This window comes from Okeania sp. KiyG1, from assembly GCF_014132355.1.
In the GTDB taxonomy this organism is placed as follows: Bacteria; Cyanobacteriota; Cyanobacteriia; order Cyanobacteriales; family Microcoleaceae; genus Okeania.
The window spans coordinates 1-57,671 of the sequence record NZ_BLZO01000046.1 but is presented as its reverse complement, the minus strand read 5'-3'; the positions used below and the strand labels follow the sequence as shown (position 1 = coordinate 57,671).

Genomic DNA, 57,671 nt, shown 5'->3' with positions numbered 1-57,671 from the left:
AACTACGGAGGAGTCAGAACTCAGGAGTCAACCCACCCCTAACCCCGACCGTGGAGGGGAGGGGAAGTCAGGAAGGAAGAAAGAAGAAGGAAGAGGAGAACAGGAGAAGAAGGAGAAAGTTTTTTTATAACTAATTATCCGGACATGATATTATATGGAGTTTTTCTCAAATATTTGGAATACAGGAAACTATATTCCTCACCGAATAATTAAGGTTTAAAGCCTCTCCTTTACAGGAGAAACAAGCGGTCGTTTTGCTACGCAACATGTTTGTGGAGCATGACAAACGGAAAAAGCAGAGCTTCCCGTAGGGTGGGATGGCGAGGAGACCCGCTCTTGACAGAGCCGCTCCGAATGGCGCCATCCCATCCTAACGGACTGCTCCGCAAACGACCGCTTTTTTCCCGTTGAAAGGGGAGGATAATAAAGCTGAATAATTACCGAATAATTACCAAATCATTAATTAGGGCTTGCTGATTAATTCTCAAAGTATTGATAAATAAAGGCTTTAGCGTTTTTGGGTTGAAAAAAGTACCAGCTTTTCCCACCGAACAGCTCAAAAAGCTATAGCAATATGACTTGAGTTGTGAGATATTGCAAACTTTTAGGGAACAGGGAACACCGGATCTGGGATCTGGGAACAGGGAACAGGGAAGAAGGAAAAAACAGATTATATAAATATCAGCACTTACGCAAAGGCACTATTTATAGAGTTCAAAGACGATTGGACAATAGTTTTGAGCGCTATATATAGCGTATCTGCGTAAGTCCTAAGTATAGTAATTGCTATATTCTATACTTTTAAGGAACATCTCAATTCTCACAACTGATTCCTGATTGCTATAGTATTTTGAGATGATTATGGCAGAAAAATTGAGGGACAATTTTTCCGACTACCTCCTAATTAATTCCCATTTCTCCTGACTCCTGAGTTCTGACTCCTGAGTTCTGACTCCTCCCTTCACTCATAAGACTTTTTCAGCAAACCCTAATTATTAATTATTCGGTAATTATACTTTTGCAAATAAAGCTGGTCTTAAATCATCAGTATAAATAAATGTTATGTTATATCATGTCCGGATAATCAGTTATAAAAAACCTTCTCCCTTTGAACTTTTCTTTCCCTTTCCTAGGTCATGCTGCGCAAACAGCATAGCTGCCTTCTGCCTTCCCTTCTCCAAAGTGTAATTATTCAACCGGACATGATATTAGTCAGATAAATCAAGTATTTATGAACATTATTTCTAATGCTATTGATGCTTTAGCAGAAAATGGAAATAAAAGAAGTAAAAAATTAAATACTAATTTAGATACTCATTTAGATACTCAGGAAAATTTACCAACTATTAAAATTAGTACAAAAGCTATATCTTCTGGAGAAGTAGCAATAGACATCTCCAAAAATTATCAAGCGCTTACTGTAACTATCTTTTAGGGAGCGATCGCCATCTCCTCAAGATAGTCCTTTTTTACCTACTTTACAGTATTAGAGATAGTTACTGTTAATTATTTACCATTCTTATACTTTTTTTCTGTCTTTTATTTCCTACATAAATTGTGAATTATGCTAGTATTAATGCTCCTATTCTTAGTCTAACTAAACTACATATTGTTAAGAGCACCTTTTCATAATTAAATTCTTTTAATCTAAATCTTTCTCGTGCTATTCCAAATATTTTTATCAGCCTTATTACATGGTCCACAAATATTCTTTTCTGAGCTTTTTTTTTGATTCTCTTTCTTTGCTTATTTTGACATTTTTTTGTTTCTTTTTTTCTTTTTTGGTGTGTCTACTCTTCCCCTCCTTGATATCCTTTATCTCCTTGAAATTTTTGTTCTTTATCAAACTTTTTTGTTGTTTTTTGAATAAATTTATATCACTTTCTGGACCTCTTTCTCCTACTACTACATCCACTATTTCTTCTCCTTTCTCTGTAATTATTATTTGGTTTTTAAATGTATGACTTTTTGTTTCCCTGAATAATATTTTTTCTGTTTTTCCTGGTGTACTGGTCTTTCTCTATCTTGTTCTGTACTGTCTACAATTAATTCTAGCTCTTTCAATATTTCTTTAACCCAGAATTCATCTGATTCTTTTTTTTTGACTTGCTCCAACAAGCTTGCTGGTAAAAATTTCCGAAAAATGTCTACCCAATAATGGAATATATTGTTAGCAGTTGATTCACTAACTCCAAAATTTATTGCCAACAATTGAAATGTCGGTATATTATGTAAATAATATAAAATTAATAGAATTTATGACTCACTACTTAGTATTTTTTTTCTACCACCTCCTGCTTTGATTAACCTTTTTTCACAAATAGCTTTTCTGTATCTTACTTCTGCTTCAATTTTCTGAGCATTTTCTATTAATTTTATTAGTTGTTCATAACTAATGCCAATAATTCTTTTTGTTTGCTTTGGATGATTATAAATATATTCTAAAGTTGGATTCATTTTAGCGATCGCATACATAAACGGCTCTGATAATTTTACCTTATTTTCCATTTTGGAGATGTCTAATGATAATTTCGGATAATGGTATAGCCATCACACAAATAGTTTGTCAGAAAATATTTGACCCATTCTTTACTACGAAACCTGTAGTCAGTGGTACTGGTCTAGGATTATCAATTAGTTATCAAGTTATTGTTGAAAAACATCAGGGCAAACTAAATTGTACTTCTACACCAAAACAAGGAACATAATTTTTAATTTAAATTCCTATCCGCCAGAAAACAAAACAAACAACAGAGCTATAATTAGACTTAAGTCAATTTCATAACCACTAAATTACTGGCCTCTGCCTCTTGTTTTTTGACTTGAAAAAACAAATATCTAATTTGAATCAGGAGAAATATTTAATGGATGCTGACAAAAGAAAAATTCTATCAGTTTTATGTCATGGAGCAATTTTCTTGAGTACAACTATTGTATCTGTAGGGATACCAATAGCTATTTTACTCTTAACTGATGATTCAGTTGTAAAAACTAATGCTAAAGAATCTTTGAATTTTCATATTAATATTTATATTTACGCTATTATATTCGGCATATTAACCTCGTTGATTATTGGCATTCCTTTATTAGTTTTGTTAGCAATTATTAGTTTTGTTATGCCAATTATTGCCATTCTCAATGTGATGAATAATCCTAATAAGCCTTATAGTTATCCATTTATTTTTCGTCTATTCTAGTCATAATTTTCGAGCTTTGCATTCCCTGCCTATCTTATGTACTAGAAGAAATAGTATGATAAAAACGATGTTGGTTTTGCTTAGACAAAACCAATTTACTTAATGTTTTGGTCAACTAACGAAACTCGGCTACCTTAGTAGTAGCCATATTATTTTCTCTAGCATTAAGTTTTTGATTAAGTTCACGAATACGACGAGACAACAAACGAATAATATTAATAGCAATATCCGGTGTTTCATCAATTGCATCATAAAGTTGCATTTGAGTTAACATCAAACACTCACAAGTTTCTAAAGTAGTGACAGAAGCAGAACGAGGTTCAGCATCAAACAAAGACATTTCACCAAAACAAGCTCCTTGTTCTAACCTTGCTAACTCCCGGTCTGCCAAATGAACTCTAACTTTACCAGATACCACAATATAAAGAGACCTTCCCTCTTGCCCTTCAGTAAAAATACTATGACTATTAGGAAAAGATAGCTCATCCATAACAGAAGCTAAACGTACTAAGAAATCATCTCTTAATTCTCTAAAAATTGGCACAGCTCTAATAAATAAAAGACGCTCTACACTTGTCAGCATAACGTTTACACCCTTCCTTTTGATGAATAAACAAATTTAATAATCATGTTTTATTGAGCAAATTTTAATGTTTAATAATGTTTAGATAACATTTGATAGATGACCTGGTATTTATTTAGTTTACACTATTCCATAATTAAAATTAATCATATCAATAGACTTTTTGCCCAAGTAACATAAAAGATAAACAGAAATATTTGAAAAAAAAGGGAAAAGAGATTGAGTTTTTATATCAAATCCGGTAGCATCAGTATAATTAGGGTCTGCTAAAAAAATTGGTTGCTGGGGGTAGGACGCGGGGACGCACCAGACGCGGGAACGCACCAGATGTGGGGAACAGACAACGGTTTCGGCCATTTTATGTGAAGAAATTTTCTTGAATTTCAGCAGAAAATTTCAGTAAATTGATGCCAATAAGAGCCATAAACTAGGATATCAACTGAATATAAAAAGCTCCATTACCGTAAGCTATCCTGACTTTTAGCTTTATGAGCGTAAACCCTAATTATACCAATTCCCAAAAGCAATGTTATACTTCAGTTATACTTCAACAGTCAAATATTTACCAAGATTCCAAGTCTTTTTTTGACAATTATTAGTCGGTTAGTAATTATTTTTCCTACTTTTAACCCCTCCCCCCACCTCCCACACGAACCAACTTCCCACACGAACTAACTTCCCACACCAACCAACTTCCCACACGAACTAACTTCCCACACCAACCAACATCCCACACGAACCAACTTCCCCACCCAATCATACATAGCATTCTTGCGTGAGAAATGGTATTAGATAGTTAATTTAGGAGGACCTTCTCAGGAGGACCTCCTCTTTAACGGGAGAGGATGTCAAGTTCATCAAAAAACCATAATTCTACTTCGGCATTTAGTATTGTATGTAGATATACACAGGACTTACGCAAAGACACTATCTATAGCGTATGACAAATAGAGCGATTGCTGACGCAAAGCTCCGCTAACGCTACATTTTTTTTCAGCGCTCGCCTCAACAAGAAAATTATCATAATACTAATTCTCAAAAACTTTGCTATACTTGGATTTTCTATTTCTAAATACTATTTATTAACGTAATTGTATTGTTAACTAGCCTTTATGGTTTTTTTAGTTATTTTTACTGCCTTCCAAGCATAGCATTACTTTTGAGAAATGGTATAACTTATGCAAAGACACTAGATATAGTTTATTCTCAAATATATAGATGTTGCTAATTGTAAATAAATTTTGCCAAAATACTTTAATTATTATAAAATTATATTCTTGTTAATTTGAGCTAAAAATATGAATTTTAACTATATTGATCCCATACCAATATTTACTGAATTCTTATACAAATTATACTATTACAAACTTAGCAAATCACCTAGAAAATATTAGCCATGACAGGATCAATCGTTATTTGAGAATCGAAAATTTTGATTCTCAAGAATTAGATCGAAATGTTCGTGCATGAAATTGTGGCTAATACAGAAGGCTATTTAATCTTTGATGATACAGTTCTCAACAAGAAATATGGTAACAAAATTGAATTAGTCCGGCGACAGTGAGCGTGGTAATGAGCATAAAGTAATTTGCTGACGCAAGGCTACGCCAACGTGGTATAGGGATAGTAAATTGTATATATTTTAATCCAAAAATAGAACAGTTTTGGCTTATAGATTATCGCGCTTTATGACCCAGATACTGATAATAAAACGTGAGGAGCGATCATGTTGAAGAAATGATATTAAATGTAGTAAATAATACAAAATTACAATTTAAGACTGTGTTAATGGATAGTTGGTATGTAACACAAAGGTTAATGGGATTATATAGATAACTTAGAAAAAATTTATTACTGTCCCTTAAAAATAAATCGTAAGCGTAGATGAGACTGGTCGCAATTGAGAAATATAAAAATATAGGAGAGTTAAACTGGAGTGAATCAGAAAAAATATCAGGTAAAATAGTTAAAATCAAAGGAATTCCTTTGAGATAAAAAAGTTAAGCTATTCTGGGCAACTGTTTCTACCAACAGAACAGAATATATAGCAACTAATGACTTAAGTCAATCTTCACTCTTATGCGGTGGAATTTGAAACTAAAACTAGATGGAAGATTGAAGAATTTCACGCCAGAATTAAGCAATTAACACGGAAGCGAATTTTGTCAATGTCGTCTCAGTAAAATTCAAAAAAATCATATAGCCTGTGCTATGTTAGTCTGGAACTTTTTAAAAAGATAGAGTGCGAAAATAGGAAAAACTATCTATAAAGTCAAATGGGAATTACTCTCAGATTATCTGAGAAAAGAACTGAAGAAACCCACAATAAAATTCAGGGCTATTTTTATTTGATAGATACTTTTTATATCAAATCCGTTTAATTCGGCACGTAAAAAATGTTCCATCTTCAACGATTACCAAATATTTCTCCATCTCCCCATCCCCCCATCCCCCCACATTCCCCTCCAGGGAGGGGTTAGGGGTGGGTCCCCCATCTCCCCATCTAATTACACCGATGCTACCGGATTTGATATTAACCTTGTTTTTACAATGGTACTTGTCTTGAGGCGTTAGCGGAGCTTTGCGTCAGCAATCGCTCTCTATTTTTAAGCGTTAGCGGAGCTTTGCGTCAGCAATCGCTCTATTTGCCATACGCTATATATAGTGTCTTTGCGTAATATCAAATCCGTTTAATTCGGCACGTAAAAAATGTTCCATCTTCAACGATTACCAAATATTTCTCCCCTCCAGGGAGGGGTTAGGGGTGGGTCCCCCATCTCCCCATCTAATTACACCGATGCTACCGGATTTGATATAACTCCTGATACAAATAAATTTGCCTATCTACTTATCCAAATTAGGACAACTACCCTGCTATTATTAACCAATCCCCAATTCAACAATCATTTGTTCTACTTGAGCAGCTACCAGAGGATCTGGGTCACTCCTCAAATTAGGCAATAATTCAACCAAAGCACGTTGAGATGCCATCCGTAAATAAGCTAAAGCCGCCTCCCGCACAAAACCTGTAGGATGACGCAAACAAACTAAAGTTTGCTCTGCAGTTAAACTCCAACGAGCTGCACGAGCCATCTGTAAACAACAAGCCAAAGCCCAATCAGAAAGAAAATGACGTAAATCTAGCAGATGCCGTAAACGTTCGCTAGGAGCCATTAGTTTATAAACCACTATCTCAGACAAACTACTTAACTTCTCCTCATAACTGTGTTGCTCCAAAATATCAATCAGCGATCGCTTACAAGAAATATCCACAGTATTATCTAAAATTTCTAAACCACGGGCTAAATTTGAACGTGATTCAGACTTAATATTAAAAGCTGCTGCCTGAATAGCTCCCAACGGATAGAGAAACTTCATTAATAAGAAACACCGTTCTATAGCATCTAACTCCAGCAATTTTAATGCCCGCAGTAACATTTGTGTATAATCAGTAGTCAATTTTCCATTAACTTCCTCCTCTACGATAGGAGATAGAGCAGTAGTAGAAGTCATATCCACTCCAGACAAATCTACTATACTTCCATAAATCTGCCCCAGAAACATCAACTCTTGCTCAATTAAAATTTCTACACCGCTACGACCTACCCGTTCAAGCACCCCCTCAATTCCAACTTCCCCTGGCATTGTCAACAACCTTCGCATAATATTACGGCGTGTCAGACCCCAAGTAGTCATCATTCTGTTTACCAGAGCATCCAGCGCTTCGAGTGTACCAATTTCACCAATAGCATTCCAAGCCTGTAATCTGGCCAAATCTGACTTATGAGCATCATCTGCCAACTTTACCAACATTGGAATCCCATCATTACCTAACCTAACCAATGCTTGTAATGCAGCTTCTCGAGTAGATTTGTAAGACAAACCTCGTAATAAAGAGGGATAATAGTTTTCCAAATGAGTAGCAGCAATGACATCCATGCAATACTTTCGTACTCGTAACGATTCATCCTGTAATAAACTAGGAACATACAATCGTAGCCCTTGCAAATAATCTGCTTCCCCCAAAGCACGAACACCCATCACTCTTTCTTTTTCTTGTTTGGAAGTAATCATCCTGCGTAAAACATTAGTAGCTTCAGCTTTTTGTCCTCGATCGCCTCGACGCATAATTAAAGCTGCGGCAGTACCTCTTACCACTGGGTCTACTGAAGGTTGTAAATAAAGTCGTATTTGATTAATATCTGGCTCTGATTCTGTCAGCCAGATATAGCGTAACGCTAAAGCCAATACTTCTGGCGGTACTGATGTCTGGGCTAGGGAACGCACTTGTTCTAGATAAGTAGGGTTAGGATGATTCAACATTACTTCCAGACTTTGACGTTGTAATTCAGATGACATCACCGGCAAAAGTGGAGCCAATATTTCCCCTACATTTTTTTTATCTATTTGACTGAGCAACTCAATACAGGAACGCTTATCTTCTTCTGATGTACCTTTTTCCAAAGTTTCTACTACCGAGCGCTTCAGTGCCCGCATATCTACATCTAAAACACCAAGTCTTCCTTTACCAGCGCTTCTCACTAACAAGCCTACATATTGACTTCTGATTAACCATATTACTCCCAACCATACGAAACCAAATATCAGAATTGCTACGACAAATATTAGACCCTGCCGGTCTTGAAACCCACTTTGACTAGGATTTAATATTAATCTACATAACCAGAGAATTGCTAGGATTATTAATCCACTCAAACCTGTAGAAAATGGTTCTGCCACCCCATTTACCATTGTTTGAACATCACTACGAATATTTTCAGGCAGAGGTTGGAATAAAACAGGTCCAGTAGTTTCAATCAATGTATAGTGTAGTAACTCATCTAAAAATCTCAGAATTACTAATCCGATAAATACTGAAAATAATCCTGTTATTGCACCTGTAAAAGAAAATAAGCCTAAAGCTATTGCCCCTATTGGTAGTACCATTGCCGTACCAAAAACTCCTATTCTTTCTACGAGACGACTAGAGGCAAACCATTGAGTTGCTACTTGGCAGGTACTCAAAACTCCCTCAAACAAGCCCAAGAAAGTTGCTATTTGACTTGCTCCATCAGTGGTTGGGTTTTGCAGTTCTAGTTGATAAAAGAATTGAAAGTCTATTAATACATAGAGAACTTCTGCTATTACAAAGAATGTGATTAATGGCAGTATATAACCTTGTAGAGGTCCTTGGATGTTCCGAGTAGAAAATTCTTGTTCGTCTTCTTCTGGTATCCAGCGACTAGAGTCCGGAAAAGATTGTTGATATTTTTCTGATAAAAATAATAGTATTCCTGACCCAAATACTATCATTAATCCAGATATTATTGTAACATTACTCAATCCAGCAAATAATAGTACTAAAGGTAGAGAAAATCCACTAATTACTCCTGCTACTAAAAAACCACTACTAATTATTGGATATGTTCGCTTAATTTCTCTGATGTTAAATAACTGATTAGCTGTGATTGAAGTATTCAAATCGTTGAGCAAATAACAAGCTTCTACCCACAACCACATCATAAAGGTAGTCAGAAAAGCTAAACTCAGGCCAGCTATCTGTATATTTTCGATGCCAATACCGAAACGAAATAAAAACAGAGGCGCTGCCATTAGTAATAGAATAACTACTATTACTCGACGCAGAGGCATGATTTTTTGTAGCCAGGAATAGACAAAACCCAAACCCGAACCTATAACAGCACTGGCAATATATATCCATGGTAGTTTATCAGCACCATACTGGTCTAAAAATAAACTAACTGTACTTAGTTCTAACCAAATTAATCCTACAGAAGTAAGAGTATATACGGCAAACATTAGTAAGGTTCGCTCTACTTCCTCAGAACGGAGATTTAGGGATACTAGCAGTTTATCTCCTAATCCTGTGTAATTTTTCAAACTTCTCTGTTCCATGAATTTGCTAAATTTGAACTTAAGTGTATGGTTATTGACTACTCCCCGGAGGTCAGTCACGGGGAAACAAGCGCAGATACTACGCAACAGCGATTTATCCGTGTTGCTACGTTTCTTCTTAGCTGACCAAAGATATACTCTTTGGGGACAATTTCCGCGGTGCCCCTACACAGTTGGCTTAAGTAGGGGCGAACGGCCGTTCGCCCCTACAGCTTTGCGGCTTACTTTTGCAATTATATTTGCAGCCCCATTACAGTCTGCAGTCTTCACACCAATTATTACCTGTTCTATACAAACCACGCTTTGTTCTTTTTCCTGACGGTTTCCAATCATTGGCCCGTAGGGTCGGTGCTTCCTTGCTCGGAACCTGAGTCCGAGCACCAGCACCGAGTTTTTCACCATAAATAGGCAGATCGTCACCATCTAAAAATGAAGGGGCGAATGGCCATTCGCCCCTACAAGTATAACTTTCTTCGGTTTCTATAAATATAATTCCATATTCATCGCACAACTGAGCTATTCTTTCTTTCAGTCTGGCTGTGAGAATTGGTACAAATTCTGAATTACTTTTTTTCCTAATTTTATTTCATTTTTCTGACCTTTATTCCAACCAAATACAATTGTACCAATAGATTTTTTAAACAATGATTAATTACTATTCTGGCTGCTTTATTTATACCCAAATCGCACTTGACGATTACGCTTTTCTGTAATGCCAGCTAGTTTATTTGACCAAAATCCATTCGGTTTATTTTCTTTGATAGTTGATATCTGTTTGTTGTACCAACCCACCCCTTTAGTTCCTCCCGGGAGGGATAGGTGGGTGTTTACCATCTACTATCAAGCTCGTACCCAAATTTGATACACAGGTCAACCAATTATTTAAACCATGGTCAATTCCTAATACATTGTCTTGATTTAATTGAGGTTTAACTACTACTTCTTTTTCATAGACAAATTCTTGGGTAAAACATTTGTTTCTCGGTAATATTCTTAGTTCTTTCAGAGATGAAAATTCTAGATTAGTCGGCATTGGAATTAAAAAGCAATCTAGACCAAACCAGCGTTTACAGGTATTACCTAGTGGCACTCTAATTTGATTACCTTTAAGTTTTAATGCATGAGTTGGGTAACTAACTGTAGCCATTCCCCCTTTTTTTCTGTAGTTAGGAATCCTTGGTCTGTGTTCGATTTTTCCTTCACTGTAGGCTTTAACTAGACCATAATACGACCTAAATGATTCAGCTACAGTTCTCAATATTTGTTGTGCTGCTTGGGAATGTAGAACTTTATAGTGATTGTTCTTTTTGTATACCTTTTCTAAGTTATACTTGCCAATGCTTTTTTGAGACTTAAAATATAGTTGCCTGGCATAATATATTCCCATGTTAGTGAGCTTGTGAGACTGTTCACATAAGAATGTTAAGATAGCAATTAATTCGGGATTTTTACCTACTAAAACTTGCTGACAAGAGTACATTGGAAACGGGCGGAACGAAAACTTATTGTCAATCATAGTAACAGAGGAAAACTTTAGTTGTCTAGTCCAAACGAGTACCTTGTTTTCATCCCCTCGGTTCAAACACGGGGGCCTTCAACGTGGCTTTTCGGTAAAATAAAATACTTCGGATTAAAATCCGACTCCTCGCCTTTCATCCATTACTTAAAAGACGATGGCTTTCATGCTCCTGTGTTATTTAGGTAAAAGTATACTTCTTGCCCAATAGTTTAAATCCCCTCCTGAAAATTCTCAGGAGAGGAATATACTTAATTTATTAAGTAGAACGGAGAGCTAGCTTCATCCACTAACACTTAATTACTATTATCCTAAACTTTAGATTTATCAATGCCGTGACTATCCCACTTTACTTTTTAGGAGATAACAACATCATCATACTGCGTCCCTCTCTCTTAGGAGCTTGTTGAACCTCTGCTAAATCTTTTAGATCTTCTTTCATCCGCATCAATAATGCTTCTGCAAGATTACTGTGCTGTATTTCCCGGCCTCGGAACATAATAGTGGCCTTAACCTTATCACCTGATTCAAGAAAACGCTTTGCATGAGATAAGCGAACATTATAGTCATGTTCCTCAATTTTATAGCGCATCTTCACTTCCTTAACTTCTGCGTTATGTTGCTTCTTTTTGGCCTCTTGTGCTTTCTTTTTCTGCTCAAATATATACTTCCCATGGTCCATTATTCTACAAACCGGTGGGTCAGCTTTATCACTGACCATAACCAGGTCTAGTTCCTTTTCTCTGGCCATTTGCAATGCTTTTTCTGTATCCATGATTCCCAACTGAGAGCCATCTGCATCAATAGCTCTGATTTTAGGAACTCGAATATTGTTGTTAACTTGAGGGAGATTACGATTATTTCTTTTTTCGATTGGCATTAATTGGAATATTTAAAACGATTGTTTAGAGGGACATTCATACTAAATCAGGCTACACTTTTTAGATAGATCCTTTTTTTTGATGCTCTCTCTAGTTGAAGCACCAGATATTTTTATTCTAAAGGGTTTTTACGCTTCCCAACTATTTTCGGTAAAGCATCAAGACTTAGTTTTTTACATTCTGCCTGTTCCTAACCTCATATAGATTTGAGGATTTGATGGTACATAATTAGTTTATAAAGAGACCATTACAGAATATTTGCTAATTTAGCAATATCTATTTAAATTGAATTTGAATTTGGGAATTTTGTTTTTAACATAAATAGTATAGTTTATAGACAATAATGATATCACGGATGAAGGCTTTTATGCAAGTTTATTAGTTTGACGTAGATAGATAATTAATAATGTGTCTGGCACTTTGCAAATCTTAATATTTGGGAATTATTTAAGTATATGGTGGGCAATACTACTAGCAACTGGCAAAAAAAAATAGGTAGTCAAAGAGACTGGGTATGGCGAGGGTGGCAAATTCGTTATACTTATGTTCGATGCCAAAATAACCACGAAACTTTAGAAGGCCATAAGTTAGAAAACCCTCCTATTTTACTGCTACATGGTTTTGGAGCATCAATAGGCCATTGGCAACATAATATAAATGTACTCAGCCAAAAACATACAGTTTATGCACTAGATTTAGTAGGTTTTGGTGCTTCTGAAAAAGCGATCGCCAACTACGATGTTAGTTTTTGGGTAGAGCAGGTGTATGAATTTTGGCAGACTTTTATTCAAGTACCTGTAATATTAGTTGGTAACTCTATCGGTTCATTAGTTTCTCTAGTAGCGACTGCGACTTATCCAGATATAGTTGCATTGCTGATCATGATTAGTTTACCCGATCCGGCAGCTCAGGCCGAAGCAATTCCAGCTTGGTTATTACCGACTGTGGAGTTTATTCAAAATATTGTTGCGTCTCCGGTGTTATTGAGAGCTGTGTTCCCTGTGGTTCGTAGACCTTCAGTTATTCGTCGTTGGGTCAAAATTGCCTATAGTAATCCCGACCGAATTACAGAAGAACTTGTAGATATATTAGCAGGACCGCCAAGCGATCGCGGAGCTACCCGTGCTTTTTGTATTTTATTTAAGATTATGGGTAGTACAAAGTTAGGTCCTAGTGTGAAAGCTTTACTTCCTACCCTGGAAACTCCCATGTTATTGATTTGGGGTAAGCAAGATTTATTAGTTCCTGCTAAATTTGCTAATCCCAGTCAGTTTGTTCAGCTTAACCCCCGTTTAAAATTAACAGAAATTGATAATGCTGGCCATTGTCCCCATGATGAATGTCCTGAAATAGTTAATGATTTAATTCTTGATTGGATTGCTCAACAAAAGCAGCAATATACATAAGCTGGAAAATAATAATACAAATTTATTTTGCAATAATAGCGATCACCAAATGAGCGATCAGAAGTTTAAGAAAATTACAGCACTTTTGAGGAAGCGTCAGGTACAGTTATAAGGCTATTTATTCCTATATTCCGAACAATATTTCATACCATTATTTATGAATAATACTCCTACTGAAATGATGAGCGAACTTTTATGTTATACTATTGCGTATGTCAAAATAGTTAAAAAATCATGTTTGTGGGTACTACTGAAGCAGCTTCTCTTTTAAGTATTTCTGCTCAAAGAGTCCGAGTTTTACTTAAAGAAGGTCGAATTCAAGGAGCTAGAAAGATTAACGGTCGCACTTGGGTGATTCCTCTATATAAAGGTATGCCTAGGATTGCAGGTAGGAGTCGTGGTCCCAAACCTCGTTGGCGTTCCTGTAGACACTGTGGCAAGAATACTATTCACTTCAATCGCCCTAATATAGGCATCAATAAAAATAATCAGAATACCGATCTTCATGTAGTTTCTGCCAAACGAAGTTCTGAAAATTTAGCCAAAGGTCACGAAATAGATATTCATGGTCCTTGTCGGATTGTTTATCGACCAGAAAAACCTCATTCTTGTGGAGCGACTGTCTGGATTGAGACTTTGGCAACGGCGACAGTTTATAATTTTGACGGGAACGTGAAACGGGTAAATAGCAGATGGATTTGGGAATGGGAAGAAGAAGAAATCTGGGAAATTAATAAGACAGATATTGATGAGTTAATCAAAGCATCCTAGTCAAAAAGTTAATTTGAATGATAGCGATCGGGTTCTTCTCCTCTATAGTCTTATTCTCTTCTCAAAAACTTTTCTATGTTTTCTTGAGTGAAGGAGTAGGAGAGTGAGGGTTAGTAACGGTTAACGGCTAGTAACGGAATAGACATAAGAATAATATACATAGGATTTACCGAATAATTAAGGTTTGAAGCCTCTCCTTTAAAGGAGAAACAAGAAAAAATTTTTCTTTGAGTCAATACTATCCGTTTTCAAGGAGAGGTAATTATTAATTATTAATTATTAATTATTAATTTTTGAAGCACCTGCAACATATTTTCGTCCGAAGCGACCGACAGGGTTTGCAGAGCAGTCCGGAACAGAAAGCACCTAGTATTATTAGCTTTTAGGCAAATCAAAACTCAAGTATATTTGCTATTAACTTCCAACAAGGAGGTTCTCCTTCCCAATTTTGAGAAGTAGCATAAGGCATACTAAGACTTATAGTCACCAAAAGATTATTTGAAGTTAGAGAATATCCGTTTTCTAAGTCTTTTATAAATTCTGGATCGGTAATTTTTGCATTATTTAAGAGCAAATAACCATTATTATTTTTGATACTACCTCGAAATTTACCTTCTTTATTTTGAGTAACAGAGAAATTTTGCTTTTTAACTTTAACAATTTCAATTGTTCGACGTCGATGAAAGGGAACTGTTTTTAGATAGGAAGGATTAACATATTTACGAGAATTATGTAGGATATAGTCGGAATTATTACAGTATTGAAGTATCTCTTCAACTTTAGCTTGACCTAAACATTTCCATTCACCTTTTAATACTGAAAGGTTTTCACTTTCAAAACCAAAATCATTTCCTTTATTATCAAGAGGAATTTCAAGAATATCAAGAGGTTTTGGTTCTCTACCTTCAACAAATCTAATTCTTTTAGGTACTCTTCCATCTTCAGGATATTGGCGATCGCATACTGGACGAACCCATTTTCCCGTATCTAAATCAATGCCTGCAATACAACGCTCATTTAGTTTGTAGGAATTAGCTAAACAAATTATTTTTTTCAGAGATGACATACTTTAATATTTCCCCATTGTTTATTGAGATATTCAGCTACTAAACGGCGATGACAATAATGTGGTTTAGCTTCACTACAAAGCAAACAACCTCGGTCTAAAAGTTGGGGTGAAACTTTTTTTTCGATTTCTCTTTCACTCATAAGGTGATTAAATTTTTGTTCATAAGTATCCCAAGTAATTCTCTTTTTTTATAATCATCTAAAAGTTCTTTAGTAGGTGCTAAATCTAGAATATGAATATATTCAATATTGCAAATCACTTTAAGAAAATATTCTAAATCTTTTTTTTCGCAAATCCAGCAAGTTGAGAAGCATTATTGACTCTTGTATCAATAACGCATTTTACTTTTGATTCTGTTAAATTATCAAAAATTCTTGAGCGGTTTTTTGTAAATCCAATTGTAAAAATTTCAATAGTTTTTTTCATTTTACCGAAAAATTGTTGTCTAAAGCCTACCCTTTTAAGGGGATAAAAAGCGGTCGAGAGATGGCTCATAAACCTGCACCATATCTAATTGACAAAGAGAAAAGAGCATTGCTGATGTCAAACCTCCTTATTACAGAGGTACTGATAACTGATAACTGATAACTGAAATGACTTATCCAGATCTAACAAACAATATTAGATACTATTTTTTGTTTACATATGCAATTTTATCCCCTTGAATTTTGTAAGCTTTTTCAAGTATTGTATCTTCAGAATTTTTAGTGGATTGGGTAACATTTTTGCTGAAGCTTTCAGTATCAAAAAGACTTAATTGTAAAAATGGCTGGGTTTTTTCAATAAGATGATTAATTTGTAGCAGTCTTTGTTCAAGAGCAGAGTGATTTTCTAATTCACCATTTTTAAGAATATGGTAAATGTCTAAACCTTTATATGTTAAATGTCGGCTCACTAAAATAGCACGATGACAAGTAATTGGATCTTGTTCAGAACACATCAAAGCAATATTATAATTTTCCAAACTTTGATAAACTTTTTCTAAACCTTTTGAAATTCTTCTGTGTTAGCAATTAGCTCGTATAAAGCTTTTCCATTAACGTAACAACTTAAATTATTAGTTCTTGCACCTAATTCTTTGCCTAAAAAATGTATGAAATATTGATTTTCTGTAGATATTGCTTAATGTTTTTTTGATGAAAATGAGGTAAATAATTACTATAAGGGTAGGATCGAACATCTGCTAAGGCTGTTATCTGATGTTTTTGTAAGAGACTTAAAAAAGATTCTATGGAATGATTAGAATGACCAATAGTAAATAATTTCATCATTGCTGATTTAAAAAATTTCTAATTGTTTAGAGATGTACTACGATACCAGAGTGTTGAACCATCAGAGTTTTCTGTTTACTATTGAATTTTAACTTTGCTCTGATGGATTACAATATAAAGGTATGTTTGATGAGGGATTATACCTTTATTCCTTGATTAAGTCAATCCTCTCTGTATAGAAGCCATTTAGTATCTTTGCATATAGAGCGAGACTACGCCAACTTAACTACTAAAGGAGAAAAAAAAATTTTTCCTTTGAGTCAATCCTCTTATTTTCAAGGATAGGTAATTATTAATTATTAATTATTAATTGTTGAACTAAGCTTTATATGCAAATAAAGATACTATGGGCGTACAATCATCTTGAGAATCTACAAACCCAACAAAACTTAAGCCATTCATCCTTAGACTAACAGAACATTCAACTTCAATAAAAGTAGGAGCTAAAAATTCAAACATATCAGTTGATAGTAAATCCAAGTAAGTAGAGGATTGAATAAAATTTTCAGCTAACCAAGTATGCAAACATTCGCCAGTAGAAATATCCCAGAGTTTAATAGTTTTATCTTCACTTCTACTAGCAATAGTTTGACTATTTTGACTCCAAACTAAGGAATCAATTTGTGCTGTATGTCCTGCAAAAATGTGGAGACATTTACCTGTATTAATATCCCATAATCTTACTTTTCGATCGCTACTACCAGTTGCGAGAAAATTTCCATCTGGACTCCAAACAAGAGAATGTACTTCTTGAGTATGGCCGTCAAGCAGCAAATTTGATTTACCTTTCACCGTTGATAACAGACGAATTTCTCCCAATTTATCAGCGATCGCTAAAAAATCTCTATTTGGACTAGAAGCGATGACAGAAATATTACCCAATGTCGGTATTTGCATTTTTTCCAACAACATTGGGCAGTCTAAAAGATTTTCATCTTCTTGTTTTGGTGGTTCTAAGCAAGTTTGGTCAGATAAATCTACAGAATTAGTAGGACAAACACAAGAACTATGCTCTAGCAACTGTGAGTCATAACTTTCATGGCACTTTTGTTTATCTGCTTGACTAATAGCAGGGCAAAGTTTCCCAGGAACTATTGCACAATACTCAGAAGATTTCGAGTTAACTGTAGCTAATACTTCAATAGCTTTTTGGGAATAGGTATTAGCAGATTTATGAGATTCTATTTGACCGGGAGAAATGTCACTTACCATTAAGTCAATTTGTAGTTTCATGCACAGGTTAATCAGATTTTCAATGCCATAACCACACAAGGAAGTTTCACTTGCTTGTAGCTTGTTTAAAATTAATAACAATTGTTGTTCTAGCGCTCGAGTCGAACTAAATATTGTGCTGAGTTGTCTGGCAATAGGTTCTATAATTAGCTTATTTTGTCGTTCTTTAACATAGCGTTTGCCAGTGGTGATGATTAAAGAATGACTGATAAATAAGTCTAAATTTGCAGTAGTTAACTCAGAAACGACCTGTTCAATTAAGTAGTGGAGAATATACTCCATTACTACAGCTTCAACTGTATACATACTTGATTTTTTCTTGACTAGAGAGCGCCAGATCAGAGCTTCTAAACTTTCTAAGAGATTTGCTTTGGAAATTGCTGGCACAATATCAGTTTGCAATCTTTGTACATTAGTCCAGTCTTGGTTAATTGCCAACCAAACTATGATTTTTTTTTCTAGCTCTGATAGACGCTGAAAGTGTTGGTCGAGGAGGCGACGAATACCATTGAAGGTGGTTGTGCCATGTTGCAGAAATTCTGATAGGTCTCCATCAAATAAGTCTGTTATGGAACTGGTGACAATTTTTAAGGCTAGGGGACTATAACTATAATATTCACTGAGCTGTTGTTTTTGTGTTTCTGAGCCTAATATTTTGTTGGTTTTTAGTAAAGCATGGGCTACTTCTTTAGAACCGAGTAGTTGTAGGGAGCGTACTGCTGCATCTATACTTTCAAAGGCTGCTACTTCCGGAGGTTTTTCTCGACTGGTGAGGATGAGACTGCTAGAGTGGGATGTTTCGCCGATTAAATGAAAGAGTTGACTGTAGTTTTCGTAGCCAGGACGATAGTGACCTGTACATCCAGTTTGTAAAATGCTTTCGACACTATCTAAAATTATTAGGCAACGTGAGTTACGCAAGTATTCAATTAGTTTGCTTAGTTCTCCTTGAGTACATTCTTGCTGGGATAAAAATGATACGAGTTGAGTGAGAATTGTTTCTAGGGAGGGAGCATGACGGAGCGATCGCCAGATTATATAGTCAAATTTATTCTGTAGTTGTTTGGCGACTTTTGCTGCTACTGCTGTTTTACCAATGCCTCCCATACCTAGTAATGCTACTAAACGACAGCCATCTCCGATAATATATTGTTGTAGTCGATTTAGTTCTTGAGAACGTCCGTAAAAAACAGAAACATCTATAGCTTCTCCCCAATCAATTTTTGGTTTAGACAGTGTTTTTTTTGTTTCTGTAGAAGATTGGAATATATGTTGTTGAATGTTTAGTTCTGTTTTGGCAAGACATGATTTCTGAATGCCAAATTTTTGTCTCAGCAGAGCGCGAAAGTTTTTCTTGGTTACTTTTTCGTCTAAGACACCAGAAAGACTTTGCCATAAGTTTGCAGCTACTCCTTTTATGTAGTCTGGGTCATAACCTGCTTGCTCGGCAATTTCAGCATAAGCTTTACCTTCCCATGCTTGAGAAAATACCTTTCTTTTTACAGCGTTTAAGGAGCCTGGAGGTAGAACTGTCTCCAGAACTTCCAATGCTTCTTCGACTTTCATTTTTACTTAATATTTTGATATATTTTTGATTCTATCTAAATTGATGTGATTTTACTGTTACTTCGGCGACACCTTAAAACCTTATCTAGATTTTTGGTTGAATAAAAAGTCATGTATAGGTACGAGCAACCCCCAGTAATTACATATTACCATGATTTTTTTGCCGATGCAAGGGGAAATTCTTTTCACCGCCGTTTTTTTGTAGCTCCACAAAATGCAGAGGCTCTGTTTCTAGGCATTCTAGGCAAAATTTTTGCCTTGTTATTGAATAGTCAAATCTTTCTGCCACTTCTTCGCTGGTGCTGCACAAAATGATTTTTTCTCAGTCTGAGCGATCGCGACAGCGGAAGGTCGTTCTATCGCTTCTATATTTCTCCTGCTAATGATTTTTTGTTAGTGCTTCACAAGATGAATTTTTGTTCTGAAGTTAAGCGATCGCTTCTACTAGGCAACATAATCATCCGTACATCTGTGACAAAATCTGTGTCTGGCGATGTTTTGGCGTTGAATAAAAAGTCATGCGTATGTACGAGCAACCCCCAATATTTACATAGTACTATGATTTTTTTGCCGATGCAAGGGGAATTTCCTTTCAGCGCCGATTTTTTTTGTAGCTTCACAAAATGCAGATTAATTATCCCTACATCCATCGGTGCATCCGTGGCAAAATCATTGTCTTGCCCTGACTTCAGCTCACACGGATTATGGCACGGATATACGGATTAATTCGCGGGAGGGAACAGAGAAAAGAAAGCACACAGAGATTTGGCCACGGATGTACGAATGGATGTGGGAAAGAGGGAATAGAGGAAAAGAGGAAAAGAATAAAGGGGAAGAATTTAGGAACCAGAGACAGACCAAACAATACGAAAACCAAAAGCGTTGCTGCGGTAGTTGCCCCTATTGAAGTTAATGCGATATGCAGAACGGCATCTATCAGAATTGCTGACCCAGGAACCACCCCGCAGCGGAGAACGATTCTCATTTCCATCTAACCAAGCACTACTATCTGTAGGCGCACCATTATAATTATCATGCCAATCATCAGCGCACCATTCCAAGACATTGCCGTGCATATCGTACAAACCAAAACTATTGGGAGGAAAAATTCCCACATCTGTTGTTTTTGTTCGATATATTCCTTTCTGTGCATTACCGTAAGGATAGTTACCATCATAGTTAACTAACTCAGACGTTATAGTTTCACCAAAATAAAACGGTGTTGTTGTTCCTGCTCTACAAGCATATTCCCATTGACCCTCACTGGGTAAACTATATTTTCTACCCGTTATTTCTGAGAGTTTCTGACAAAATTCTGTCGCGTCGTACCAACTTACTCTTTCTACAGGACGGTTTGCACCTTTAAAGTTAGAAGGATTATTTTGCATAACTGCTTCCCACTGTGCTTGAGTAACTAGATACTTTCCCATGAAAAATTCTGGCACATCTACATAATGTTGCGGATCTTCATTATCAAATCTTTTTGCTTCTGTCTCTGGAGACCCCATAAGAAATCTACCTCCAGGAATTTTTACCATTTCTAGGGAGACTCCATTGCCGAGGTTTTCTGTCATTACTTCTGCTTGACCTGGAAGACGACTTATTATTTCTCCTCTGCTGTTAATTATGACGGTGGTAAATGTCTGAATAGAAAATTTTGGTGGTGGTGGAGGGGGAGGTTCTGGTATTGCTTCAGTAGAAGAAATAATTTCTGGTGTTCTTTCTGAAGTTGGTTCAGAAGTAGAAATATTTTCTGGAGGTCTTCTACTAAACAAATTAGTTAATATTGCTGTGACAAAGCCACCTCCTGCCAAACCTCCTAATATCAATATTTGTCTTCTGGTTTGATCAAACTGGGGTGGAGTTTTAGATACAGGTGAAACTGCTGGTACTGGTGTTGGTTGTGGTGTAGGTACTACTTTTGTTTTTGGAATAGATGGAATAGTTGCTGCTATTGTCGGAACTGGAGTCGGAACAGGTATTGGTTGTGGAGCAGCTAGAATATTTAACGCCTCTAATATTTCCATCGCATTTTTATAACGCTCTCGAAAATACTCCTGCACCATCTTATCCAATACATCTGCCACATAGTTACTTACCCTTGCCTCCTGTCGCCAGATTATATTTTCCGTATCTTGGTCTGTTGGTAAATTGTGGGGTTCCTTGCCAGTCAGTGCTTTTATCCCTACCATTCCCACTGCATAGATATCGCTACTCAGTTTCGGTTTGCCATTACTTTGTTCGCTAGGCATATATCCAGGTGTACCTATTGGTATAGTCAAACTTACTGTACCTGGTTGTTGACCTGTAGTTAATACACTTATTTCTTTGACTGCCCCAAAATCTATCAATACTATTTTGTTATCCGACTTACGGCGCATCAAATTTTGTGGTTTGATGTCTCGGTGAATAATATTTTTTTGATGAGCTATGGTTAATGCTTCTAAGATTCCTACAAGTAAGGTGATAGTGTAAGACTCGCTTAATTTTTTCCCCGGCGTCAGTTCCTTACTAATATCGTGCCCTTCTATATATTCTTGTACTAAGTAAAATTCTGTTCCTTCTTGGAAATGAGCAAATAATTTTGGTATTTGGTCTGAGTCTTTGCCTAATTTGTACAAAGTCCTTGCTTCTCTCTCAAACAACTTTTGGGCAATAGGCAAAACTCCTGGGTCTGAACTTTTAGGTTTGAGATGTTTAACTACGCATTTCGGATTTTCTGGTAAATCTAAATCTTCAGCTAAGTAGGTATCTCCAAATCCTCCACTTCCAAGAGGAGACCCGATAATTTTGTAACGTTGTCTCAAGATTTTTCCAAACTGCATGGTTTTTTCAGTTATGAGAATATACTACCTAGCCTTGTTTCACAGTTTTCCTAGTTATGTAATTTGATTTTGCTGTTAAGTTAGGGAAATATGGCTTTTTTGGCCTAAGTTACTTGAGTATATATGAGCGCACCTTCTCCATTATGAATATAATACCATGTCAAGTTTTCTTGTCAACCCCCTTTTTTTCAGTTATCAGTTATTCAGTATTTAGCTTGTAGTAGGACTTGAGCAATAATATCAATATCAGGATTTACGCAAAAAATGAAGTTATACACCGTCTGTAGGGGCAATTCGCGCAATTAGGAGCATTCAGCAGAAAATCGCCCCTACTAGATATGGTGGTTTGGCGTCAGTCCTAAATATTTAAGGGGCTAGAGCAAAACTACGAACGAAAAAATTATTCTAACTAATTTTTAGTCAACTCATAATTAAGGCGATCGCTTCTTTTCTCGGAAGTCTCTTAATGCTAATTCTTCTGACAAAGGCAATAAGCTAACTGTTGAATGCTGAATACTTAACTTTTCACTTATCAGACTTTATCTTGATATTTTCTAGACTTTTTTGAGTTATCAGTTATTGGTTATTAGACTTTCTGGCTTACTACCTGGTAGTTCAAGAATTAAGAATTTAGAATGGGCGAATTAATAATTACCTCTCCTTTAAAACGGATAGGATTGACTAATTATGAAATTTTTTCTTTTTATCCCCTTAAAAGGGGAGGCTTTATCACACAATTCTTCGCTAAGTATGGTTTTTTCTGCCTAATTTATTTGAGTATATATGAGCGCACCTTTTCCATTATGAATATAGTATCATGTCAAGTTTTCTTGTCAACCCCCCTTTTTTCAGTTATCAGTTATCAGCTTTTTCAGTTATCAATTATTAGTTATTAGTCTAAATAGGGTTTGCTGATTAAATATAAAAACATTGACATATAAAGGTTTTCGCATTTTTTAGTTGAAAAAAGTCTAAGCTTTTAGGTCGTAATGGTTCAAAAAATTAGCATTTTAGGCGACTTTGTTGCCCAGAAAAATCAAGGGACTATTCTTCCTCCTATCTCCTCTATAATTCCTATTTCTCCTGACTCCTACCCTTACCCATAAGACTTTTTCAGCAAACTCTAAATAGAATAAATTTAACTTCTTGAGGATTTACGCACGGAAACTAAATCCAGTGAGGGCGAATGCCATTCGCCCCTACATATGGCATTTTCAAGGTTAATTTGTGTAAGTCCTGTTCTTCCTTCTTCCTTCTTCCTTCTTCCTTCTTCCTTCTTCTTCCTTCTTCCTTCTTCCTTCTTCTTATTCCAAAGGTGGCACAATTAAAGGTTGTTCTAATGGTTCTACTTCAAAAACTTCTTTTAATGCTTCATCTAAAGTTGGTTTCATTACAATTCGGTTTTCATAAGAAACAATAACTCTAGCTAAAGTTGGCAAACTATTTTGCTCTGCTTCTAAATAAATTGGTTCTACATAGAGCAAAGATTGATTCATTGGTATTACTAATAAATTTCCTTGAACTGCTCTCGATCCTTGACGGTTCCAAAGAGAAATTTGCTGGGATATTTCTGGATTTTGATTAACTAAAGCTTCTATTTGTTCTGGACCATATATTAATCGTTGTTTAGGGAATTGATATAATAGTAATTTACCGTAATTTGGTGCATCCGATCTAGCTGCTAACCAAGCAATTAAGTTGTTACGACTTGCTGGAGTATAGGGTAGAAAAAGAATAAATTCTTCTGAAGTTTCTGCTGGTAATTTTGTAATTAAATAATAAGGTTCTACTTTCTGCTGTTGATTACCATAAATTTCAATAGGTACTCGCCACAAATCTTCTCGATTATAAAATACTCGGGGGTCATCCATGTGATAAGTTGACAATAGTTCGGATTGTACTTTAAATAAATCTACTGGATAACGGATATGAGTATAGAGACTTTTTGGCATTTCTTCTATGGGAGAAAACATATTAGGAAAACCTTTTTTCCAGGTTTTAATAATTGGGTCTTTTGGGTCTGCTACATAGAATTTTACCGAGCCATTGTAGGCATCAATTACAACTTTTACTGAGTTACGAATATAGTTAAATTCGTTATTTTCTGGGTCAGAATAAGGATAGCGATCGCTTGTAGTGTAAGCATCAAAAATCCAGTAGAGATAACTGGGTGTTGTTTGAGTAATATCTTGTTGGTCGAATTGGGGATTAGCTACTACTAAATATGGGTCTTTGTCATAACGTAGAAATGGAGCGATAGAGCGAACTCTGGCATTAATGTTGCGGCGATATAAGAGTTTAGTTTGAGGTGTAAATTCATTAGTGAATAACATTCTCCAGTTATTCAAATATTTAGCAAATACCCATTTTTTCCAGTTTGTACCAATAACAATACCACCACTGCCACTATAAGTGTTATAGGTGTTTGTTTCTCCACTGGGATAGTCTAATTCTCTATCTTTTTCCGCAGTGGAAGTAATTACATGAGTATTGGTAAGTTCTCCATAATAAATTCTAGGTTTACCAATAGGAATACTGAATCTAATCCTTTCTAATACTTCTAAGGTACTATTCTTTTCAAAAGTTGGATCTGGTCCGATATTTTTAACGAAATATTCTGGTAATCCACTTTCTTCGACTTGATTAACTGGAGAAAGAGTAAAACCATAGCCATGAGTATAGACTAAATGTTCATTGACCCAAGTTTGTGCTGGTTGAGGTACAGATTCATAGTTTAGTTCTCTAGCTGCGATGATTACTTGTTGTTTTTTGGTAGGATTATCTTTTGTTCTTTCTTCTTTTTTATTCAGAAATGTATAGCGGTCTATATCGGCATTTTTAAATTCATAATATGGTCTAATTTCTTGTAATTGTCGATTCGTTTGTAAAATTGGTCTTGTATCCCAAAGGCGAATATTGTCGATGATTAATTTATTGTTTATTAAGTCAGTATAGGTAAGTTGATCTTCTGGGTTAAATAGTTTTACTTCTAATTTTTCTGGATCGAAATATGCTTCTCTAGTAAATTTAATACTACGTTTAATATATGGACTTTCTCTGTCTATTTCGTTGGGTTGTACGATGGTTATTTGGACAATTTTTGGTAATAACCAACCAGTTACTGCTGCGATGATTAAATACCATGTTAAGATAGCTCTTAATGAGTAGCTATCAGCAAATAATTTGGCACTCAATTTTTTCTTTTTTTTCCTTCTTCGACTCAAACGCAAAAATCGGAGACTGGTTTCAATATAAGGTTGAATATCTTTAATAGAAAAAATTGCTTGCCAAAACAAAAATACTGCAATTAATAATGCTAAAACTGCCAAAAATATATAAGCAGGAAGTTGAACTTTAACATCTGTATAACCAGCACCATAGATGACACCACGCTGAGAATAAACTAATTCAAAACAAGCTAGAAAGTAACTATAGGCTATGGTTAATATAAATCCTCCACCTAAAGCATGAAGATGTCTTTGTTGTTGTTGGGAAAATTCATAAAAGTTGCCTTTACTTAGACTGTTTCCAGACAATAAATAGATGAGAGTGCAAGCAACCAGTCCATATAAAAATAATCCTACTAACCAAAATTTTAATAATTGTAATACGGGAATTTGAAAAACATAAAAACTGATATTGATATGAAATAAATCTTCTGTTTCAGTAAAGGGGGTAGCATTAAATAGTTGTAATATATTTCCCCAATGATTTGAAAGAATAAAACTAAAAATTAAACTTAGCACTATCCCAAATATACTCAACCATAATATAGGATTAATAGTGACAATAATACCTAATACAATAAATAATCCTAATAGCCACCAGTTAGATGGTATTTGACTGAGTATTTGCCAAATTGATTCTATGCTTAATGCTGAAGGAATTTGTGGAGATACTTTCGCAACTGTGAAATCAGGATGCCAATAATCAGTAAATACCTGAATATAATGGGTTAGAATCAGTCCTATGAATAAAATTAATCCTAATACTAAACATAACAACCACCTTAGATTAAATGAGGGTTCGATGCGCAATTTACTTGACGGCATAGTTACTGGTGGAATTAGCATCATTTCTTCATATATTTCGGTTTTTCGATTGTGATTTTTTTGATACTTAAATATACTTGCTAGTCTGAAATTTGCTAAAAAGAAGACTGATGTAATTACAAAAGTAATTATCCATAACAAAGTTTCTGTTTGTAATTTAGTTATTAGTACAGGCAAATAATTAAGTTCTTCAAACCATAAAAATTCAGCCAATATGTTAGTAGATAAATCAAATATTGCCCACAATCCTAATAGAATGATAAATATAATTAATATCTGTAGGAAGTTGAGATTTTCTAGTGCTTTGGATGACCTAAGTTTTAGTCTGTAAAGAATATTAAATTTCATATAATTCAGAAGTCAGGAGTCAGAATGAATAGGTTTAATACGATTTTTGTGTAATACCAAATTGATAAATTTTTGCTACAAATAGCTAGGATATTTTTTAGGAGTCAGGAGTTACACGGGAATGGCTTTAATACCATTTTTAAGACACGGAAATTCTCTTTTTTGTCAAAAGGACATCTCCTTTAAAGTCTTGAGAGCGCACTTATTATTCGTAACATTCTTTTTTCATACATGGTATAAACTATTTGTTTTGTCAAATAGACATTTCATATCATGTTCGGATAATCAGTTATAATAAAATTTAAGGACTCCTAGTACCGACAGTACCAAAAAAATACTTAAATTATCAATACCCTATCTCCAATATTTCCTGTGTATTCCTCCTTTATTTCCTCCTGACTCCTGACTCCTGACTCCTGGCTCCTAACAACAGTTATTTATAAGTATTCAACCGAACATGATATCATATAAAGTATTTTAATAGCGCTTATTATTCATAACATTCTTTTTTTAAATTTGTATAAAAGATGGGTGTTGGTATTAGATACATAGACTATAAAAAGTAGTCATGTACTAGGAAAACTTATCAAATATAATTTTTGATGATTTTCAATTTTAGCTTTGATATTTTAGTTAATTAAAAAACGTTTCCTGACTTAATGCTCGGCAAACAGATACCTAAGCAAATTTTTAGACTGATAGCTGATAGCTGATAGCTGATAGCTGATAGCTGATAGCTAATAGCTGATAGCTAGTCAATAATTATATCACCTATATAGGGAATCACCTGATTTCTACCTTCTTTTTTTGCTTGATAAAGTGCTTGATCTGCTCCTGCAACTAAACTTTTATAAGTAGCTTCAGGGAATGGGATAATACTAGATACTCCTAAACTTAGGGTAACTTGTTTATATATTGGTGAATTTCGATGAGAAATCTGTAATTTATATACTTTTTGCTGAACTATATTGGCAATATGAATTGCTCCTTCTAAATGAGTATTAGGTAAGATAATAGCAAATTCTTCTCCTCCATAACGAGCGACTAAATCTGTAGGACGTTTGACTACTTTCGAGATAGCTTTTGCTACTTGCTGAAGACACTCATCACCTTTTTGATGTCCATAGGTATCATTATATTTTTTAAAAAAGTCTATATCGCACATGATTAAAGATAATGGTTTTTTCTCTCGCCCCATATGTAACCATTCTTTCTCTAAATATTCATCAAAACAACGTCGATTAGCTATTTGGGTTAATCCATCTAATGTAGCAAGTTGATATAATTCTTGATTAGCATTTTGCAGTTGTTGATAAAGTTGTGATTGTTGAATAGCAATTTCTAGTTGAATTCTTAACTGGTCTAATAAATTTATTTCCCATTTTTTCCACTGGCGTTTCTTGCTACAATTATGAGCAAATAATATCCCCCAAAATGTATCATCGTTAGTAGAATTAGCTCCAACAACTAAACTTTTTGCTTGAATATTATCTTTTTCTTTTGGGTTTAATACCCCACCGTCTACAGGATGTTGACAATTAGTTGGGGTTTGCCCCATCCAGTTTTTGCTTCTTCCTTCTTCCTTCTTCCTTCTTCCTTCTTCCTTCTTCCTTCTTCCTTCTTCCTTCTTCCTTCTTCCTTCTTGCTTCTTCCTTCTTCCTTCTTCAATAGTTGTAGATTCTTGGATAAAGATTGGCATAATTAAGCAAGCTTTAATTTGGAAAAAATCTAATAAATTAGTAGAAGATAGTTTCACTGTGGATTGATAAATATCTGTAACTGCTATAATTTTATCTGATTTTTTTCTTGTATAAACTGTTGAGTTGTAATTATATAATCATTAAATTCCCAATCTAACATTGAGGGTTTTCCTGGTGCTAAAGATTCTGCTAAAACAAGAATAGATTTATCTAACATTTTACGTTGAATAATTACTCGCTCTACCTGTAAAATATTTCGCACTTCATCTACGGCCTTTTGCAAAATTTCTGATAAGTTTAAAGACTGGCGAATACGTTCTGTTATTTTACGAATTAATTGTTCTTGTTGAGTCTGTCTTTGTAGATAGTCTTCTACTTGTTTACGTTCTGTAATATCGGTGTAGGAACCTACCATTCGCAATGGGTTTTCTTCTTTATCCCAGAGTGCTTGACCTCTATCCAAAATCCATTTATATGTATTATCTTTACATCGGATACGATATTCAGTAGTAAAGTACGGTGTTTTCCGATTAAGATGTTCTTGAATAGACTGTATTACTAAATTAATATCATCAGAATGAATACGATTTTTCCAATCATCTACATGATTAAAAATTTCCGTTTCTGTATAACCTAAAATTTCTTGGCAACGCGTTGAATAAAAACATTCATTAGTTTTAATATTCCAATCCCAAATACCATCATTATTACCACGCAAGGCTAATTCCCAACGTTCTTCACTTTTTTTTAAATCCAATTCCATTTGTTTACGCTGGGTAATATCTTTAATCAAGCCAATTAAATATTTTGGTTCTTGGGAAGTTTTAATTAAAGATATATTCAAATATGACCAAATAATTTTACCTTTTTGTGAATTAAACGGTTATCAGTTGAATAATTTTGTATTTTTTCTGACAGAAGGGAGCGTAAATTAATTTCATAATCTGGCAGTTCTTCTGCATAAATAATATCCATCAAATTTAACTTTGATAAATCGGCGTTACTATATCCCAAAATATTCCTAAATGCTTGGTTAAATCGGAATATTTTTCCTGATAAAGTAGCAAAAAATATTCCCATTACAGTCTGTTCAAAGGTTGCACGAAATTTTTCTTCACTTTCTTTTATTACTGCTTCAGCTAAAACATAGGAAGTGATATCTTGAAAAATTACTTGATAAAATTTTTCATTATTCTCTAACTGAATAATTTTATAAATAATATTTACCCAAATCCAATTGCCATCTTTCCTCAAAGCTAGAATATTTGGTATAACATTTTTGCCATTTTTTGCTGTTTCCAGTATTGTCGCTATTACTTTTTGCTGTATTTCTGGTGGATGGATTTGTTTGGCGTGCATTTGCACAAGTTCTTCTCTGTGATAACCCAATATTTCTGTAGCTTTATAGTTAGCTTCTATAATCTTTCCCTGTAAATCAGCAATTAAAATTGCCTCACCCGCATCTTGTATAAATGCACGGTACTTAAGCTTTGAATTTTTTAATTTTTCTTCGACTTTTTTGCATTCTGTTATATCAGAATAAGTTGTAATAATTATGTCATTTAAACTTGAGATAAAAGTAGACTTCACACTAAGCCAAATCACTTCTTTACTTTCTTGAACCACTCCCATTTGTAAATTTTCAACAGTCCTTTTTTCTCTACAAGCTACAATCCAAGCATATTCTTCTTTTGGCATTTCTGTGCCATCATATCTGATGATTTTCAACTCTAACTTAGCAGCTTTGATTGACTGAATTTCCTGCCGTTGCCAACCAAAAACCTGCTTTGCTTTGGGATTAATTTCAATAAAATCACCTATATTATCTGTAATAAAAAATCCTATTTTTAAAATATTTAGTACCGCTTTATATTCCTCTAAATCCCGGCCTATATTTCGTTTTACTTTGGTCAAAGATTGAGACCTATCTTGATTACTCCAGATTTTTATTAAGGAAATAGTTGACATTTTATTGAAATAATTAGTTGGTAAAAACCATGATTTTTCCTATTTTTATCGACTCTATATAAATTATCTAATTCAATAAAATGATGTTCAAATATGTGTTTTTCCCGGTCTATAGTGAGATATGGGAGTTGAGAATTATAGTTTTCGTTCGGGCTATGATTCAAAAGTAAAATAGGAGATTTTTTTGTACTATCATCTTCTACAGTTTCTTGAAAAATTGATATTTTATCATTAGTTATATCTGTTGAAATACCATCAATCCTAATCGGTTCTCCCCTAGCATTACAAATAAGTTTAGCTCGAACATCTAACCATCTAATTTCTTGTTCAGAACTAGAAGAGTAACGAACGATTCTATATTGTAGTTTTAAGAATTTATTTGAGCTAATAATAGCTATAGAATCTTCTACTTTGGGCCGATCTTCAGGATAAATAACTTCTAGCCAGGAGAGAGGGTTTCTTAATAAATCAGATACTGGTTTTCCGTAGATTATTTCAGCACTATCACTAAGGTAAAGAAGATTTTTTGTTAATGCTTCAACTGACCACAACACACTTTCCATAGACTTGATAACATTTTGGCATATTTCCTGACTACTTGCACTATATTGATGAGGATCATTCATAGCCTAACCACCAGATTTATATAGGAAGTTGAAATTTTCCAGTTGACCTAAACAAAACTTAATAAGAATGAAATTTTTATCAAATCCTTGATTAATATCGGTCACTTTTAGCCATATCCATTTATACAATTTTACAGCTAAGGATAAGTTAATTATAATTTATAATTATTTCCCATAAATTAGAGAAATTGCTGAAGTAGTTATTCTGATTATTTTCCGATAAGTTTAATAATAAAAATTCTAGTGGCGAGCATAAAGTTAAAAAAATTCATAAGGAGCGATCGCTGAAATTATTAAGGGAGTAGGGAGTAGGGAGTAGGGAGTAGGGACGTTGCATGCAACGTCCCTACAGAGTAGGGGGAAATAATTGATGAATAAGAGTACAATAATTGATTTGATTTTTGATTGTTGGAGAATAATATCAATTATGTAATTAAATATAAATATCCTAACTTCTTGGCAAAAAAAACCAGTATTAACAAAGATACCATTCAGGGGTTATATTCAGGGGTTCTATAAATGGAAGTTAAAAATCATAAACTCAGGAGAGATAAATATCTGAATTAAACAGCTTGTAACATTTAATCAGGGAAGTTAAAAGACAAGTGCAGGAGATGTTCCTGGAACTAAAAAGATAAATTATTGCCTAATAAATGGTATCAAAACTATTCATTCTGACTCCTGACTCCTGACTTCCCCTCCCTCCTGGGAGGGGTTAGGGGTGGGTTGGGAGGGGTTAGGGGTGGGTTGGGAGGGGTTAGGGGTGGGTTGGGAGGGGTTAGGGGTGGGTTTACTCCCAAGAAATAACCTAGTTAGGGTTTGCGCTCAAAAGTCTTATGGGTAAGGGTAGGAGACAGCTATACTGGAGACAGGAGACAGGAGAAATGGGAATTATAGAGGAGGTAGGAGGAAGAATAATCAAGGGATTATTCTGCGCAACAAAGCCGCCTAAAATGCTAATTTTTTGAACCATTACGACCATTAAGCTTGGACTTTTTTAAACTAAAAAATGCGCTAAGGCTTTATATCTCAATGCTTTTAGATTTAATCAGCAAACCCTAGTTATACCATTTCTCACGCAAGAATGCTATGTATGATGGGGTGGGTGGGGAAGTGTGGGAAGTGTGGGAAGTGTGGGAGGTGGGGGGAGGGGTTAAAAGTAGGAAAAATCTATACTAACCGACTAATAATTGTCAAAAAAAGACTTTGAATCTTGGTAAATATTTGACTGTTGAAGTATAACTGAAGTATAGCATTGCTTTTGGGAATTGGTATTATTTGTAGCAAATATTTATCAATTTTGTATTACTCCATATATGCAAAAACCGCTATAATTACAAACCACAAAAACTATTTTTTAACTGCAAATTTCACAGTAAATATACTGCCTTTATCTAACTTTGAATAAACTTGAATAGTTCCTCCCATTCCTTCTACCAAAGTTTTAACAATAGATAAACCTAAACCAGCCCCACCACCAGCACGATTTCTAGCTTCATCCGCTCGATAAAAACGTTCAAAAATCTTAGCTTGTTGTGATAAAGAAATACCCTGACCTTTGTCACATACCTGAATAATTGCTTCACCACTTTGTTGACACAAATTTAAAATTATCGGTGAATCTTCACCAGAATATTTAACAGCATTATCAATTAAATTTAGTAAAACCTGTTTCAAGCGATTGCGGTCTACCATAACTTCAATTAACGAGAATTTTATAGTTTTATCAATCTGATATTGTGATTTTCCGACAATATTTTTTGATTTTAAACTTAATTTACTAGCCATATAATCACCCTCAACATTATGTTCTAAATTTAATTTTTTAGAATTGTCAATATGTGTAGAGTCTAGATTATTTTTTCTGTAATAATTGAATTTTTACTACCACTAAATATTTGCTCTAAATTAACAATATTATTTCCATCACCAAACCTCAAAATAATTTCTCGATCGCTAAATTGTTTAGCCATTTCTACCACTTCTGCTACCAAATCATTCAGTACAACCGCTTCTAAATGAAAATGAATTTGTCCACTATCTGCTCTAGCTAACTCCAGCAAATCTTTCAATAACTCAATAGTACGTTGTGCTTCCCCAGAAGCTGTCGAAATAGCTTCTTTCTGAATCTCCGTTAAATTATTACCCCTTCTCAAAAGACTCTGAAGATAACCAGAAACAATAGTCAAAGGAGTTCTTAACTCATGAGAAACATTACTAACAAACTGTCTTTGCTGTTCCCAAGAATCAGACAACCGTCCCAACATAGTATCCAAAGTCCTTGCCAACTCCTTAACTTCACTAGGAGCACGTTCTAAATAAACCGTTGCTCGATCCAGAATATCAGCATTAACATTATCAGCAAGTTGACTAATATGACGCAGAGGCATGAGAGAACGTTGAATATAGACAGTTATAGCAAGTGTTACTCCAATTATTGCCAAAATACTCGCTACACTTAAACTCATAACCATAGTCACTAACATCTTTTGATCGCGGGAAATGTCTAGAGCAATATAGAGTTTCCCAACATTCATCTCATTAATTGTTAAAGGACCACCACATAACACAAAATAGCGTCCATTTATTGGATAAACTAAAGGCTTTGAGGGCATTTCAGCTAAAGATTTTAAAACAAAGTGGTCACTGTCACTCTGGAAATTTTGTGATTGAACTATCACAGTACCTTGCTGATTTTTGACCCAAATAAATACATTGGCCAATGTTAAATTATCAATAGCTTTCTGTAAACTTTTCTTGACGTACCACGTTTCACTGTACATTTCAACATCTCTGGGAAAACGTTCAGCTATCTGCTCAATATTATGCTTATGAGTAACTATCAACAATTGCTGCATCTTCCAACTTGTCCACAAAGCTACACTCCCCAGTCCTAATACTGAAAATAATGCAATACCCAATGTTAGGCGTGTTTGCAAAGAAGATGGATCGAGTTTCCACCGCTGTAATCTGAGATTTTTAGGCCATTTAACGATAAAATTCATTTTAAATAACTATGCGTAAAAAATATTTAAACTACAATTGTCATTAACTTAGCTACAGATCCTGAGAAAACCCTGATAATTTTTTGGAGATATTCATACCTTCTGTTATTTGAAATTGCTACGCTGTAATTAGGAAACTATTTCTAGGAAATAAAATTTCAAGAACACTTTTAGACACAATCATGTCTAGGGTAGTGGCGTGATACAGCTAAAATGGTGGATTAGATGGGGAGATGGGGAGATGGGGAGATGGGGAGATGAGGAGATGGGGAGATGGGGAGATGGGGAGATAAAGACACCTAGTGGTCTGTCAAGTTAGTTTTGATGGGTTAATCTTCCTCTGTAACCTCTGTCTTTTATGCTCTCCCTGCTCGTCTCAACCCATCAATTCAAAGCTGACAGACCACTAGAAACAAAAATTTATTACACGGTTTTAGGTGTGTCACGCCAGTAGTAACCATTAGGGAAAAGCAAATCACTAATTTGTAATTCTGATACTCCAACCAGAGTCATGAGTTTGTAGTGGTTTGCTGCATAGGAGCAATAGTGAAAGACCCGATGAAACTTCGTCAAAAAACATTAATAGTTATTAGTACGGCGATCGCTAGTTTGATAGTGGTCTTGTGTATTACAGCATCAATTATGTTGTTTTATGGTTTCCAAAATTTGGCAGGAGATTACGTTTGTCTAGATGTAGCAAGGACATTAAATAGATTAGATGATGAGATACCTGATTTATCTGTAAGGGCAAAACAGGAGAGGATATTTGCCTTATCAAAAAAGTTAGTTGATGAGAATAAACTAGAATCTAATGCTATGAACGAAGGTACAAGGCAGGGGACAGAGGGCAGGAGCCAGAATTCTCTTCTGCCTGTCTTGAGTGCGTCTTACATTCTGAGGAGACCTCATAATTACGCACTCGCTTCTGTATTCTGCCCTTTGCCTTTCCTGATTATGCGCTACCACAGTCTATGGTTTTGGACTTACTTTATTCTTTCATTGATAATAGTAGGTCTAGTTTTTGGGATCGTTATGCTTGCAGTCAGAGCAAAATTGTTAGTCTCTCGTATTTCACAATTCAACAAAATAGTCAATCAAATAGCTTCTAGTGGAGACCTTTCAATGCGCGTACCAATGCCAGGGGATGACGAGTTGTCAAGCCTTGCTCAGACTATGAATAAAATGCTAGAAGGCTTACAAAATTCTCAATTTGAATCTCAAGATAGCGAAGAACGCTATAGACTAATGGCAGAAAACTCCACTGATATGATTTCTCGTCACTCTCCGGATGGGGTTTTCCTTTATGTATCCCCCGCTTGTCGCAACCTGATGGGATATTCTCCATTAGAAATTGTTGGTACTCATCCAAAAGAGTTTTTTGCACCTGAAGATATTAAAGCAATTGCCAAAGCTTATCACACTATTATTAACAATCCGGTAACTTACACTATTGCCTACCGCCTCCTTTGTCAAGAAGGTAAATATGTTTGGTTTGAAACCACCGCTCGTACAATTCGCGATCCTGAGACGGGGAAAGTACAAGAAATTATTGCAGTTTCTCGTGATATTTCTGACCGTAAACAAAGAGAACAAGAATTACAAGAAAGTGAAGCAGCTATTCGGAGATTGTATGAAATAACTTCTACTCCTTGTCAAGGTACAAATCAAGATAACTCTACAATTTCCTGTTTTAACAACCGCCTCCAAAAATTATTAGAAATGGGCTGTAAAAAGTTCGGCCTGGAAATAGGAGTCTTATCTAGAATTGAAGATAATAAATATACTATTATTGCAGCTAAAACTCCCGATAATTCTATTTTGAAAGGAGAAGAATTTGACTTAGAAAAAACATTTATTTTTGCAGCAATAGCAGAAGAGCCAATATGTTTTGAATCTATTCAATATTCAGGTTTTTGTATCACAGTAAATATGGCTTTTCAAATCGACGCTTATATGGGAACCTCAGTTGTAGTAGGAGGCTCAGTTTATGGTACTCTAAATTTCTGGAGTCCTCAAGCTCTGAATGAACCTTTTAAAGCCGTAGATAAAGAGTTATTAAAACTAATGGCTCAGTGGATAGGTGGAGAATTAGAACGTCAAAAAACTGCTAATGATTTAGCAAAAGCTAGAGATGAAGCACTCGCTGCTACTAGAGCAAAAAGTGAATTTTTAGCTACTATGAGTCATGAAATTAGAACTCCAATGAATGCAGTTATTGGCATGACTGGTTTACTATTAGATACTCCTCTCAAAACAGATCAAAAAGATTTTGTTGAGACTATTCGTAGTAGTGGTGATGCCTTACTTACACTCATTAATGATATACTTGATTTCTCAAAAATAGAATCTGAAAAACTAGATTTAGAAGCTAATCCTTTTGATTTACAAAATTGTCTAGAAGAATCTATTAACTTGTTAGCAGCAAAAGCTAGTGAAAAGAATTTAGAACTTGTCTATTTCATCGCTCCAGAAACTCCAACTACTATTATCGGAGATATTACTAGGGTACGTCAAATTTTAGTTAATCTCTTGAGTAATGCTGTGAAATTTACCTCTCATGGTGAGGTATTAGTTTCTGTTAGTAGCAGAAGGGTAGAAATACTTGAAGAAGGAAGAAGGAAGAAGGAAGAAGGAAGAGGGAAGGAGGAAGAAGGAAGAGGAAAGGAGGAAGAAAGAGAAAAGAACGAGGAAAGAAGGAATAAGGAGGAAGAAGGAGTAATAAGGAATAAGTGGATGGGGACTCAAACTTCAACCAATTTTCAACACCCTGTAGACGGCGGAGTATTAAACCCAAAAGAAAAAGATAATTTAAGAGCAAAAAATTACTCAGAATTTAATAGTTGTGATATTTTTCCCGTATATGAAATACAATTTTCAGTCAGAGATACAGGTATTGGTATTCCTGCCACTCGTATGAATCGTTTATTTAAGTCTTTTAGTCAAGTTGATTCTTCTACAAGTCGGGAATATGGGGGTACAGGTTTAGGATTAGTTATTAGTAAAAAATTAGCTGAAATGATGGGTGGTCAGATGTGGGTTGAAAGTATGGGTGGAGTTGCAGGTAATCCCCCAGCAGGCTATAAACTTTTAGATGAAAAATTAGAGTATGTCAACGAAAGATCGGGTTCAAGTTTTAATTTTACAATAGTCGCAGAATGTAGCGTTCAAACTGTCAAAGATAAATTAATTAAAACTAATTATTTAGATAACAATCAAGATAAATTAATAGATAAAAGAATACTAATAGTTGATGATAATAGTACAAATAGAAAAATTTTGTTGAAACAAACTGAATCCTGGGGCATGATAGTTAGCACTGCTGAAAATGCTACTCATGCTTTAGATTTAATAGCTAAAAATCACAAATTCGATCTAGCAATTATAGATATGCAGATGCCAAAAATTGATGGTTTGACTTTGGCAAAGACAATTCGTCAAAATCCAAATTATCAGGATTTACCTTTAGTAATTTTGACTTCTTTCGGTAGGCAAGAAATAAATCTTTCTCATCAATTATTTGCAGCTATTATTAATAAACCTGTTAAACAATCTCAGCTTTATGAAGTATTACTAAATATTTTTTCTGGTAAAGGTATTGAAATTAGAATCACAAACAATAATAGTAAATGGAATTCTCAAACTATTCCTTTATTAGCAAAGCAATTACCGCTGCGAATATTATTAGCAGATGACCATTTAGTTAATCAAAAAGTAGCTTTGCAAATTTTACAACGCATGGGATATCGTGCTGATGTAGTTAGTAATGGTTTAGAAGTTTTAGAGGCTGTGTTTAGCGTGCCTTATGATGTGGTTTTGATGGATGTACAGATGCCTTTGATGGATGGCTTAAAAGCTGCTCGTCGCATTCGACAAGAATATGAAAATGCCACAAAACATTCTGAAACAGTTTCTCAACCAAGACCTCGAATTATTGCTATGACAGCTAATGCTATGCAGGGCGATCGCGAAGAATGTATAGCTGCGGGAATGGATGATTATATTAGTAAACCAATAAAAATGGAGCAACTTATAGAAGCTTTGAGTAAAGCTAAGTCTGTTGCGTCAGAAGGAAAGGAAATATTGACTTTCCCACAATCAAATTTATCTCCAGCAACCGCTCAAGACGATAATCATATTTTTACAGAACAGACTATTCTTGAGAGTAAAGTAATAGAAGGGTTGAGAGAAGTAGAAGCTCTAGATGAAGTCATAGATATTTATTTAGAAACTTCTCCCGAACTTCTAGAGAATATCAATATTGCCATTAATCAAGCCGATCCACTTATACTTAAAAATGCTGCTCATTCTCTCAAATCTATTAGTGGTACTCTGGGGGCAATGGCTCTTTATAAAATTTGTCAAGAATTAGAAATTATGGCTCGTTTAGTTGATGAGTCAGGAAATTCTACTCCAGCAGAAGCAATAGAGATTTTTTCTCAGGTTAAAGTGGAGTATGAAAAAGTTATTAATGCCTTGAAAATAGAACAACAAAAGCAGTAGGGGCGGGTTCGGCAGTAGGGGCGGGTTCGGCAGTAGGGGCGGGTTCCGCCTCAAGTTAACGGTGTAACAAATTGTTTAGATAAACCCGCCCCCAACCCCAAATGTGGCAACAGTAGGGGCGGGTTCGGCAGTAGGGGCGGGTTCGGCAGTAGGGGCGGGTTCGGCAGTAGGGGCGGGTTCGGCAGTAGGGGCGGGTTCCGCAGTAGGGGCGGGTTCCGCCTCAAGTTAACGGTGTAACAAATTGTTTAGATAAACCCGCCCCCAACCCCCAAATGTGGCAACAGTAGGGGCGGGTTCGGCAGTAGGGGCGGGTTCCGCCTCAAGTTAACGGTGTAACAAATTGTTTAGATAAACCCGCCCCCAACCCCAAATGTGGCAACAGTAGGGGCGGGTTCCGCAGTAGGGGCGGGTTCCGCAGTAGGGGCGGGTTCCGCCTCAAGTTAACGGTGTAACAAATTGTTTAGATAAACCCGCCCCCAACCCCCAAATGTGGCAACAGTAGGGGCGGGTTCGGCAGTAGGGGCGGGTTCCGCCTCAAGTTAACGGTGTAACAAATTGTTTAGATAAACCCGCCCCCAACCCCCAAATGTGGCAACAGTAGGGGCGGGTTCGGCAGTAGGGGCGGGTTCCGCCTCAAGTTAACGGTGTAACAAATTGTTTAGATAAACCCGCCCCCAACCCCCAAATGTGGCAACAGTAGGGGCGGGTTCCGCAGTAGGGGCGGGTTCCGCAGTAGGGGCGGGTTCCGCCTCAAGTTAACGGTGTAACAAATTGTTTAGATAAACCCGCCCCCAACCCCCAAATGTGGCAACAGTAGGGGCGGGTTCCGCAGTAGGGGCGGGTTCCGCCTCAAGTTAACGGTGTAACAAATTGTTTAGATAAACCCGCCCCCAACCCCCAAATGTGGCAACAGTAGGGGCGGGTTCCGCAGTAGGGGCGGGTTCCGCCTCAAGTTAACGGTGTAACAAATTGTTTAGATAAACCCGCCCCCAACCCCCAAATGTGGCAACAGTAGGGGCGGGTTCCGCAGTAGGGGCGGGTTCCGCAGTAGGGGCGGGTTCCGCCTCAAGTTAACGGTGTAACAAATTGTTTAGATAAACCCGCCCCCAACCCCCAAATGTGGCAACAGTAGGGGCGGGTTCCGCAGTAGGGGCGGGTTCCGCCTCAAGTTAACGGTGTAACAAATTATTCAGAAAACCCGCCCCCAACCCCCAAATGTGGCAACAGTAGGGTCAAGTTCCGCAGTAGGGGCGGGTTCCTCAGTAGGGGCGGGTTCCGCCTCAAGTTAACGGTGTAACAAATTATTCAGAAAACCCGCCCCCAACCCAATAATCTAATGCTTTTAATATAAGGTACAATAATTAACGGTATGGGGCAGGTTTAGTTAATTCCATTATCATCATCAAAATTAATGACGGAACCAGCCCCTACAACTTGTATAATTTGTCATATAATTTTTTGTATAAATCTATAATTAACGATATGGGGCAGGTTTAGTTAATTCCATTATCATCATCAAAATTAATGACGGAACCAGCCCCTACAACTTGTATAATTTGTCATATAATTTTTTTGTATAAATCTATAATTAACGATATGGGGCAGGTTTAGTTAATTCCATTATCATCATCAAAATTAATGACGGAACCAGCCCCTACAACTTGTATAATTTGTCATATAATTTTTTGTATAAATCTATAATTAACGATATGGGGCAGGTTTAGTTAATTCCATTATCATCATCAAAATTAATGACGGAACCAGCCCCTACAACTTGTATAATTTGTCATATAATTTTTTTGTATAAATCTATAATTAACGGTATGGGGCAGGTTTAGTTAATTCCATTATCATCATCAAAATTAATGACGGAACCAGCCCCTACAATTTGTATAATTTGTCATATAATTTTTTTGTACAAATCTATGAAATATAATCCTAATCTTCATAATCGTCAATCAATCCGTTTAAAAGGATATGATTATAGTCAAAATGGTTTTTATTTTGTGACTATTTGTATTTGGCAAAGAGAATGTTTATTAGGGGTTATTGATAATCATAAAATGATTTTAAACAGCTATGGCAAAGTTGTTAATTTTAACTGGTTTAATCTAACAAAAATTTATCCTTATATTAATCTTGATGCTTTTATGATCATGCCTAATCATATTCATGGGATTATTGAAATAACAGATGATAATAAACATCACAAAAGGCATGGTTTGCCTGAAATAATCAGAGGTTTGAAAACATTTTCAGCCCGTAGAATTAATCAGTTGCGAACAATTAAAGGTGTTTCGGTATGGCAAAGAGGATATTATGAACATATTATCAGAAATGAAACATCATTAAATAATATTAGAGAGTATATTTTTAACAATCCAATTAATTGGTGTAATGATGAAATTTATACTGAAAATATATTTTCATTTCCGAAACAATTTAATATCAAAGGAATAGGGAATATGATTAATAATCATAAAAATTAACTCGTAGGGGTGGGTTCATCCGTTAAATTACGAGACCCGACAATTAATGTCATAAACCTACCCCCATCATTATTATTAATTGCACAATATTTATTCATGGATTTGGGGCAGGTTTAGTTAATTAGGGTTTGCTGAAAAAGTCTTTTTTAAGGAGTAGGGGACCCACCCCTAACCCCTCCTGGGAGGGGAAAAGGGGAGTAGGGGAGTATTTTTTTGCCCAACTCTCGCCCAAAATACTAACTTTTTGAGTATGAAGGGCTGAAAACCAAGGTATTTCAGACCTAAAAAGTCTAAAACCTTTACCTGTAAATGCTTTGAGATTTATTCAGCAAGCCCTAATTAGGGATTGCATATTATGGAATGATATCAAATCCGTTTAATTGGACATAAAAAAATTCTTCAATCGTCATAACTACGCTCATATTTGTAATTCTTTCTCCTCCTGACTCCTGTACGGGCGATTTCCGTTCCGGAATGCTCCTAATTACGCGAATCGCCCCTACAACTCCTGACTCCTCCTAACTTAACCATTCTATGGCTGTTTAACCGGAAAATCAATGACAGAACCTGCCCCCTACTTATACCATTTCTCACGCAAGAATGCTATGTATGATTCGGTGGGGACCCACCCCTAATATCAAATCCGGTAGCATCGGTGTAATTAGATGGGGAGATGGGGGGATGGGGAGATGGGGGATGGGGAGATGGGAGGATGGGGGGATGGGGAGATGGGGGGATGGGGAGATGGGGAGATGGGGGGATGGGGAGATGGGAGGATGGGGGGATGGGGGATGGAGAAATATTTGGTAATCGTTGAAGATGAAACATTTTTACGTGCCGAATTAAACGGATTTGATATAACCCCTCCTGGGAGGGGAAGTGTGGGAAGTGTGGGAGGTGGGGTGAGGGGTTAAAAGTAGGAAAAATTTATACTAACCGACTAAATAATTGTCAAAAAAAGACTTTGAATCTTGGTAAATATTTGACTGTTGAAGTATAACTGAAGTATAACATTAATGCATGGGAACTGGTATTAGCGAACTCTTCTAGGCTTACTCCCTTTAATACCGCTCCAACCAATAGTCAAGTAACAGCTTGCTAATAGTAGGCTACTAAGACCAATTCTGATGCTAGATTTCAAGGCTCCCAATTGCGATCTTTGCTCCGCTCTTTGTTTTCTGGCTTCTATCTGTTTTGTCAGTTTCTCCTTAATAGCTTCTGTTTGAGTTTTGAGAACTCCTGGATTATTTTTAAACCTCTCCAAATTTGCTAACTGCTCTTCCGTAAGTTCTACATCCCCCACAAAATCTTCTATTCTTTGATTACTCTCGAGCAAACCTGTGATTTGAGCTTGCTGTTGTGAAAGACGTTCTTCTAACTGCTTCTGAGCGTCGGCAGCATCTTGATTTACCTTTTCGATGGCCTGATTACTACCCGCAACAGCACTGGTAATATGCAAAGGAATTAATAATAGAAAGATAATCCCAAAAAATAAGGAAATTAGACAAACCCAAAATTTCAAGTTGTTCCAGCCAATTTTTGGTTGTGCTTTCGACAGGCCCAGGATGTCTTCAAAGCCATAAGCAGAAAACATTAGGGCGATTCCCAGAATTGGCACAATCCCTTGATTGACTATCTGGGTTGTGAATCTTAATCGCCATTCCACATCCCCCAGGTTTAAAGGAAATAGTAATAGAATGTAGTTAAGCAAAGTGAAGAGTATTAATATCAGACCCGCCAGTTTGAGAAATTGGGCCGCTTGAATGGGTATTGGATTGGTGTTAGTCCCTTTCATGGTTAATTTTACTTACTTATGGTGGTTGTCTGCCTTTGAATCTATCCTAGCTATCATCAGAGATAGAAACGTTACTAATCTAGTATTTCATTTTTTTTACTAACTTAACGAAATGATGGGATATTCATCCTTCGATCGGGAAATCATCAACAAGACTTCAGTCTACCAAATTATACTTAGTAAACAGATTTGAAATCTTTGCTGTATCTTCATATTTATCCTATTGACGATACATGGAGATATAGCTAGTATATAAATAAGAATATAAAAAGTCTAAGTTATACCAAAAGGTAAAACAGTTTAAATATGCTTTAAACCTTGACTGATTAATAACTTTATATGACTAACCTCAAAGTTGAATTTATATAAGCCTGGTAAACTTAGTATATTTTTTTACTTAAATTCACCAAAAATCTAAAGTAATAACACTGATACTGTAAATATTTCTAACTTTGATGTCGGCAAGGGGTCTCCCGTTATAAAAATTTGGCGTTGCTGAATTGAAGTATGAATGTGCGATTGTTTGGTTCTCGCCTTCGCCCCCGCGCATCCCCCAAGTTTGGGGGACTTTTAGAGTTTTATTCCCCCCAATTTTGGGGGGCTAGGGGGGCAAAATCATACCCAGAACCAGCAACGCCAAAAATTTTAACGGGAGAGCAATTGCCAACCAACAAATAAACCGCGTAGCATCCACTTACTTTCTTGCATTGTGTGCTTTTTTTTGTGTTATTCTGATTATATCAGGAGTAGCGGTAGTACGCACCTGAGAGAAACATGAAAACAAATAGCGAGTATGGGGTTCAATTCAGAAGTTAAGCGTCAACCCGTGAAAAGGTAAAACTCGGAACTTTCTGGAGTACAGAATTGTTTAGTAGTCGTGTAAAAATAACTTGAACAGTTTTTTTAATGGAAACTATATTTCACAATTTATCCCAGATAAAATTTGTACAACTTATTCTTACATGGCTCCTTAGTACAAAAAGGCGGTGGGTCTCATCGTCTCTGTCTGCGGAGGGTTAAGTGGTTGCACTCCCTGTGAAACAGAAATCCCTATCCGTGAGGTTGGGAACCCTACATCATAATCTTTGATTTGATGTAGGAGAACGTCACTTAACTATTCAATTTCAGGAGAGATATAACTATGAAAAAGTTACTAACAGCGATCGCTGGATTATCTGTGTTGGCTGCGGGTATTTTAGGAGCGGCACCAGCACAAGCCTTGCCAATTTTTGGAGAAGATAATGACTTAGCCGATCTGTTTAATGGTGAAGTTACTCTGAGCGAAGAACAATTTAACGTCACTAATGAAATAGCTGGTAAATTAAATGTAAGCACCTTTGAATTGCTTCAAGACCCAGATAAAGTTGATGATTTGTATGCTGGAGATGCCTATGACTCTAATACAGCACCCAGTGGTTTAGGAGTATATTCAAAAAATGGTTGTACTGTTGATGCAGGTTGTGCTATTAAGGCCATTGGTATGGTAAATACATTGAAGTGTGCTGGTTCTGGAACAGATCCTCAAAATTGGGCAGAATGTGTGCAAAACAATGATTACGATGCTTATTTAGCAGCTAGTGCTTGTACTTATGGAAGCTGTCCTGCATTTGCTACTCTTCCTAACCAAAAAGTTGTTGCTTGCAACAATGGTTTAAAATCCGTTATTGCAGGTAAAAGCTATATTAATCTCCCTTCAACATTAGCACCACAGAAAAACGAATTACAAATCAGTTGGTTATCTCAAGGGTAAAAGCAACATAAGTCACCTGTTCAATAATTGATAATTGATAATGGATAATTGATAATTACCTCTACCTAAAAGGAAGAGGATTGAATAAAAGGAAAATTTTTTCTCTCTTGGTCTCATGGATATGGCTAGGAGACCAGCTCTTGACAGAGCCGCTCCGCTTTATATGTTGCGGAGCAAAACGCCATCCCACCCTTCGGGAAGCTACGCTGAGGATTTTTACCTGAATTATTTAATTAATAATTAGGGCTTGCTGATTAATTCTCGCGCGTATTGACTGCTATTGACTTGAGCGTTTTTTTTGTTGAAAAAAGTACCAGCTTTTCGGTGGAAAAAGCTGCAAGAAGCTAGTATTTTGGGATGATTATGGCAGAAAAATTGAGGGACAATTTTTCCGACTACCTCCTCGCTCATTCCCATTTCTCCCCTCCACGGTCGGGGTTAGGGGTGGGTTGTCTCCTGTCTCCAGTATAGCTGTCTCCTACTCTTACCCATAAGACTTTTTCAGCAAACCCTAATTATTAATTATTAATTATTCGGTAATAAACTATTGTTACTCCTCCTGAAAAAAGGGGGTTTTTTTATGATTATTGAATATTTGTATAGTATGACCTTAATTCTGTCACTGCCAGTGTAACGTTTGCAGAGAATGACCTGGGGAAAAAACTCCCAAGCTATTGAGATTGCTTTATTGCGCTCCATTCGCAATGACATTGAGTATAAGTAGTAGCGCGTCTAATATCAAATCCGTTGGCTTCGGAGCAATATAATTCTGTCGTCGTCATACAATGGTTAGGGGCGTTTTGCTGTCGCATAACTCCGTTAACGCTCCGCGACATATAAAGCGGAGCTTTGCGCCAGCAAATGCCATTCGCCCCTACAATATAGGGCGAATACCATTCGCCCCTACTCTTTAAATACTGAATAACACCGATGCTACCGGATTTGATATAAGCTAAAATTTTAGGTAAAAAAAACCTAACCCCCCAACCCCCTTCCTTAGGTAGCAGGGCTGTTTCATTACCCGCCCTCTAATATTTATGACAATAGATATCTCCAAAAATCCAAAATAAAATCAATTCTCACACAGAAATTATCAATTCTTTCTCCCTACTGCTGTATGGGGGATTTCCGTTGGCGGAGCATTCCGGAACGGAAATCCCCCCTACTAGATATGGAGGTTATGCGTAAGTCCTGACTATTTTAAAGGTTTTACTTTTGAGATTTGCGCTTAGTAGCAGCAACTAAACCACCGATAGCCATTAGACCTAAAACAGTAGAAGGTTCGGGAACCTCCTCCTCTGAAAGAATCCCTCCACCTTCTACAATGGAAAGGTTATACAAACCAGAATGGGAAACACCATCGCCCTCTTCATATACTCCAGAAGCATCTGCTTGACCAAAACCATAAAGGAATTGAGTAATTCCATCACTATCAGTTACTTTCACTACTTCACTAAATTTAAAACCGCTTTCGTGATCGTAGTGACCTGCTAAACCGAGGTTGAAGATACCACCATCGTTATTAACGTAAGCAATATTAGGGTCACTAATTCTTCTGAAGAAAGAATGACCTTCTGCAGCAATTCCAAATAAAGCAGCATTAACATCAGCAGCACCTTCGCTGGTAAAGAAATTTTGAACTCCTGTGCTAGTATCGTTCCAAGCTTCAGTCATCCATTTTTCAGCAAAGTTACTGTAACCATCAATAGGACCTCCATACCAATCATCGTAGGTTAGACTGCTAAAGGTGTATGTTGTACCATCAAGAGTTCCTGTTAATGTAGTGGCAGACTGATTAATGTAGGCTGGACCTCCCATCCATGCCATAGTGTTAAATGTCCCGAAACCAGTAGCATCTGGGCTGCTACCCTGACCAGCTAACTCAATATTACCGTCTCCAGAAAGAGCCGCTCCCCAGTTAGTAGCATCGTTACCTACTAAAAATGTTGTATTTCCATCAGATCCATAGGTAAGGTGTTGACCGTTAACTACAGGATTTGCCAGACTTGCCGCCAATGCAGGAGCGCCTACTAAAGCTGTCATACTTGCTACAGAAGTAGCGATCGCGAATTTATTGAATCTTCCTGCCATAATTTTTGTTTCCTTAATTTAATTTGTGTGTTGTAATAGTTAGCTAGATTGAAAAATATAAGTGACTGGTAAAATTGAAATTTATCTATTATGTTTATCAAAGCATAGGTAACAAGATGTTTTGTGTGTTTCAAATCACTTAAACTGATGATTCTTGTTGACTCTTTTGTATAACAATGCACCTTTAGTTAGCTTTTATCTTGTTTGCCAGTCATTTAAGCTTTTTCTTTTTGCTTAAACTGATTATAAGCAGTTTTATTACCGAATGTCTATATTTCTAGGCTATTTTTATATAAAATTTTAGTAAAACTTAGTATTCAAAAAACTACTAGAAAATACTTATGCATTTCTACGGAAATCATTATCAATACAAAAATGATACTCCATATAATCAATTAATTAGGGTTTGCTGAAAAAGTCTTATGGGTAAGGGCAGGAGACAGGAGAAAACCCACCCCTAGCCCCTCCCAGGAGGGGAGGGGAAGACAGGATACAGGATAAATGGGAATTATAGAGGAGGTAGGAGGAAGAATGATCGAGGGATTATTCTGCGCAACTATGAGCTTAAAATGCTAATTTTTTGAACCATTATGACCATTAAGCTTGGACTTTTTTTTACTAAAAAATGCGCTCTAGCTTTATATCTCAGTGCTTTTAGATTTAATCAGCAAACCCTAATTAATTACTTCTATAAATAATCATTTTTCCCATTTAAAAAAACTTAAAAATTAAAGTGAGTATTTCCCCAGAGTATTCTTAGGAAATACTCACTTTGACTAACTTTTAATTTAACGCAACTATATGCATTAACAGCAGCACAAAACATTATTTCCGTAAAAATACTGAGATATTCTCCACAGCCCTTGACAAAATCTCAGAGTTATGAACCAAAGCAAACCTCACATATCCCTCTCCAGCCTTTCCAAAACCTGCTCCTGGGGCCACTGCTACCCCAGTATTTTTCACTAAGTCCACACAGAACCCCACAGAATTCTTAGCCCATGCTTCTGGTAGTTTAGCCCAAACATACATAGTGGCCGATGGAGTGGGCACAGGCCAACCAATTTGATGTAATGCCCCAACAAATACATCCCGACGTTGGCGAAAAATGTCCACAGTTTTTCTAACTACCTCTTGAGGGCCAGTTAAAGCAGCGATCGCTCCATTGAGAATGCCCTGATACTGGTTAAAATCAATACAAGCCTTTACTTGTCGCAAAGCTTGAATTAATTCAGCATTACCAATGGCGTAACCTACTCGGAAACCTCCCATGCTATAAGATTTTGACATAGTAAAAAATTCTATAGAAACACTTTTTTCTGGGTCTGCTTGAAAAATAGAAGGAGCGATAGATTGTTTTTCGGGTGCTTGAGAAAAGGTATTAAAAACAAAGTCTAAATATGGAGCATCGTGAACTAAGACTAAATTATGTTTTTGGCAAAAAGCAACAGTTTCTTGGAGAAAAGATAAAGGAGCGATCGCCGTTGTGGGATTATGAGGATAACTCAAAACCATCATTTTTGCCTGAGATAAGACAGCTTGAGGTATATCTGCCAAAACAGGTAAAAATCCATTTTCTGCCAATAAAGGCATTGGGTAAACCTGACCCCCTGCTAAAAACACCCCACCACTATGAGAAGGATAACAAGGGTCTTGCAGTAAAGCAAAATCACCAGGATTAAGTATAGCCAAGGGTAAATGAGCTGTACCTTCCTGGGAACCAATTAGAGGTAAAACTTCAGTTTCTGGGTCTACTGGAATGTCAAATTTATCGGTATACCACTGAGCTGCTGTCTGCCGAAAAGCTTGAGTGCTAGAAAATAAGGAATAGCCATGAGTAGTGGAGTCTGACAAAGATTGAGCGATCGCTTCTAGAGCATGGGAAGGCGCTGGTAAGTCAGAAGACCCCAGAGACAAATCTATCAAATTTTGTCCTGCTGCTTTTGCTAATGCTTTTGCCCGGTCCATATCGGCAAATACATTAAAGCTTAGGGGAGCTAGACGTTGTGATAATTGCATTTTGATTTCACCTCTGAATTAACTTGTGTAGTTAGGGCTTGCTGATTAACTGTCAAAGCCTTTATTTGTAAATATTTGAGGATTTTTAGAGTGAAAAAAGGTGCAAGGTTTTCGGTATAGGAAGCTAAAAAAGTGAGAGTTTTGAGTAGATAAGGATAGAAAAATCGAGGGATATTTCTTCCTCCTAACTCCTCTAAATTCTGAATTCTAAATTCCGAATTCAGAATTCTGAATTCTAAATTCCGAATTCTATCCTCAACTATAAGACTTTTCAGCAAACCCTAGTTATTATCTACTTTACTGTTGCCAAATATTTGTCAGTTTTCCAATACCCGCGTCAAAAGTCAAAATTTGAGAGGCAAACATGGGAATTAGGCAATATAGCGCTCCGCGCAAGTCAAAAGTCATGCATCGAGTGCGTAATTCTGAGGTACGGGGCGCCTACTGTGCGGAATTACTTCCGCACACAGCCCCTCCAGAATGTCAGACCACTTCATTACAGTCAAAAGTTAAAAGTAATCGCTGACGCTCGTTTGAGGCTTTATAAATGTCCGTTCCCTTTGTTTCGACTGCTATAATTGAAAATATTTCAATACACCCAACTCCCCATCCCCCATCTATTTCTCATCAAGATTTTTATATCTGAATCAAGCGATCGCTCTAGGTTTATCCACCAATTTCTGAACTACATTTATATTACATTGTATTATTGCGACATACGCATTAGTAGAGAAGGAATTTAAATTAAGCGATCGCTCTATGTTTCTCTACCAATTTTTGAAATACATTTATATTACATTGTATTATTGCGACATACGCATTAGTAGAAAAGGAATCTAAATTAAGCGATCGCTCCATTATCTCAACCAATTTCTGAACTACATTTATATTACATTGTATTATTGCGACATACGCATTAGTAGAAAAGGAATCTGAATTAAGCGATCGCTCCATTATCTCAACCAATTTCTGAACTACATTTATATTACATTGTATTATTGCGACATACGCATTAGTAGAGAAGGAATTTAAATTAAGCGATCGCTCCATTATCTCAACCAATTTCTGAACTACATTTATATTACATTGTATTATTGCGACATACGCATTAGTAGAAAAGGAATTTAAATTAAGCGATCGCTCCATTATCTCAACCAATTTCCGAACTACATTTATATTACATTGTATTATTGCGACATACGCATTAGTAGAGAAGGAATCTAAATTAAGCGATCGCTCTAGGTTTCTCTACCAATTTCCGAACTACATTTATATTACATTGTATTATTGCGACATACGCATTAGTAGAAAAGGAATCTAAATTCAGCGATCGCTCTAGGTTTCTCTACCAATTTCCGAACTACATTTATATTACATTGTATTATTGCGACATACGCATTAGTAGAAAAAGAATCTGAATTAAGCGATCGCTCTATGTTTCTCTACCAATTTATGAACTACATTTATATTACATTGTATTATTGCGACATACGCATTAGTAGAAAAAGAATCTGAATTAAGCGATCGCTCTAGGTTTCTCTACCAATTTCCGAACTACATTTATATTACATTGTATTATTGCGACATACGCATTAGTAGAGAAGGAATCTAAATTAAGCGATCGCTCTAGGTTTATCCACCAATTTCCGAATTACATTTATATTACATTGTATTATTGCGACATACGCATTAGTAGAAAAGGAATATTTTGTCTAGTGCTATACTGAATTTATGCAAGATGTGAGTATTACACGATCGACAGTTTCAAAGAGTTAAAAACTAATGAAAGCAAATTATTCTCTTTCCCACTCTCTAATTGCCATTGATACTGAAACAACACTCGACTTAATTCTCAATTTCAATGCTGAAGAACAAGTCCAAGCATCTAACCGTCGTTCGCTAAACTTGAGCTTGGTTATAGACCGCTCCGGTTCAATGGCAGGTCAACCTCTACGTTATGCAATTAAGGCTGCTCAAAAGTTGGTTGAGTCCCTCAACCCTGATGATATTGTCTCTGTTGTTATCTATGATGACAGCGCAGAAACGATATTACCCCCACAGACAGCAGCAGACAAAGCCAAAATTTCTGCTCAAATAAATCGAATTAGAGCGGGAGGTTGTACGAATCTGAGTGGTGGTTGGTTGATGGGTTGCGAATGCGTTAAATCTCAAAAAACTGAGGAGCGACTGAACCGCGTCCTCCTGCTGACTGATGGTAAAGCTAACAGAGGAATTACCAACCCTCAAGCTTTAACAAAAACTGCTAAACAACAAGCGGAACGGGGAATTATCACGACAACTTTGGGGTTTGGAACTAACTTTAATGAAGACTTGCTGATCGATATAGCAGATGCTGCTGGTGGAAATTTTTATTTTATTCAATCTCCAGATGACGCAGTTGATGTTTTCCGCATCGAGTTAGAAAGTTTGACTTCTGTTGTGGCAGAAAATCTCACAGTAACCATACGTCCAGAAGCATCAGTGCAGATTTCTGAAGTGTTGAATAAGTATCAGTCAACTACTCAGGGAAAAGCATCGGAAATTTTATTAGGGGATGTCTATCAAATTGAAGCGAAACAGTTAGCTCTACAACTATCAATTCCTCCGCAAAAAAATCCCGGTCCCTTAAGTATTGCGACTATAGAGTATCAGTATCAAACGACTACTGATGACAAAATTAAAAAGGTATCAGAACAAATTCCCGTTGCAATAACAGTGGGTTCTGCGGAAGAAGCAAGTTGTACCGAAGCTGATATGTCGGTACTCGAACAGACCAGTCAACTGAAAATAGCTCGCCTGAAAAATGAAGCGATCGCTATGGCAGATCGAGGACAGTATAAAGAAGCTGCTGAAGTATTACGTTCTCAGGTTGACGAACTCAAGAGCAAGTTATTAAATGAAATATTTGAAGTTGCTGAGGAAATTGCCCAATTAGAATATTATGCTCAACGCATTGAAAACCGCAAATTAGATAGTGCTAGTCGCAAAGAAATGCGGGACCAATCATATCAAACTCTGAACCGGAGTCGCGATGATTTGAAATTACGAGGTTCTACTGCTGGAAATGCAGATAGTTTGGAAGCGGTTTCTACTGGTGACGGTGGTGTTTTAGCCAAATGTTTTCGAGAGGGTGGAAAACTACGAGTGCGTGTAATTTCAGAAGGATATAATTCTGAATTTAATGTTCAGTTTCCCCGTGGAATTCGTCAAGAAGGGGTTACTTATGTTGTAGATGAGATTAAACTTTCAGCTAATGGTAGTTTTTACCGTGCTACTGGTAAGATTCGTCGCTTGGTTGAACCTGGTCAAGAAAAAGCAGTAACTACTGAAAAGGCTAAATCTCAAAATTTGGCAGCAGCTAAAGCAACAGGAGGATGGGAAGATTTGGAAACTGTTGATACTGTGGGGAATGGGGTTTTAATTCAGTGCATTAAAGAAAAAAGTAAGCTCAGAGCAAGAGTTGTTTCGGATGGATATAATCCCGATTTTAATATTCGTTTTCCCCGCAATATTCGGGCTGAAGGAGTATTATATGTGGTTGATGAAGTGCGAGAATCTGCTGATGGTAAATCTTACATCAGTTATGGAAAAGTTCGTCGGTTATTGCAATAGACATTTCCTCTTTTAGAGGGATTCAACAATTAATAATTAATAATTAATAATTAATTATTACCTCTCCTTGAAAAGAAGAGGATTGACTAATAATGAAAATTTTTATTTATTATCCCCTTAAAAGGGGAGGCTTTAAACCATAATTTTTCGGTAAGGAGTAGGGGGAAATAATTGATAATTTCTATGCGATAATTGATTTTATATTTGATTATCATCAGATGTCTAATATAAAATCCGGTTATACAATAATCGCAAAATTACTTCCTCAACTTACAGATGTTAATAATAAATATGAATTGAAAAATTCATGCTCATTAATCCTTTCTTTATCCTGACTCCTGAGGACTGACTCCTGACTCCTAAGCGATACTATAACAAATTACCCGGATTCTATATAATATCATTTTCGGAAAAGAATAGAATTTTTGCAGAAGTAGACAACAACTCCGGAAGGCAACAGCCAAGAAAATTTCTGAAAAAACACAAAAATCATCTATATGTTTAATTTCCACTAGATGTGTAATAGACATCTCCAAATAATAAAAAATAAAATCAATTATCACACAGAAATTATCAATTATTTCCCTCTACTACCTACTGCCTCTTTTCTGGAGATGTCTAATAATAATTATAGTTATTTTTTGAAACTTTTCTTACAAAATATATTGTCAGATTAAAAGAATAGAATTTTTGCAGAAGTAGGCAACAACTCCGGAAGGCAACAGCCAAGAAAATTTCTGAAAAAAACACAAAAATCATCTATATGTTTAATTTCCACTAGATGTGTAATAGACATCTCCAAATAATAAAAAATAAAATCAATTATCACACAGAAATTATCAATTATTTCCCTCTACTACCTACTGCCTCTTTTCTGGAGATGTCTAATAATAATTATAGTTATTTTTTGAAACTTTTCTTACAAAATATATTGTCAGATTAAAAGAATAGAATTTTTGCAGAAGTAGGCAACAACTCCGGAAGGCAACAGCCAAGAAAATTTCTGAAAAAAACACAAAAAATCATCTATATGTTTAATTTCCACTAGATGTGTAATAGACATCTCCAAATAATAAAAATAAAATCAATTATCACACAGAAATTATCAATTATTTCCCTCTACTACCTACTGCCTCTTTTCTGGAGATGTCTAATAATAATTATAGTTATTTTTTGAAACTTTTCTTACAAAATATATTGTCAGATTAAAAGAATAGAATTTTTGCAGAAGTAGACAACAACTCCGGAAGGCAACAGCCAAGAAAATTTCTGAAAAAAACACAAAAAATCATCTATATGTGTAATTGCCACTAGATGTGTAATAGACATCTCCAAATAATAAAAAATAAAATCAATTATCACACAGAAATTATCAATTATTTCCCTCTACTACCTACTGCCTCTTTTCTGGAGATGTCTAATAATAATGATAGTGCTTTTTTTAACTTTTCCTACAAAATATTACAAAATATATTATCAGATTAAATGATAATATTTAAATAATATAATGTTCGGATAATCAGTTATAAAAAACCTTATATCTTTGAACCAATATTCCCCTCTTCCTCCCCCCTTTTACTCGGCAGGGCTGTTTCAAAGTATTGTAGATTAAGGATAAGCGGGAGAACGGGAGATGAGGGGATAGTGGAACAGTGAAATTTGCCAAAATTTGCCGAATATAATTTTAACCCCTTGATTTATGAGATTAGTTGAGAGATATATTATTAAAAAAATCATCGGTTTTATCCTGAAATAGACCGACTGTGTTTTTTGTCGAAAAATCTCTTAAACTCATGCTAATTACTTAGTCCGTCAGTCTTTTATATTTGAAAAGATAAATCTATCCTATTATGACCTGCAAAAAACACTCTCTACCCAACCAGACTATCAAGCAATGCCAGCTAAAGTCTCTCAACAAATATTGATGATTTTAGATAGAAACTGGAAAAGCTTTTTAGCAGCAAACGAAGTTTATCTAAAGAATCCATCAAAGTTTAAATCTCGTCCTCGTCTTCCTGGATATAAAAATAAAATAACGGGAAGAAATATTGTAGTTTATACCACACAAGCCATAAGTAAGAGGCAATTAAAACAAGGAATTATTAATCCGAGTAAAACTGGGATTTATCTAAAAACATTAGTACCTACTTCACAAATTAAACAAGTTCGTCTCGTCCCTAGACTTAATCATTATGTAATAGAGGTGATTTATGAAGCCACTGAAAAACAATACAAGCTAGAGAAAAATCGTTGCGCCAGTATTGATATAGGATTAAACAATTTAGCTACATTAAGTTTTAATCAAGCCGAAATGAAACCGCTCTTGATAAATGGCAGACCGTTAAAATCTATAAATCAATACTATAATAAAATTAAAAGCTTTCTACAGTCTCAACTCGGGGAAAATCAATCAAGTAAGAAGCTGAAAAACTTTGCAATAAAAGAGAATTTAAAATCAATGATTATCTCCATAAAGCATCTCGTTTGATTATTGATACTCTAATTAATCAGAAAATAGGAACATTGATAATAGGGCACAATGAAGACTGGAAGCAGAAAATCAACTTAGGAAAAAGAAACAATCAAAATTTTGTATCTGTTCCGTATAAGAGATTAATAGAAATGTTATCTTATAAAGCTAAAATGGTAGGTATAGATGTAATTATTACAGAAGAATCTTATACCTCCGCATCAAGTTTTATAGATAATGATTTGATTCCAGTGTACAACAAAGGTGAGAAAAATCATGTCACATTTTCTGGAAAAAGAATCATGCATAGGTTTGTATCGTACCGCAAGCATTGGGTTAATCAATGCTGATGTGAACGGTGCTCTAAACATTATGAAAAAAGCAGTCCCAAATGTTTTTGACTATGGGAAGCGAGGGTGTTGTAGTTCACCCAGTTAGGGTGACACCTGCGAAATAAGGATATGTCATATTTGACTATATTTTTATGAACTATAACGTAACGGAAATAGCCTTGGACAAACACTAACTTCAAAAAAAATTAGTGCTAGAAACCTAAACTAATCCGATACATAATCCCAATTTATTTAACCAAACTTTTTTAAAAAAAATGGTCGCACAAATACCTAATAGCAACTACGAAACTCAAACCCAAGAAATAGCAAAACAACTCTTGGCAGCAACTCAAGAAAAAAACCGTTCCTGGTTAGGACAACTGCAAAATCAAATGCGGTGGGATGATAAACTCCTGGACTGGGCAATGGCGAACCCTGGTTTGCGAGTACAACTATTTCGCTTTATTGACTGTTTGCCAGCATTACACAGTAAACCAGAAATAGCTGCTCACCTCCAAGAATACCTGACTACCGAAGAAGTTGAATTGCCAGAAGCTCTCAAAAAACTCCTCAACTTTGCCAACCCAGACTCAGTACCCGGTCAACTGGCAGCTACCACCGTTGCACCCGCAGTCGAAACTCTCGCCCATAAATACATTGCCGGGGAAAACATCAAGCAGATAATCAAAACCCTAGAAAAACTACGGAAAGAAAAAATGTGCTTCACCGTAGACTTACTAGGAGAGGCAGTAATTACTGAAACTGAAGCACAATCATATTTAGACCGTTATCTAGAACTGATAACCCAACTAACCCAAGCTGCTAAAAATTGGTCATCAGTACCTCAAATAGACGAAGCAGAAGGCGAACAACTATCACGAGTGCAGGTATCAGTAAAACTTACAGCATTTTATTCCCAGTTTGACCCCCTAGATGCTAGGGGTAGTCAGGAACGAGTGAGCGGACGCATCCGTACCTTACTCCGACGTGCCAAAGAACTAGGTGTAGCAGTTCACTTTGACATGGAACAATATAGCTACAAAGACCTAACTATAGCTATCCTCAAAGAACTATTGATGGAGGAAGAATTCCGCAACCGCACTGACATCGGCGTTACTATCCAAGCATATCTGCGGGATAGCGGAAAAGACTTGCAAGGAATTATTGACTGGGCAAAACTCCGGGGTTATCCTGTCACCGTTCGACTGGTTAAAGGTGCATATTGGGACCAAGAAAGCATCACAGCTTTACAACACGACTGGCCGCAACCAGTTTTCAACAATAAACCAGAAACCGATGCCAATTTTGAAAAGCTGACTCAGATGATGTTAGAAAATCATCAATATATCTATTCAGCTATCGGTAGTCATAACGTTCGTTCTCAGGCAAGAGCGATCGCTATTGCTGAAGCATTAAAAGTACCTAAACGTTGCTTCGAGATGCAAGTTCTCTACGGTATGGGGGACCAAATAGCTAAAGCATTAGTGGACAAAGGTTATCGCATCAGAGTTTACTGTCCCTACGGCGACCTACTACCAGGAATGGCATATTTAATTCGTCGTCTCCTGGAAAATACAGCTAACAGTTCATTCCTCAGACAAAGTTCAGAAAATGTTCCTGTTGAAGAATTGTTAGCGCCTCCCATCACTAACGGCAAAACAACAATTCACGATATTGTTAAACCTGTTTTTCCTAATGCTGCTGATAGCGACTATGCTGATGCTGCTCAACGACAACAAGCTTATAATGCTATTGCTCAAGTACGACTAGAGTTAGGCAAAACATTTCTCCCGTTGATCGACGGCGAATATATACAGACCGAGCAAATAGTAGATTCTGTTAACCCATCAAACCCGAAAGAGGTAGTCGGGAAAATTGGTTTAATTTCTGTAGAACAAGCAGAAAAAGCAATTAAAGCAGCTAAAGCAGCATTTCCTAGTTGGCGGAAAACACCAGTTACAGAGCGAGCGGGGATATTGCGAAAAGCGGCGGACTTAATGGAAAAACGCCGTCACGAACTTTCAGCGTGGATGGTATTAGAAGTTGGGAAACCCCTCAACCAATGTAATGCGGAAGTTTCTGAGGCAATTGATTTTTGTCGCTACTATGCTGACGAAATGGAAAGGTTAGACCAAGGTTATAAATATGATGTAGCTGGCGAAACAGACCGTTATTATTATCAACCTCGTGGTATTTCTTTGGTTATTTCGCCTTGGAATTTTCCTCTAGCTATTCCTACAGGAATGACTGTTTCATCTTTGGTGACTGGAAACTGTACTTTGTTGAAACCAGCAGAAGTTTCATCAGTTATTGCTTCCAAGATTGCTGAAATATTAGTAGAAGCTGGTTTTCCCAAGGGAGTATTCCAGTTTGTGCCAGGAAAAGGTTCGACAGTGGGTGATTTTATGGTGAAGCATCCAGATGTTAATAGTATTACTTTTACTGGGTCTCAGGAAGTTGGTTGTCGAATTTATGCTGAGGCGGCAATTTTGCGACCAGGACAAAAACATTTGAAGCGGGTGATTGCTGAGATGGGTGGTAAGAATGCGATTATTGTTGATGAGAGTTCAGACTTAGACCAAGCAGTTGCTGGTGTGGTGTATTCTGCTTTTGGTTATAGCGGACAAAAATGTTCTGCTTGTTCCCGGGTTGTGGTTTTGGCACCAATTTATGAAGCTTT

The 57,671-nt window shown here is 36.1% G+C and carries 45 protein-coding genes and 2 pseudogenes; 15 read left to right on the top strand and 32 right to left on the bottom strand.

The features are described from left to right. Positions 1 to 1,231 precede the first annotated feature (1,231 nt). Complete coding sequence (locus SAGCYANO_RS08645) at positions 1,232 to 1,435, top strand: hypothetical protein (protein WP_202219698.1); 204 nt, start codon at positions 1,232 to 1,234, stop codon at positions 1,433 to 1,435. A gap of 127 nt (positions 1,436 to 1,562) precedes the next feature. On the opposite strand, the gene SAGCYANO_RS08640 is transcribed toward SAGCYANO_RS08645, so the two are convergent. The 4 genes from SAGCYANO_RS08640 to SAGCYANO_RS44420 are packed head-to-tail and all read right to left on the bottom strand — an operon-like array spanning position 1,563 to position 2,508. Beyond that, positions 1,563 to 1,733 (bottom strand): transposase family protein, encoded by a 171-nt coding sequence (locus SAGCYANO_RS08640; protein WP_202219710.1) that lies wholly within the window; start codon positions 1,731 to 1,733, stop codon positions 1,563 to 1,565. Then, the gene (locus tag SAGCYANO_RS08635) at positions 1,691 to 1,915 is read right to left on the bottom strand and encodes a hypothetical protein (protein ID WP_202219697.1); all 225 of its coding nucleotides are present in this window, start codon (positions 1,913 to 1,915) and stop codon (positions 1,691 to 1,693) included. The genes SAGCYANO_RS08640 and SAGCYANO_RS08635 overlap by 43 nt, the downstream gene beginning before the upstream one ends. Before the next feature lie 26 nt (positions 1,916 to 1,941). Continuing rightward, a complete protein-coding gene (locus tag SAGCYANO_RS44425) occupies positions 1,942 to 2,211 on the bottom strand; it encodes a transposase family protein (RefSeq protein WP_237395975.1) in 270 nt (89 codons plus the stop codon). Between the two features lie 45 nt (positions 2,212 to 2,256). After that, positions 2,257 to 2,508 (bottom strand): hypothetical protein, encoded by a 252-nt coding sequence (locus SAGCYANO_RS44420; RefSeq protein WP_237395974.1) that lies wholly within the window; start codon positions 2,506 to 2,508, stop codon positions 2,257 to 2,259. Between the two features lie 20 nt (positions 2,509 to 2,528). Between SAGCYANO_RS44420 and SAGCYANO_RS08625 the strand changes: the two are divergent. Further along, positions 2,529 to 2,708 (top strand): annotated as a pseudogene (locus SAGCYANO_RS08625) (ATP-binding protein); the annotation flags it as partial. Between the two features lie 156 nt (positions 2,709 to 2,864). Then, complete coding sequence (locus SAGCYANO_RS08620) at positions 2,865 to 3,197, top strand: DUF4870 domain-containing protein (RefSeq protein WP_202219709.1); 333 nt, start codon at positions 2,865 to 2,867, stop codon at positions 3,195 to 3,197. Positions 3,198 to 3,312: 115 nt separating this feature from the next. Here the strand turns inward: SAGCYANO_RS08620 and SAGCYANO_RS08615 are convergent, their stop codons facing one another. Continuing rightward, positions 3,313 to 3,780, bottom strand: a complete 468-nt coding sequence (locus SAGCYANO_RS08615) for a Crp/Fnr family transcriptional regulator (RefSeq protein ID WP_202219696.1) — start codon at positions 3,778 to 3,780, stop codon at positions 3,313 to 3,315. A gap of 625 nt (positions 3,781 to 4,405) precedes the next feature. Then, positions 4,406 to 4,540 carry a hypothetical protein gene (locus tag SAGCYANO_RS47430; RefSeq protein WP_255502502.1) on the bottom strand — a complete coding sequence of 45 codons (135 nt, stop codon included), beginning with the start codon at positions 4,538 to 4,540 and terminating at the stop codon, positions 4,406 to 4,408. A gap of 542 nt (positions 4,541 to 5,082) precedes the next feature. Between SAGCYANO_RS47430 and SAGCYANO_RS08610 the strand changes: the two are divergent. After that, a pseudogene (locus tag SAGCYANO_RS08610) lies at positions 5,083 to 6,132 on the top strand (transposase). 528 nt (positions 6,133 to 6,660) lie between these two features. On the opposite strand, the gene SAGCYANO_RS08605 reads toward SAGCYANO_RS08610, so the two are convergent. From SAGCYANO_RS08605 to infC, 5 genes are all read right to left on the bottom strand, one after another. After that, positions 6,661 to 9,696, bottom strand: coding sequence for a HEAT repeat domain-containing protein (locus SAGCYANO_RS08605; protein ID WP_202219695.1), 3,036 nt, complete (start codon positions 9,694 to 9,696; stop codon positions 6,661 to 6,663). A 250-nt stretch (positions 9,697 to 9,946) separates the two neighbouring features. Further along, positions 9,947 to 10,207, bottom strand: a complete 261-nt coding sequence (locus SAGCYANO_RS08600) for a hypothetical protein (RefSeq protein ID WP_202219694.1) — start codon at positions 10,205 to 10,207, stop codon at positions 9,947 to 9,949. Positions 10,208 to 10,365: 158 nt separating this feature from the next. Beyond that, complete coding sequence (locus SAGCYANO_RS47425; protein WP_255502501.1) at positions 10,366 to 10,488, bottom strand: hypothetical protein; 123 nt, start codon at positions 10,486 to 10,488, stop codon at positions 10,366 to 10,368. Positions 10,489 to 10,492: 4 nt separating this feature from the next. Further along, the gene (locus SAGCYANO_RS08595) at positions 10,493 to 11,176 is read right to left on the bottom strand and encodes a hypothetical protein (protein WP_202219693.1); all 684 of its coding nucleotides are present in this window, start codon (positions 11,174 to 11,176) and stop codon (positions 10,493 to 10,495) included. Positions 11,177 to 11,561: 385 nt separating this feature from the next. Next, entirely contained in the window at positions 11,562 to 12,092 is a 531-nt protein-coding gene (gene infC / locus SAGCYANO_RS08590; protein ID WP_202219692.1) for a translation initiation factor IF-3, read from the bottom strand. 456 nt (positions 12,093 to 12,548) lie between these two features. On the opposite strand from infC, the gene SAGCYANO_RS08585 reads away from it, so the two are divergent. Further along, positions 12,549 to 13,499, top strand: a complete 951-nt coding sequence (locus SAGCYANO_RS08585; RefSeq protein WP_202219691.1) for an alpha/beta fold hydrolase — start codon at positions 12,549 to 12,551, stop codon at positions 13,497 to 13,499. Between the two features lie 240 nt (positions 13,500 to 13,739). Then, positions 13,740 to 14,270 (top strand): helix-turn-helix domain-containing protein, encoded by a 531-nt coding sequence (locus SAGCYANO_RS08580; protein ID WP_237395973.1) that lies wholly within the window; start codon positions 13,740 to 13,742, stop codon positions 14,268 to 14,270. 391 nt (positions 14,271 to 14,661) lie between these two features. On the opposite strand, the gene SAGCYANO_RS08575 is transcribed toward SAGCYANO_RS08580, so the two are convergent. The 17 genes from SAGCYANO_RS08575 to SAGCYANO_RS08510 form a co-directional block, all read right to left on the bottom strand. Continuing rightward, a complete protein-coding gene (locus tag SAGCYANO_RS08575; protein WP_202219689.1) occupies positions 14,662 to 15,336 on the bottom strand; it encodes a hypothetical protein in 675 nt (224 codons plus the stop codon). Next, the gene (locus SAGCYANO_RS44415; RefSeq protein WP_237395972.1) at positions 15,324 to 15,479 is read right to left on the bottom strand and encodes a DUF488 family protein; all 156 of its coding nucleotides are present in this window, start codon (positions 15,477 to 15,479) and stop codon (positions 15,324 to 15,326) included. Before SAGCYANO_RS44415 ends, SAGCYANO_RS08575 begins: the two co-directional genes overlap by 13 nt. 133 nt (positions 15,480 to 15,612) lie before the next feature. Continuing rightward, complete coding sequence (locus tag SAGCYANO_RS44410; RefSeq protein WP_237395971.1) at positions 15,613 to 15,765, bottom strand: hypothetical protein; 153 nt, start codon at positions 15,763 to 15,765, stop codon at positions 15,613 to 15,615. A 202-nt stretch (positions 15,766 to 15,967) separates the two neighbouring features. Next, entirely contained in the window at positions 15,968 to 16,303 is a 336-nt protein-coding gene (locus SAGCYANO_RS49060) for a hypothetical protein (RefSeq protein WP_307785842.1), read from the bottom strand. A gap of 118 nt (positions 16,304 to 16,421) precedes the next feature. Then, positions 16,422 to 16,607 (bottom strand): DUF488 family protein, encoded by a 186-nt coding sequence (locus tag SAGCYANO_RS49055; RefSeq protein ID WP_307785848.1) that lies wholly within the window; start codon positions 16,605 to 16,607, stop codon positions 16,422 to 16,424. A gap of 321 nt (positions 16,608 to 16,928) precedes the next feature. Beyond that, a complete protein-coding gene (locus tag SAGCYANO_RS08560; RefSeq protein WP_202219688.1) occupies positions 16,929 to 19,409 on the bottom strand; it encodes an NB-ARC domain-containing protein in 2,481 nt (826 codons plus the stop codon). 139 nt (positions 19,410 to 19,548) lie between these two features. Next, a complete protein-coding gene (locus SAGCYANO_RS08555; RefSeq protein ID WP_202219687.1) occupies positions 19,549 to 19,719 on the bottom strand; it encodes a hypothetical protein in 171 nt (56 codons plus the stop codon). Between the two features lie 91 nt (positions 19,720 to 19,810). Next, complete coding sequence (locus SAGCYANO_RS47420; RefSeq protein WP_255502500.1) at positions 19,811 to 19,945, bottom strand: hypothetical protein; 135 nt, start codon at positions 19,943 to 19,945, stop codon at positions 19,811 to 19,813. Positions 19,946 to 20,248: 303 nt separating this feature from the next. Then, entirely contained in the window at positions 20,249 to 22,234 is a 1,986-nt protein-coding gene (locus SAGCYANO_RS08550) for a bifunctional serine/threonine-protein kinase/formylglycine-generating enzyme family protein (RefSeq protein WP_202219686.1), read from the bottom strand. Positions 22,235 to 23,372: 1,138 nt separating this feature from the next. After that, entirely contained in the window at positions 23,373 to 23,558 is a 186-nt protein-coding gene (locus SAGCYANO_RS08545) for a hypothetical protein (RefSeq protein ID WP_202219685.1), read from the bottom strand. Continuing rightward, positions 23,539 to 26,634 (bottom strand): UPF0182 family protein, encoded by a 3,096-nt coding sequence (locus SAGCYANO_RS08540; RefSeq protein WP_202219684.1) that lies wholly within the window; start codon positions 26,632 to 26,634, stop codon positions 23,539 to 23,541. The genes SAGCYANO_RS08545 and SAGCYANO_RS08540 overlap by 20 nt, the downstream gene beginning before the upstream one ends. Before the next feature lie 751 nt (positions 26,635 to 27,385). Continuing rightward, entirely contained in the window at positions 27,386 to 28,390 is a 1,005-nt protein-coding gene (locus SAGCYANO_RS08535; protein ID WP_237395970.1) for a diguanylate cyclase domain-containing protein, read from the bottom strand. Positions 28,391 to 28,416: 26 nt separating this feature from the next. Continuing rightward, positions 28,417 to 29,178, bottom strand: a complete 762-nt coding sequence (locus tag SAGCYANO_RS08530; protein ID WP_202219683.1) for a PAS domain-containing protein — start codon at positions 29,176 to 29,178, stop codon at positions 28,417 to 28,419. Continuing rightward, complete coding sequence (locus tag SAGCYANO_RS08525; protein ID WP_202219682.1) at positions 29,175 to 30,302, bottom strand: PAS domain S-box protein; 1,128 nt, start codon at positions 30,300 to 30,302, stop codon at positions 29,175 to 29,177. Before SAGCYANO_RS08525 ends, SAGCYANO_RS08530 begins: the two co-directional genes overlap by 4 nt. Beyond that, the gene (locus SAGCYANO_RS08520; protein WP_202219681.1) at positions 30,284 to 30,928 is read right to left on the bottom strand and encodes a PAS domain-containing protein; all 645 of its coding nucleotides are present in this window, start codon (positions 30,926 to 30,928) and stop codon (positions 30,284 to 30,286) included. The genes SAGCYANO_RS08525 and SAGCYANO_RS08520 overlap by 19 nt, the downstream gene beginning before the upstream one ends. Positions 30,929 to 32,278: 1,350 nt before the next feature. Continuing rightward, positions 32,279 to 32,716 carry a cell wall metabolism sensor histidine kinase WalK gene (locus SAGCYANO_RS08515; protein WP_202219680.1) on the bottom strand — a complete coding sequence of 146 codons (438 nt, stop codon included), beginning with the start codon at positions 32,714 to 32,716 and terminating at the stop codon, positions 32,279 to 32,281. A 62-nt stretch (positions 32,717 to 32,778) separates the two neighbouring features. After that, positions 32,779 to 33,933 (bottom strand): histidine kinase dimerization/phospho-acceptor domain-containing protein, encoded by a 1,155-nt coding sequence (locus SAGCYANO_RS08510; protein WP_202219679.1) that lies wholly within the window; start codon positions 33,931 to 33,933, stop codon positions 32,779 to 32,781. Positions 33,934 to 34,491: 558 nt separating this feature from the next. Here SAGCYANO_RS08510 and SAGCYANO_RS08505 point away from each other — a divergent pair. The 4 genes from SAGCYANO_RS08505 to SAGCYANO_RS44405 all read left to right on the top strand — a co-directional run bounded on the left by SAGCYANO_RS08505 (position 34,492) and on the right by SAGCYANO_RS44405 (position 41,732). Beyond that, positions 34,492 to 38,433 (top strand): response regulator, encoded by a 3,942-nt coding sequence (locus SAGCYANO_RS08505; protein ID WP_202219678.1) that lies wholly within the window; start codon positions 34,492 to 34,494, stop codon positions 38,431 to 38,433. Between the two features lie 103 nt (positions 38,434 to 38,536). After that, a complete protein-coding gene (locus tag SAGCYANO_RS47415) occupies positions 38,537 to 38,662 on the top strand; it encodes a hypothetical protein (RefSeq protein WP_255502499.1) in 126 nt (41 codons plus the stop codon). Positions 38,663 to 40,358: 1,696 nt separating this feature from the next. Continuing rightward, positions 40,359 to 40,922 (top strand): transposase, encoded by a 564-nt coding sequence (locus SAGCYANO_RS08500; RefSeq protein ID WP_202219677.1) that lies wholly within the window; start codon positions 40,359 to 40,361, stop codon positions 40,920 to 40,922. A 609-nt stretch (positions 40,923 to 41,531) separates the two neighbouring features. Beyond that, positions 41,532 to 41,732 carry an isopentenyl pyrophosphate isomerase gene (locus SAGCYANO_RS44405; RefSeq protein WP_237395969.1) on the top strand — a complete coding sequence of 67 codons (201 nt, stop codon included), beginning with the start codon at positions 41,532 to 41,534 and terminating at the stop codon, positions 41,730 to 41,732. Positions 41,733 to 41,955: 223 nt separating this feature from the next. On the opposite strand, the gene SAGCYANO_RS08490 is transcribed toward SAGCYANO_RS44405, so the two are convergent. Next, on the bottom strand, positions 41,956 to 42,717 hold the full coding sequence (locus SAGCYANO_RS08490; RefSeq protein ID WP_202219675.1) for an HpsJ family protein: 762 nt from the start codon (positions 42,715 to 42,717) through the stop codon (positions 41,956 to 41,958). Between the two features lie 1,141 nt (positions 42,718 to 43,858). On the opposite strand from SAGCYANO_RS08490, the gene SAGCYANO_RS08485 reads away from it, so the two are divergent. Beyond that, complete coding sequence (locus SAGCYANO_RS08485; RefSeq protein ID WP_202219674.1) at positions 43,859 to 44,467, top strand: hypothetical protein; 609 nt, start codon at positions 43,859 to 43,861, stop codon at positions 44,465 to 44,467. A gap of 1,209 nt (positions 44,468 to 45,676) precedes the next feature. Here the strand turns inward: SAGCYANO_RS08485 and SAGCYANO_RS08480 are convergent. The 3 genes from SAGCYANO_RS08480 to SAGCYANO_RS08470 form a co-directional block, all read right to left on the bottom strand. Continuing rightward, positions 45,677 to 46,558 carry an NF038130 family PEP-CTERM protein gene (locus SAGCYANO_RS08480; protein WP_202219673.1) on the bottom strand — a complete coding sequence of 294 codons (882 nt, stop codon included), beginning with the start codon at positions 46,556 to 46,558 and terminating at the stop codon, positions 45,677 to 45,679. 825 nt (positions 46,559 to 47,383) lie between these two features. Next, the gene (locus tag SAGCYANO_RS08475) at positions 47,384 to 48,577 is read right to left on the bottom strand and encodes an LL-diaminopimelate aminotransferase (RefSeq protein WP_202219672.1); all 1,194 of its coding nucleotides are present in this window, start codon (positions 48,575 to 48,577) and stop codon (positions 47,384 to 47,386) included. Positions 48,578 to 49,321: 744 nt separating this feature from the next. Next, positions 49,322 to 49,735 (bottom strand): hypothetical protein, encoded by a 414-nt coding sequence (locus SAGCYANO_RS08470; RefSeq protein WP_202219671.1) that lies wholly within the window; start codon positions 49,733 to 49,735, stop codon positions 49,322 to 49,324. Positions 49,736 to 50,359: 624 nt separating this feature from the next. Between SAGCYANO_RS08470 and SAGCYANO_RS08465 the strand changes: the two genes are divergently transcribed. The 4 genes from SAGCYANO_RS08465 to SAGCYANO_RS08450 form a co-directional block, all read left to right on the top strand. Continuing rightward, positions 50,360 to 52,189 (top strand): VWA domain-containing protein, encoded by a 1,830-nt coding sequence (locus tag SAGCYANO_RS08465; RefSeq protein WP_202219670.1) that lies wholly within the window; start codon positions 50,360 to 50,362, stop codon positions 52,187 to 52,189. A 1,894-nt stretch (positions 52,190 to 54,083) separates the two neighbouring features. After that, positions 54,084 to 54,677, top strand: coding sequence for a transposase (locus tag SAGCYANO_RS08460; RefSeq protein ID WP_202219669.1), 594 nt, complete (start codon positions 54,084 to 54,086; stop codon positions 54,675 to 54,677). After that, positions 54,674 to 55,009 carry an IS200/IS605 family accessory protein TnpB-related protein gene (locus tag SAGCYANO_RS08455; RefSeq protein ID WP_202219668.1) on the top strand — a complete coding sequence of 112 codons (336 nt, stop codon included), beginning with the start codon at positions 54,674 to 54,676 and terminating at the stop codon, positions 55,007 to 55,009. The genes SAGCYANO_RS08460 and SAGCYANO_RS08455 overlap by 4 nt, the downstream gene beginning before the upstream one ends. Before the next feature lie 257 nt (positions 55,010 to 55,266). After that, positions 55,267 to 57,671 (top strand): proline dehydrogenase family protein (locus tag SAGCYANO_RS08450; RefSeq protein ID WP_202219667.1); only part of this gene is annotated, 2,405 nt, incomplete at its 3' end.

Excerpts from the sequence above, each read along its gene's own strand:
- SAGCYANO_RS08645 (WP_202219698.1), top strand. The coding sequence starts at position 1,232 with ATGAACATTATTTCTAATGCTATTGATGCTTTAGCAGAAAATGGAAAT.
- SAGCYANO_RS44420 (WP_237395974.1), bottom strand. The coding sequence starts at position 2,508 with ATGGAAAATAAGGTAAAATTATCAGAGCCGTTTATGTATGCGATCGCT.
- SAGCYANO_RS08620 (WP_202219709.1), top strand. The coding sequence starts at position 2,865 with ATGGATGCTGACAAAAGAAAAATTCTATCAGTTTTATGTCATGGAGCA.
- SAGCYANO_RS08615 (WP_202219696.1), bottom strand. The coding sequence starts at position 3,780 with ATGCTGACAAGTGTAGAGCGTCTTTTATTTATTAGAGCTGTGCCAATT.
- SAGCYANO_RS47430 (WP_255502502.1), bottom strand. The coding sequence starts at position 4,540 with ATGATTGGGTGGGGAAGTTGGTTCGTGTGGGATGTTGGTTGGTGTGGG.
- SAGCYANO_RS08605 (WP_202219695.1), bottom strand. The coding sequence starts at position 9,696 with ATGGAACAGAGAAGTTTGAAAAATTACACAGGATTAGGAGATAAACTG.
- SAGCYANO_RS08595 (WP_202219693.1), bottom strand. The coding sequence starts at position 11,176 with ATGTACTCTTGTCAGCAAGTTTTAGTAGGTAAAAATCCCGAATTAATT.
- infC (WP_202219692.1), bottom strand. The coding sequence starts at position 12,092 with ATGCCAATCGAAAAAAGAAATAATCGTAATCTCCCTCAAGTTAACAAC.
- SAGCYANO_RS08585 (WP_202219691.1), top strand. The coding sequence starts at position 12,549 with ATGGTGGGCAATACTACTAGCAACTGGCAAAAAAAAATAGGTAGTCAA.
- SAGCYANO_RS08575 (WP_202219689.1), bottom strand. The coding sequence starts at position 15,336 with ATGTCATCTCTGAAAAAAATAATTTGTTTAGCTAATTCCTACAAACTA.
- SAGCYANO_RS44415 (WP_237395972.1), bottom strand. The coding sequence starts at position 15,479 with ATGAGTGAAAGAGAAATCGAAAAAAAAGTTTCACCCCAACTTTTAGAC.
- SAGCYANO_RS44410 (WP_237395971.1), bottom strand. The coding sequence starts at position 15,765 with ATGAAAAAAACTATTGAAATTTTTACAATTGGATTTACAAAAAACCGC.
- SAGCYANO_RS49055 (WP_307785848.1), bottom strand. The coding sequence starts at position 16,607 with ATGAAATTATTTACTATTGGTCATTCTAATCATTCCATAGAATCTTTT.
- SAGCYANO_RS08560 (WP_202219688.1), bottom strand. The coding sequence starts at position 19,409 with ATGAAAGTCGAAGAAGCATTGGAAGTTCTGGAGACAGTTCTACCTCCA.
- SAGCYANO_RS08550 (WP_202219686.1), bottom strand. The coding sequence starts at position 22,234 with ATGCAGTTTGGAAAAATCTTGAGACAACGTTACAAAATTATCGGGTCT.
- SAGCYANO_RS08540 (WP_202219684.1), bottom strand. The coding sequence starts at position 26,634 with ATGAAATTTAATATTCTTTACAGACTAAAACTTAGGTCATCCAAAGCA.
- SAGCYANO_RS08525 (WP_202219682.1), bottom strand. The coding sequence starts at position 30,302 with ATGTCAACTATTTCCTTAATAAAAATCTGGAGTAATCAAGATAGGTCT.
- SAGCYANO_RS08520 (WP_202219681.1), bottom strand. The coding sequence starts at position 30,928 with ATGAATGATCCTCATCAATATAGTGCAAGTAGTCAGGAAATATGCCAA.
- SAGCYANO_RS08515 (WP_202219680.1), bottom strand. The coding sequence starts at position 32,716 with ATGGCTAGTAAATTAAGTTTAAAATCAAAAAATATTGTCGGAAAATCA.
- SAGCYANO_RS08510 (WP_202219679.1), bottom strand. The coding sequence starts at position 33,933 with ATGAATTTTATCGTTAAATGGCCTAAAAATCTCAGATTACAGCGGTGG.
- SAGCYANO_RS08505 (WP_202219678.1), top strand. The coding sequence starts at position 34,492 with ATGAAACTTCGTCAAAAAACATTAATAGTTATTAGTACGGCGATCGCT.
- SAGCYANO_RS08500 (WP_202219677.1), top strand. The coding sequence starts at position 40,359 with ATGAAATATAATCCTAATCTTCATAATCGTCAATCAATCCGTTTAAAA.
- SAGCYANO_RS44405 (WP_237395969.1), top strand. The coding sequence starts at position 41,532 with ATGATTCGGTGGGGACCCACCCCTAATATCAAATCCGGTAGCATCGGT.
- SAGCYANO_RS08490 (WP_202219675.1), bottom strand. The coding sequence starts at position 42,717 with ATGAAAGGGACTAACACCAATCCAATACCCATTCAAGCGGCCCAATTT.
- SAGCYANO_RS08485 (WP_202219674.1), top strand. The coding sequence starts at position 43,859 with ATGAAAAAGTTACTAACAGCGATCGCTGGATTATCTGTGTTGGCTGCG.
- SAGCYANO_RS08480 (WP_202219673.1), bottom strand. The coding sequence starts at position 46,558 with ATGGCAGGAAGATTCAATAAATTCGCGATCGCTACTTCTGTAGCAAGT.
- SAGCYANO_RS08475 (WP_202219672.1), bottom strand. The coding sequence starts at position 48,577 with ATGCAATTATCACAACGTCTAGCTCCCCTAAGCTTTAATGTATTTGCC.
- SAGCYANO_RS08465 (WP_202219670.1), top strand. The coding sequence starts at position 50,360 with ATGAAAGCAAATTATTCTCTTTCCCACTCTCTAATTGCCATTGATACT.
- SAGCYANO_RS08460 (WP_202219669.1), top strand. The coding sequence starts at position 54,084 with ATGCCAGCTAAAGTCTCTCAACAAATATTGATGATTTTAGATAGAAAC.